Below are 57,671 nucleotides of genomic sequence, written 5' to 3' on the forward strand. Positions count from 1 at the left end.
CGCGATATTTTGATTCAGTCGTCAACCCGGGTCATTATCGCCCTCGGCGTGGCTTTCATCCTGATTACCGGCGGCACGGACTTGTCGGCCGGACGAATGGTCGGCTTGACCGCGGTTATTTCCGCCTCCTTGCTGCAGGTGGAGAATTACCCGCGCCGGTTCTTTCCGGATCTGCCGCATCTTCCGCTGCTCGTACCGATTGCGATCGCCATCGTGGTCGGTCTGATCTTCGGTCTGATCAACGGGCTGATCGTCGCCAAATTTAAAGTACCGCCTTTTATCGCCACTCTGGGTACCATGGTTGCGATTTACGGGATCAACTCGCTGTACTTCGATACCGAACCGAACCAATCCCAGCCGATCGGCGGCTTGCGGGACGATTTCACAACGCTGGGCTCCGGCAGCATCGGCAGCGGCGAATTCTCGCTTCCGTATATCGTTCTGATCGCGGTCGCCGTCTGCTATATCGTCTGGGTGATGTTTAATAAAACCCGGCTCGGCAAAAATATGTACGCCATCGGCGGCAACGAACAGGCCGCAAAGGTATCCGGTATTAATGTCACCAAAAATTTGATTTATATTTACTCGATCGCCGGCGCGTTGTACGGGTTGGCCGGGGTGCTCGAAGCGGCCAGAACCGGCGGCGCCACTAACAACTACGGGAATATGTACGAGCTTGACGCGATCGCCGCCTGCGTGGTCGGAGGCGTGTCTACCACGGGCGGCATCGGTACCGTACCGGGCGTCATGGCCGGGGTGCTTATTTTCACCGTTATTAACTACGGTTTGACCTTCGTCGGGGTCGGCCCGTATTGGCAGCAGATTATCAAAGGGGCGATCATCGTGGCCGCCGTTGCGTTTGATATGAGAAAATACGCCTCCAGAAAATAATTCGGTTTTACGGAGAAGAACGCCTCGAAGCGAATGAACCGCTTCGGGGCGTTCTTTTTTTTACCTCCGTCAAAAACTTTCATTTTTCCATAAATTTCGTATGCACCCGGCAAATTCCCGTGCTAAAATGTGTTAAGGAAACCAATTCATGTACAAAAATCGTTAAACGCTGGGGGGAGACAAGTTGAAAAAGATAAGCCGGAAAAGGGTCGGAACGAGCTTCTTATTCTCTGTCTTGGCAGGTGTGTTGCTGTTCTCTCCCGTCATGGACCATCGTGCGAAAGCCGCGGCTCCGTCGAAGACGGCGATTGCGGCCGTGTATGCCAAAATTCAGACGGAACGCGCTTCGGAGGTCGTGAAGCTGGTGAACAAAGAACGGAAGGCAGCCGGGTTAAAGCCGCTGGCCGTACATACCAATCTTTCAAAAATGGCCAAGATCAAGGCGATGGACCTGTTCAACAACGATTATTTTGACCACACTTCACCCGTATACGGGTCACCGTTCGACATGATGGATACGTTTAATATTACTTATCGCTATGCGGGCGAGAATATCGCCATGGGACAAACCTCCGCCAAGGAAGTGGTCAGAGACTGGATGAACAGCCCCGGCCATAAGGCGAATATTCTGAACGCTCATTATAAGATGATCGGCGTCGGATATTATAACGGTTACTGGGTGCAGGAGTTTATCGGAAAGTAGTTGCATTGAAGGCGCTTCCATAACCAAAGGAGGTAAACCGATGAAGAAAATCATCAATCGACCCGAGGATGTTGTCGCGGAAATGTGCAGAGGGATGGCGCTGGCGCATCCTGAGCTTGAATTCGTAAAGAAACATAAGATCATCAAGAGGAAGCGCATCGATGAGAACAAAGTGAGTTTGATCAGCGGCGGCGGAAGCGGCCACGAACCCGCCCATGCGGGGTTTGTCGGAAAAGGAATGCTGGATGCGGCCGTTTGCGGCGATGTCTTCGCTTCGCCTTCCCAAATTCAGGTGTATCAAGCCATAAAGGCAACTGCCGGCAGAAAAGGAGCCCTGCTGATCATCAAAAATTACAGCGGGGATATGATGAATTTCAAAAACGCGGCATTTTTGGCCCGGGAAGACGGAATCGAGGTGGAGTATGTTCGGGTTGAGGATGATATCGCCGTCCAAGACAGCCTGTATACCGTTGGAAGACGGGGGGTTGCGGGGACGGTACTCGTTCACAAAATCGCCGGGGCCGCCGCGGAAGAAGGGCGGAGCTTGCGGGAGGTCAAGGCGGTTGCCGAGAAGGCGGCCTCCAGCGTCCGCAGTATCGGTTTTGCCCTGACTTCCTGTACGGTTCCGGCAAAAGGGACGCCGACGTTTGAAATCGCCGCGGATGAGATGGAATATGGCGTCGGCATCCATGGAGAGCCGGGCATCCGGCGCGAAAAAGCCACATCGGCCGACGAGCTTGCCGGAAGGATGGTTCAGGCGCTGTTGGAGGATTTGAATATCGGTGGAGGGGAAATCCGGGAAATCGCTTTGCTGATCAATGGATTTGGGGCTACCCCCTTGCAGGAGCTGTATGTTCTGAATCATGCGGTAACCAAGGAACTGGTCAAGAGATCCGAACTACAAATATGCAGGACATTCGTCGGCAACTATATGACCAGCATCGATATGGCGGGAGCATCCGTCTCGATCATGAAATTGGACGACGAATTAAAGAAACTGTTGTTTGCGGAGAGCGATACGCCGGCATTTAAGATAACCGGCACCGAAGCGGCTTCCGATTATCGGGAGATCCTTGAGGAGCAGGAGGGCGAGGGGCAAGAAGTATCCTTCACAACGGAAACCCCGGAGGAATACGGGCTGATCCGAGACAACGAACTCCATCTGCGTAATATGATCTATTTAGTCGACAAAATGAGTGAAATCATCATTAAAAATGAGGTGCCTTTCTGTGAGCTCGATGCCCATGCCGGAGACGGGGATTTCGGCATGAGCGTCGCCAAAGGCTTCAAACAGTTGAAGCGTGAGTGGAAAGAGATTATCTCCGGTCATGGGGAACATATCGGCGATTTTCTTGAAGCGTGCTCCTTGGTCATTATGGAACATTGCGGAGGAGCCTCCGGCCCGATTTGGGGCTCGGCCTTCCGGGCGGCCGGGAAAGCGGCGGGCAGGAAGACCCGGCTTAATGTGGCCGACATGAGCTGCCTGCTGCAGGCGGCCGTTCGCGGAATTCAGGCTACGGGGGAACGTTCCTTCGGACGCGGAGCCGTCGTCGGGGACAAAACGCTGATCGATGCCCTCGTCCCGTGCGCGGACTCCTGGACGGCCAGCGCGAAGGCGGGGGACGACATGCGGACCGCCTTCCGGAAAGGGGCGGAAGCGGCTGAGGATGGCGCGAGAAGAACTGCGGATTTCGTCGCCCGGATGGGACGTGCGGGAAATGTCGGTGAGCGCAGCCTTGGTTATCCCGATGCGGGCGCTTACGCGTTGGGGGTAATTTTCAAAGCGCTCTCGGAAAGTTTGAGATAAGGGCGAATCAGAGCAGAAAACGGACGGGTCGATCCCGTCCGGCTAACCGGACCTTGCTTGCGGGTGCAGGCGCAAGCGGGTCCTCTTTTTTTTGAAAAATTTTTAATTAAGGATGAAACCTCTTCCTTCGCACTGCGTAAACATTAATCAAGAACGCAAAAATTTTGGGGAGGAAACAAAACCATGTCGATTTTTAAAAGATTACGCGATTTAACGATGTCCAATATTAACGCAATGATTGATAAAGCGGAAGATCCGATCAAAATGACCGATCAATATATCCGGGATATGCAGGAAGATTTGGAGGACGCCGAAAAGGCGGTAGCCGCGCAAATCGCCATCGAGAAAAAATTCAAAGCGCTGTATGAAGAGCAGGAAGCGCTGGTCGCCAAGCGGACGCAGCAAGCTCACACGGCCGCACAAGCCCAGAATGTGGAATTGGCCCGCCGCGCGCTGGAGGAGAAGAAGGCCGCGGAAGCCAAAATGGCCGAATATAAAGCCAACTATGATCAGAACAAAGCGGCCGCCGACAACCTTCGCAAGAAACTGGAAGAGATGCGCAAGCACCTGACCGAAATGAAAAACAAGCGCGAGACGCTTGTAGCGCGGTATAATGCGGCGAAAGCGCAGACGGAAATCAACAAAGCGATGACCGGTTTCGGCTCGGACACCGCGGCCCAAGGCCTGAAGCGGATGGAAGAGAAGATGATGCAGATGGAAGCCCGCGCGGAAGCCAGCAATGAAATGGCCGCCAAGGGCGCCGATCTGGACGAGGAGTTCGAGAAGCTCGGCAAAGACAAAGAAGTGGAAGACGAACTGGCCGCTCTGATGAAGCAGTACGAGAATAAAGAATAGGATTTGCGAAACGAACGGTAAAGCGAGGCAGCGAAGCTCATGAGTGTTTGGAAAAGAATCGGAAACCTGTTCGCAAAACCCCAGCCGCCTCAGCCGGAGAAGAGCATGCTCACCCTGGCGCGCGGAGACATGTGCGAAGTGTCGCTTGTGACCTACGAGGTAACGGGGCGGGTTCATAATCGCGGCCGTAACGCCGTGGTGCTGACCCTGCAGGATGGGGTCCACATCAGCTATCTGCTCGTCGAAGAGCGGGAAAATCTCCGATATCAGCTCTACCGGCCGATTGACGGCCGGTTGGATACGCCGGATGAGGTTCCGGCGGAAATGGAGCTGGACGGCAGAACGTACTACCTGGAGGAGCAATATATCGGGACGGTGACGGTCGCCGGACGAACGCCGTTTATGCAGGGCGGGGAGCAGCATGTTTGGCAGTTTCAATCGGATGATTTCGCGTTATTGCGGATTGAATGGCAGAACGGCCGCTTTATGCTATATGAAGGCGAGAAAGTCATTCCGGCGGACGTGAAGGTCATCCGGGCGAGTTAGATGTTAATATGAAGGGCTGTCCGCGGCTGGGAAGGCTGGAGGACAGCCTTTTCTGCGTCGAAGCGGCAAGAGGAAATTTGCATCGCGGGGCCGGAAAGTTTTATGGTTATTACATAAACTGGAGAGAATAAAAGGGACAACATCCTAGGGGGGCGAGATGATGAAGAAAACATCCGGAGCCTGGCGTACAGCCGTTCTGGTTTCGGCCTCGATACTGGGGACGCTATTGCTGTTGTCCGGGTTCGTTTATGCGGTCAGGGATGTCCTGTATCCCGCCTCATCCCTTGCGGGTTTGCCGGCGGCACCTGACGCGGCGGAACGGGCAGGGAGAGAAACGGTTTCGCTGGATGTCACGGCGCTTGGCGATTCCCTTGCCAAGGGGACGGGAGACGATACCGGCAGCGGTTTTGCGCGCAGGGTCGTCGACTTGCTGACTAAGCAGGGGGCAAAATCCAAGCTGGTCAACAATCTGGGCATTAACGGGCTGACGACGAAGGAGCTTCTTCCTATGCTGGAGGAGCCTGGCGTACAATACGCATTAAAACAGGCAGGCGTGATTTTACTATCCATTGGAGCTAACGATCTATTCGACGATGGACAGCAACTGGAGACGCGAACGGAGATTCCGACGGAGAAGGAATTGGAAAAAGCGATCGAGGGTGCTTCGACCAATCTGGTGAAGATCGTGAAAAGGCTCCACGAGATCAATCCCGAGGCGCAACTGGTGTATATCGGGTTGTACAACCCGTTTTCCGATATGGAACAGTTGAAGGAGGCGGGAGACGACGCGGTGGCCCGCTGGAACGCCGTCGCTATGGAGGCGATGGCTTCCCTGAAGGGAGGCCGGGTCGCACCGACGGCCGACCTGTTTACGCTGCGTGCGCCGAGCTATCTGTCCGGCGATCATTTTCATCCGAACGGGACGGGATACCAGGCGATTGCCGAGCGGATCGTTCAGGGCATCGCGATACCTTAGAATTACAGGAGGGTGGGCAGCATGGGTGCAGAAACGGTTTTACAGGTAGAACATTTGAAGAAAAAAATCGGCGCGAAGTGGATCGTTAAGGACGTGAGCTTCGAGGTTCGGGCGGGGGAAATCTTCGGCTTCCTGGGTCCGAACGGCGCGGGGAAGACGACCACCATCCGTATGCTGGTCGACCTGATCCGTCCCACGGAAGGGAGCGTGCGGGTTTGCGGTTTTGATGTGAACCGGGAGCCGGAACGCGCCCTCGCGTTTGTCGGTTCCATCGTAGAGAATCCCGAGGTTTATTCCTACCTGACCGGATTCGAAAACCTGGAGCAATTCGCCCGCATGATGCCGGGGGTGGACCGGAAGCGGATCGTGGAAGTCAGCGAAATGGTCGGACTGCAGGAGCGGATCCATGACAAGGTGAAAACCTACTCGCTGGGCATGCGTCAGCGGCTCGGCATCGCGCAGGCCCTGCTCGGACGGCCGAAGCTGCTGATTCTGGACGAGCCGACAAACGGTCTCGACCCCAAGGGAATCAAAGAGCTACGGCAATTTATTCGCGGCTTGGCGGAAGAGGGGTTGGGCGTATTAGTCTCAAGCCACTTGCTTAGCGAGATTCAGCTGCTGTGCGACCGCGTGGCCATTATCAGCCGGGGAAGCGTACTTGCGGTCGGCAAGGTGAGCGAATTGATCCGTGAAAGCGCCGGCTATGTCATATGGGAGCTTTCGCCGAAAGCGGAGGGCCGGGCACTGCTTGAGGCCTCGGGGATCCAGGTGATCGAAAGGGCGGAAGAGGTGCTCGACGATGCCGTCCTGGCGGGGATGTCCGCCAACTCGGTGGTGGCCCAAATGCCGGGCGAGGACGTTCCGGAGCTGCTCTCGAGTCTCGTTGCCGCCGGCGTGAAAGTGAGCGCGGTGCACAAAATCAATCCGACGCTGGAACAACTGTTCCTGGAAATGACGGGCGGTGAGACGATTGAATAAATCCCTCATGATTTCATTGATCCAGAACGAAATGATCAAAATGATTCAGAAAAAACGATTTTACGTCGTTCTGTTGGTTTTGCTTGTTCTTGTGCCGATCTTCGCTTACGCGCAAATGAAGCAGGCGGAGGACAAAATCGAGAAATACGGCAGCGATTGGCGCCGGGAAGTACAGCAGGCGATCACCGACAATCAGAACTCGCTCGGAAGCGACCGGGTACCCGAGGAATGGAAAAAATACCGGCAAATTTATATCCAGCAATTAAAGTACTATCTGGAGCATGATGTGAATCCGGCACAGCCCGGCGGGGTCTCTTTTACCCGAGAATTCCTCGACAACGCTTCATCCTTGTTTATCCCGCTGCTGATCATGGGCATTGGCTCGGACATCGTCTCCTCGGAACGGACGTCCGGCACGATCAAAGTGCTGCTGACCCGTCCGGTCCGCCGCTGGAAAATTCTGCTGAGCAAACTGATCACGCTGATGATGTTCGTATCGCTGATCGTTTTATCCACTTTTGTCATATGCTATTTGATATCGGGCCTCTTTTTCGGATACCGGGGATTTGACGCACCTGTGTTTACGGGGTTCCAACTTTCCGGGTCCGATGTGGACGTATCGGCGGTGCATGCGGTCCCGCAGTGGAAGTATTTGTTCATGCAGGCCGGGTTGGTGTGGTTTGTCGGCGTGACCGTAGCGGTGTTGGCTTTCATGGTTTCGGTTTTGGTCCGCAGTACGGCGGCCAGTATCGTCATTATGATGGCGTCGCTGATCGCGGGCAGCATTTTGAGCAATATGGCTTCGTCGTGGGCGAGCGCCAAGTATTTGTTTATGGTCAACCTGGGATTAACCAATTATTTGGCGGGCACGCCGGCGCCCATCGAGGGAATGACGCTCGGTTTTTCCTTGGCCGTGCTGGGGCTTTGGGCCGCCGCTTCATTGGTCGTTTCATTCCTTGTCTTTACGAAACAGGATATATTGCATTAAAATGGACAAGGATAACAAAACATCTGTTTGCATTGTAGACGTAAGTGCTTGTTCTAAAGAGAGAAACTTCCCAAGAGTAAACCTTTCGGAACAACCTCTTTACAGGGACTACATAAAGAAGATAAAAGGGGGAGCATGAATGGCCGAACAAATCGATTTGTTCGAAGACGCCTCCGGGGTCAAGCCGGGCCAGGCGGCTTCGGGATACGAAGCGGACGACATTCAGGTGCTCGAAGGGCTTGTCGCGGTACGTAAACGACCAGGCATGTATATCGGCAGTACGAGCTCGTCGGGACTTCATCATCTGGTATGGGAAATTGTGGATAATGCGGTCGACGAGCATTTGGCCAAATTTTGCACCAAAATCGAGATTACACTGAATAAAGACGGATCTGTCACGGTATTCGATAACGGCCGCGGCATTCCGACCGGTATGCACAAAACCGGTATTCCGACGCCGCAGGTCGTCTATACGATTCTCCACGCCGGCGGGAAATTCGGCGGCGCCGGTTACAAGAAGTCGGGCGGCTTGCACGGCGTGGGCGCTTCCGTAACCAATGCCTTGTCCGAGTGGCTGGAAGTCGAAATTTACCGGGAGGGCAAAATTCACCGGATGCGGTTCGAGTACTGGGTGGACGACCAGGGTGTCGAGCATGTCGGTGAACCGGTCACGGGCCTCGAAGTGCTTGGAAACACGAACCGGACCGGGACAAAGGTGACGTTTAAGCCGGACATTCGCGTCTTTGTCAATGGAATCGGGCTCAATTACGATACGCTCGCGGAACGTTTACAGGAGATCGCTTTTCTGAATTCGGGCCTCAAAGTGACCTTGAAGGATGAGCGGTCGGATCGTTTCGACGAGTTTTTTTACGAGGGCGGCGCCAGCCAGTTCGTGCAATTCCTGAATGAAGGCAAAGACGTGCTGCATGACGTGGTCCATTTCTACGCGGAGCGCGACGATATCGAGGTGGAGGTGGCCCTGCAGTATAACGCGGGGTACACGGAAACGCTCGCTTCCTTTGTGAACTCGATTCCGACCCGGGGCGGCGGAACGCATGAAACGGGCTTCAAGACGGCCTACACGCGCGTCATGAACGATTATGCCCGCAAGAACGGCATGTTGAAGGAGAAGGACAAGAACCTCGAAGGCAACGATCTGCGCGAAGGTATGATGGCCGTCATCAGCGTTAAAATGTCGGAGGTCGAGTTTGTGGGCCAGACGAAGGATCAGCTCGGCAGCGCTTCCGCGCGGAGCGCGGTCGACGCGGTCGTATCCGAGAAGATGGCGCTGTTCCTGGAAGAGAATCCGCAGGTCGCGCAGACGCTGATCAAAAAGGCGGTTCAGGCCTCCAAAGCGCGGGAAGCGGCGCGCAAAGCCCGGGACGAGATGCGTTCGGGCAAGAAGCGGAGCGAAAGCTCCAATCTGGGCGGGAAGCTGACGCCGGCGCAATCAAAGGATTTCTCGCGCAACGAATTGTTCATCGTTGAAGGCGATTCCGCCGGCGGTTCCGCCAAGCAGGGCCGGGACTCCAAAATTCAGGCGATTCTGCCGCTGAAAGGCAAGCCGATGAATCCGGAGAAGGCCCGGCTGGCCGATATTTTAAAGAACGACGAGTACCGGGCGATTATCTCGGCGATCGGCGCCGGAATCGGGCCGGAATTTGCGGTGGAAGACAGCAACTATTCCAAAATTATTATTATGACCGATGCCGATACGGACGGGGCGCATATCCAGGTGCTGCTGCTGACCTTCTTTTACCGTTACATGAAACCGTTGATCGACGCGGGCCGGGTTTATATCGCCCAGCCTCCGCTGTACAAGATCACAAGGCGTTCCGGCAAGCTGGAAACTGTCCGGTACGCGTGGAGCGAGGAACAGCTGCAGAATTATTTGAAGGAGTTCGGTAAAAATTTTGAACTTCAACGGTATAAAGGACTCGGGGAGATGAACCCCGAGCAGCTCTGGGAGACGACGATGAATCCCGAAACCCGCACCATGCTCCAGGTCCAGATCGAGGACGCCGCGAAGGCGGAACGGCGCGTCTCCACCCTGATGGGAGACAAAGTCGATCCGCGGAAGCGCTGGATTGTGGAGAATGTGGATTTCACGGATTACGAGGAATAGAAGGTGACATGAGTTGAGTTCATTGGAAAATTTTCTGCCGGCCTTCCTCGAGGAAGTCGTCGGCGACCGCTTTGGGCGGTATTCCAAATATATTATTCAAGACCGGGCGATTCCCGATGTACGCGACGGATTAAAGCCGGTGCAGCGCCGGATCCTGTACGCGATGTACGATTCGGGGAATACGCCGGATAAACCCTACCGCAAATCCGCCAAAACGGTCGGGGACGTCATGGGGAACTATCATCCGCACGGGGACTCTTCCATCTATGAAGGCATGGTGCGGATGGCCCAGCCGTGGAAAATGGGACATGTCCTGGTGGACGGTCATGGCAATTGGGGCTCACAGGACGACGATCCGGCCGCCGCTATGCGGTACACGGAGGCCCGCTTGTCGCCGATCGCCATGGAACTGCTCCGCGATATCGAGAAGCGGACCGTCCCGTTCAAGGATAACTTTGACAATACCGCGATGGAACCGGTCGTCCTGCCTTCACGTTTTCCCAACCTGTTGGTCAACGGGGTCAGCGGGATTTCCGCCGGTTTTGCCACGGAGATTCCGCCGCACAACTTGCGGGAAGTCATCGACGCCTGCATCGCTGTGATGGAGAAGCCCGATCTGCCGATGGAGCAAATCCGGACCTATGTGAAGGGGCCGGATTTTCCGACCGGCGGGATCATTATGGGCGAAGAGGGGATCCGCGAAGCTTATGAAACCGGGAGAGGCAGGATCTACATCCGCTCCAAGACCGAGATCGAAACCCTTCGCGGCGGCAAGCAGCAAATCGTAATCACGGAGATCCCGTATCAGGTCGTGAAATCGAGGCTGGTAACGGCGATGGAGAATATCCGGCTGGAGAAGAAAGTGGACGGGATTGCCGAGGTTCGTGACGAGAGCGGCCGGAACGGGCTCCGCATCGTCGTCGAGCTGAAGAAGGACGCCGATGCGCAAGGGATCCTCGCTTATTTGCTCAAGAAGACGGACCTGCAGGTCAATTACAACTTCAACATGGTCGCGATCGTCAACAAGGCGCCCCGCCAGTTGGGTTTAAAGCAAATGATCGACGCCTACATCGCGCACCAGCGGGAAGTCGTGACTTTCCGGACCCAATTTGAACTGGAAAAGCTGGAGGACCGGGCCCATGTCCTGGAAGGGTTGGTCAAGGCGCTGAACATTCTGGACGAGGTGATCGCCGCCATCAAAGCGTCGAAAAACCGCCAGGACGCCCAGAACAACCTGCAGTGGATGTTCGGATTCACCGAACGCCAGGCCGATTCGATTCTGACGCTGCAGCTGTACCGTTTAACGAACCTGGAGATCACGTCCCTGCAAAAAGAGCTGGAGGATATCCGGAAGAAAATCGCCACGCTGCGCGGTATTTTGGAGAGCGACAAAAAATTGATCGCCGTCATCCGCAAGGAACTGACCGAAATCCGTGACAAGTACGGCGTTGACCGGCGTTCCGAGATTCAGGGCGAGGTGGAGGAACTCAAGGTCAACCTGGAGGTGCTCGTCGCCCAGGAAGAGGTCCTCGTTACGCTCTCCCATGAAGGATATATCAAGCGGACAAGCATGCTGTCATTTACCCGTTCCGGCGGGGAAAGGGACAGTTCGGGAGTCAAGGAAGGCGACTATATCCGCCAAGTGTTTGACGTGGATACGCTGCAGAATCTGCTGATCTTTACGCAGCGCGGCCAATACTTCCTCCTGCCGGTGCACCAGATTCCGGAGTTCAAATGGAAGGAGAACGGAACGGCGATCGTTAATGTCATTCCGATGGCCAAAGAGGACAGAATCGTCAGCGTCATTCCCGTCAAGAGTTTTGACGCCCCCGGCGAGAGCCTGGTGTTCGTGACGAAGCGCGGCCAGGTCAAACGGACGGACCTGAAGGATTACGAAACGAAGCGGTCCGGTGCCGTGGCGGCCTGTAAAGTGGCGGACGGCGATGAGATCATCGGCGTCAAGCTGAGCCATAACCGGCAGGATATTCTGCTCGTGACGAAACAGGGGATGGCGATCCGTTTTGCCGAAAATGAAGTGAACGCGATGGGCCGCGTGTCGGCAGGCGTTAAGGGCATTCAGTTAAAGGACGAGGACGAAGTCGTTGCCGCCCTGTGGGTGGAAGGCGAAGAAGGGGAGATCCTGGTCGTCTCCGATCTCGGTTACGGCAAACGGACGCTGCTGCTCGATTACCCGGTACAGAGCCGGGGGGGCAAAGGCGTGCAGACGTTCGAATTCAAGGAAGGCAAGCGGGTCAAGCCGAACGGCACCCGGCTGGCCGGCGGATTTCACAGCAAGGAGCCGCTGGAGCTCCTCGCGGTGACGAAAGAGGGAACGCTGCATTCGTTCAGCTCCGAGGATGCGCCGCTGGCGGACCGGAAATCCATCGGAAAGCAGCTGGTACCCGTGGATAAGAAAGACGAATTGGTCGATCTGCTCGAAAAATAGAGATTTGGAAGCTTCGCCCGGCGGCGGTGGAAATCGCCGCCGGGCGGAGCTTTTTTACTTTGATGCGTATGCGGCTGTAGAGAGGCGATCTATATAGTTTGAACTATTGATTTGCATACTAGGTGCCCGGTCAGGCAAGCTTGACTAAGAAGAATTCCTGCAAATCTGCATGTTTTTTTCCTGTTCGGAGCAAAAATTTCAAAATTCCTGCGATTCTGCAGGAATTTTCGTCGAAGTAGGCTCGTTTCTCTAAAATCGCTAGAAATACCTGCAGATTTGCATGTTTTTTTGCATCCCCTCGGGAATCGGCCTAAATTCCTGCAGATTTGCATCTTTTGGTGTTGGAAGTGCACTAGGCACCTTGATGCAGTGGGCTTAATGCGGATTTGGATCTCTGTGGGCTTGAGGCTGCGTACTTTTCGAGTATTTCACTCACTCCAATTTATAATTGACGCAGCGGGGTTCTCATTTTCTCCTGCTACGATGTCTCATGGTGTTAGATGATAAAAAAAGTCGTGAACCAGTAAAAAATGTAGTGAACCGAAATGCAAGATGAATGATTTTCAGCATCTAGAAGCCGCTGCATTGGCATTCTTAAGTCTGGTCAGAATACCTAAATCCGGATGATATTTTGATAAATTGAAGCTATCAGAAATCGTTCAAATTAACTTAAGAGATCTGTATATTGACGAATTTTCCTTAGTTGTACGGGGGAACGAAATGGAGTCATTCAATTAAATATGGTTAAAATGTGTAGAACTTAGATAAGGTAGCTAGCAAAGAGGGGTAAAGGTCCTGAATCCGGCAGGAAAAGCGGAATTTAGACCTCTGCTGCTCTTTTTCAAATATCGTTAGATTGAACAAGCATTTTAGGAAATTATGGATATCATGTAAGAAGTGGATGAAATCACGTTGAAATGAAAGGATTTGACCTTTTTTGTGGTTTGACAATCTTTATGGGGTAGGTTTAACATGTAATTAATTAAATAAATTACCATAATAGGGATGTTGAGGCTGGGATGTAGTGATGTCAGAGACTGTTTTTGAATGCCAGGAGAAGGTGCGAAGACTTGCCGTTAAGATTGTGAAGCATTATCGCGGCAAAGGTCCGGAGAATGTAAAGGTTAGGATGGAGGATGACTCCTTAATCATTATAGAGATTCGTGGAATTCTCTCCAGTTTATCTGAAATTTTGCTCAAAGAAGGTGCGGTACACTTAGTTACAGAATACTGGAAGGTGCTGAAGCCTTATTTGGAGAGAGAGTTTATGGCAGAAATCGAAGAAACGCTTGGCAGCCCCTTTACATATACCTGGAAGATCGAAGACCGGAATCCAGGGGATAGGGCAATTATTATTCAATTGAATAAATCGGTTTGATTAGAGAGAATGGACTTTTGCTCCTTAGCTTTTTAATAAGCCAGTACATTGTGTATTTCTGATTATACCTTGTATTGGCTTATTTTTTTATTGCTATAATTGTGCAAAAAATCACAAGGAGAGGTGAGGAACTATGGAGAATAAAGTGCTGACTGTATGTCCGTATTGTGGAAGTGGTTGTCAGATGAATTTAATTGTTGAAGAGGGGAAAATCGTAGGCGCTGAACCAGCGGATGGAAGAACGAACGAAGGGAATCTGTGCCTTAAGGGTCATTATGGATGGGATTTCCTGAATGATCCGCAGATTCTTACCGCCCGTATCCGCAAGCCGATGATTCGTAAATCAGGGACACTGGCAGAGGTATCCTGGGAAGAAGCCATTCAGTATACAGCCGAAAAACTAACAGCAATCAAGGAAAAGTACGGACCGGATGCAATCATGGGAACCGGTTCAGCCCGTGGCCCGGGAAATGAAGCCAATTATGTCATGCAAAAATTTATGCGCGCTGTTATCGGAACCAATAATGTTGACCATTGCGCTAGGGTATGTCACGGGCCGTCCGTAGCTGGGCTTACCTATTCGCTAGGGGATGGCGCAATGTCCAATTCAATTCCTGAAATTGAGGACACGGATCTGTTGTTTATTTTTGGATACAATGCAGCGGTTACCCATCCCATTGTGGCGAGAAGAATTGTGCGTGCGAAACAGAAGGGCGCAACGATCATCGTAATCGATCCCCGCAAGACGGAGTCGGCCCGCATTGCAGATACTTGGCTGCCCCTTAAAGGCGGTACGAACATGGCGCTTGTTAATGCCTTTGGTCATGTGTTAATTGCTGAGGAGTTATACGACAAGCAGTATGTTGAGAAATATGTGGAAGGTTTTGCGGAATATAAAGCCACTGTACAGAAATATACACCTGAATATGCGGAGAGCATTACAGGAGTGCAGGCGGCCGAAATCCGCAAAGTAATGCGGCAATATGCGAGTGCCAACAAGGCGATGATCCTGTACGGTATGGGGGTATGTCAATTTGCCCAAGCCGTGGACGTTGTAAAGGGTCTGGCTTCCCTGGCGCTTCTGACCGGTAACTTAGGCAGACCTGGCGTCGGGATTGGTCCGGTCCGCGGCCAAAATAATGTACAGGGTTCCTGCGATATGGGGGCGTTGCCAAATGTCTATCCGGGATACCAGTCTGTTACGGATGACAAGATCCGTAAAAAATTTGAAAAGGCCTGGGGAGTGTCTTTACCTCGCAAAGTCGGGTATCGGATTACCGAGATTCCTCATCTCGTTCTAAAGGAAGACAAGGTGAAAGCCTATTATATTTTTGGCGAAGATCCGGTGCAGAGCGATCCGAATGCATCAGAAGTGAGAGAGACTCTGGATAAATTGGAATTTGTAATTGTCCAGGACATCTTCATGAACAAGACGGCCCTGCATGCCGATGTGATTTTTCCGGCTACCTCCTGGGGTGAGCATGACGGGGTCTACTCTTCAGCCGACCGTGGATTCCAGCAGATTAGAAAGGCGATCGAGCCGCCCGGTGAAGCAAAGCCCGATTGGCAAATTATCAGCGAGCTTGCCACGGCGATGGGCTATCCGATGTCCTACCGGAACACGGAAGAAATATGGGATGAAATGAGGGGGCTCACCCCGTCGTTTGCCGGAGCCAGTTATCGGAAGATGGAAGAACAGGGCAGTGTTCAGTGGCCTTGTCCGTCAGAAGATCATCCGGGCACACCGTATTTATATGAAGGGAACCGGTTTACCACTTCCAGCGGCAAAGGACAGCTGTTTGCCTCTGAATGGAGGGCACCGCAAGAGCAGCCGGATCAGGAATATCCGTTGTCCTTGTCCACAGTGCGTGAGGTAGGGCATTATTCGGTTAGGACGATGACCGGCAACTGCCGTGCCCTCAGTCAACTTTCGGATGAGCCTGGTTTCATCCAGATGAGTCAGGCGGACGCATCTAGCTTAGGGATTGAAGACGGCCAGCTTGTTCATGTTGTATCCCGCCGAGGCAGAGTGTTAGCCCGGGCACAGATCAGCAACCGTGTCAAAACCGGAGCCACCTATATGACCTACCATTTCTGGATTGGGGCCTGCAATGAGCTGACGGGTGATTATCTGGATCCGGTCTCCAAAACTCCGGAATACAAGTATTGTGCGATCCGCATCGAGAAAATTGCAGATCAACTGCGCGCGGAACAACAGGTTCAACAGGAATATGAGGCGCTCAGAGCACAGATGCATGTGGAGGCGAGACCGGTATGAATAATGTACTGCCGAGTCCGTTTGTCATTGCCGAAGCGGGCAAATGCATAGGCTGCAAGGCGTGTGAACTGGCATGTTTCGCAGTTCATAACGATCACAATGGGGTTGTGGCGGCTGTGGGTACTGTTACGGTACCGGTTATTCCCCGCCTGCATGTCGTTCGAACAGAGAGCTTCACACTGCCGGTACAATGCCGCCAGTGCGAGAATGCGCCTTGTGCGGAAGCCTGTCCGGTTCAGGCGATCCGGCGGGAAGAGGGGACAATGGTTATTCATGAAGAGAGCTGCATAGGCTGCAAAGGCTGTGCCATGGCTTGTCCGTTTGGAGCTATCAGTCTGAACAAAGCATTCAGCAACGGCAAGGTAGTCCCGCAGATTCAACTGAAGGAACGGCAGCATAACGCGATGGTACGTAGCGCCAAAGTGATCGCCTATAAATGTGATTTATGCCGGACCAGGGACCATAAGGACGGAGCTATGGGAAACGTTCCGGCTTGTGTAGAGGTCTGTCCGGTAGGGGCGCTGTCATTGGTTCATCCGGATACCAGTGTATCCAGGTCACGAACAGCAGCAGCTATGCGACTGTAACACCACTTCAATTCAGAAAAGAAGGTTGCACTATGTCGTATAAGGATCCAATCATTCATATTGACGAACAATTATGTACCGGCTGCAGACGTTGTGCGGCAGTATGTCCTGTGGGTGCCATTATCGGCGAACCAGGCCACCCGCAGACGATTGATGCTCATCGCTGCGTCGTTTGTGGACAGTGTGTGCAGATTTGTACCGCTTATGCTGCGGACAACGAGTCGACGACAGCCTCACGTGCGGTAAAGTTACAGGAAAGAGGGCAGCTCCCTAACGTGCGTGAGCCTTTGTTTGCTGCTTATTCGTCAGGGGATATCCAAAAGGTAAAAGCTGTTCTGGCTGATCCGAAACGGTTCAAGGTGGTGCAGTGCGCTCCTGCGATCCGAGTATCTTTGGCGGAGGAGTTTGGGCTGCCCTTCGGCACTTTAACCCCGGGGAAAATGGCGGCGGCGCTGAGACGGCTTAAGTTTGACCGGATTTATGATACAAATTTTGCTGCGGACGTGACGATTATGGAAGAGGGCTCAGAGCTGATTGGCAGAGTGATGTCAGGAGAGCGGCTGCCCATGTTCACCTCCTGCTGCCCGGCTTGGGTGAAGTATGCGGAGACGGCAGCACCGGAGCTGCTGGAACATTTGTCCAGCTGCAAGTCCCCGATGCAAATGGCTGGAGCCTTGTTCAAGACCTACGGAGCGCAGCTGGATGGAATTGCACCTTCGGATATTTTCAGCGTCGCGGTTATGCCCTGTACCTGTAAAAAATTTGAATGCAGCAGAGAAGAAATGAGTGTGGATGGTTACCGTGAAGTGGATCTCGTTATTACTACAAGGGAACTGGCCAGCTTAATCAAGGATCAAGGCATCGATTTCATTCATCTTCCCGACGAGCCGTTTGATTCACCGCTGGGCAAATACTCAGGAGCAGGCTCAATCTTCGGTGCCACAGGCGGTGTGATGGAAGCGGCGATACGAACGGGGTATGAACTGATCACCCATGAGCAGATTCCCAATCTGCAATTGGATTTTGTCAGGGGAGAGGAAGGCATACGGACGGCAGAAGTTCAGATTGGCGAATTGGAGCTCAAAGTGGCAGTAGTTGCAGGACTGAAATATGTGGATGCTGTTTTGGCAAAAGTTGCAGAGGGCACCTGCCCGTATCATTTCATTGAAGTGATGGCTTGTCCCGAAGGCTGTGTCAGCGGCGGCGGACAGCCCAAGCTCCTGTTGGAAACGCAACGGAAAATGGCTTATCAGGCCAGAAAGAGCGCCCTTTACCGCCACGACTCTCATCAGAAGGTCCGCAAATCTCATGAGAATCCAGATATTATCAAATTGTATAAGGACTTCTTAGGTGAACCGTTAGGCCATACTTCACATCATTTGCTGCATACCAAATTTGTTGACAGAAGTTTTAAGGAGGAGATGTCATGAACCGGTTTGTCATTGCCGATCCCGATAAATGTATAGGTTGCCATACTTGTGAAGTGGCCTGCGTAGTTGCCCATGCCGGGAATAATATGTTTCTTCAAGATGAGAGCGGGGCCGACTTCTATCCCCGGTTGACAGTCGTCGAGACCGACGAAGTTACCGCACCGGTGCAGTGCAGACATTGCGAGGATGCTCCTTGTGCCAATGTGTGCCCGAATGGCTCCATTACGAGCAAAGACAACAGCATTTTCATCAATCAGGATAGCTGTATTGGTTGCAAGACCTGTATGCTGGTATGTCCTTATGGGGCGATTACAATGGTTCCGGCACATAAAGGTGGCCAAAAGCAACTTCAATCCGGGCTTCGTTCCAATACAGCGGGTGCATGGAGGAGCAAGGAGAGAATTGTGGCGAACAAATGTGATTTGTGTGAAGACAGCGGAAAGGGCCCGGAATGCGTGCGGGTATGCCCCACCAATGCACTCCAATTCATTGTACCAAGCCAGATTGAGGACTCCATTTCCCGGAAAAGACTGGCCAGTGCGCAGTCATTACTGCAGTTCGGCGGTTTTTCGCGTCTCTAATTCAGTCACTATAACGCAGAAAGCAAGGTGGAGCGTTTGTCCGATATCTTGGTCGATCCCTTTGGTCGTTTGCATAATTATGTACGTATCTCCGTTACTGAGCGCTGCAACTTGGGCTGTCAGTATTGCAATCCGGGCAGAGTAGAAAAGGCTGTGGAGGATAATCCGCTTACCTTTGACGAGATTGAACGGATCGTAAGTGTACTCGCTGAGATGGGGGTAACCAAGGTGCGTCTTACCGGAGGAGAACCGTTGATGCGTCCGAACCTGGAAGAACTGGTTGCCAGGTTAAGGGCCATCTCCGGGATCGAACGTGTCGGTCTCACCACGAATGGACTGCTGCTCGCCCCCAAAGTGCAGAAGCTGCGTGATGCCGGGCTTACAGATCTCAACGTCAGCCTGGATTCTCTAATTCCAGAACGCTATTCCAGAATCACTGGGGGCGGCGATGTCAGCAAGGTGCTGCATGCTTTAGCAGCTGGTTTTAAGGCTGGCTTCGAGATACTGAAGCTGAATATGGTCTTGATGAAAGGTGTAAACGATGATGAAATTGAATCCTTTCTGCAGCTGACTCAGAAATATCCGCTGCACGTCCGCTTTATTGAATATATGCCCATGGGTCATGATATCAACGGATGGGAAGCGGGGTATATGCCTTTGGATGGAATACTGGAGCGCTGTGTCAAGGCTGGTTTTAGTCTTGAAGCAGGTCCAGACTCGGGTAGGACAACTGATGGGCCGACTGAAAAAGCAGCAGATTCCGGCCCGGCCCATTATTTTCGCATCCAAGGTGCGGCAGGGAAATTTGGCTTGATTCATCCGGTCAGCCAGCATTTCTGTAATTCATGTAACCGGCTGCGTATTACAGCAAACGGTCACGTTAAGCCGTGCCTCTTCTGGAACGAAGAGCTGTATATCCGGCCTTACATCGCTCAATCAGAGCTGCTGAAGCAATTGTTTCTGCGCGCCTTGGAAGCCAAACCTGGCCAGCATCTTATGATGGACCAACCGGGTAGCAAGCCACCCTTGAAGGCCACAATGCGCCTGATGTCGCAAATTGGGGGGTGAAAAACAATTGAACGACGATCCAATGTTTCGGGTGGAATCGGATGCTCTAGGGAGTGAAACGGTTCCTAGTGGGGCTTATTATGGAATTCACGCGGTAAGGGCCCGGGATAATTTTACGGTCAGCGGTCGGCCGGTGAATCCGCGGATCACGCGGGCCATTGTAATGGTGAAGAAAGCGGCAGCCAAAGTAAATGGCAGGCAAGGGAATATTTCCGAACAGGTGGCATCGGGTATTTTATCCGCTTGCGATGAACTTCTGCAAGGCCAGATGGATCAACACTTTATTGTGGATGCGTATCAGGGCGGAGCGGGAACGAGTACGAACATGAACGTTAACGAGGTGATAGCCAATCTGGCCATCGAGAAACTTGGTGGACATAAGGGGGATTACCGGCTGGTCCATCCGATAGATCATGTGAATCTCTATCAATCTACCAATGACGTGTATCCCACTGCCATGCGAATTGCGATGATTCCGCTGCTTCGCTCGCTTAGTGAAGAGTTTGCCTCTCTTCAGGAGGCATTGCAGGAGAAGGAGCGGGAATACGCCGATGTGTTAAGGTTAGGACGGACGGAACTCATGGACGCACTGCCCATCATGGCCGGACAAAGCTTTGGTGCTTATGCCAAAGCGATTGCACGGGACAGGTGGCGGCTGTACAAGGCGGAGGAACGGCTTCGGGAGATTAACCTTGGAGGAACGGCAGTGGGCACAGGAATGAATGCCCCCCTTGCTTATATTTATGCCATTGCAGAAGAGCTGCGGGAACTATCCGGAATGGGGCTGTGCCGCAGCGATTTTCCGATGGATGGCACACAGAATATGGATGTATTTGTGGAAGTTTCAGGTTTGCTCAAAGCTGCTGCGGTGAACTTGCTGAAGATATCTGGCGATTTCCGGCTGCTTAATTCCGGGCCCTCCGGCGGAATTGCAGAATACATCCTGCCGCCCATGCAGGTGGGTTCTTCGATCCTGCCCGGTAAAATGAACCCGGTCATCGCAGAGATGGCCGGGTCAGTCGCTATGAAGGTGATCTCCAATGATACAGCAGTCACTTTGGCGGCGGCCAGCGGACAGCTGGAGCTGAATGCCTTTGCTCCTTTAATCGCAGAATCTCTGCTTGAATCTCTTGAAATTCTTACTGAGGCTGTACGGCTCTTTCATGAGCGATGCGTGCGTGGGTTGAAAGTCGATACTGCGCATTGTCTCGAGCATTTGGAACGCTCCGGCGTCATGGCTGCCGCAGCGGTGACGTATCTGGGTTATGACGCCGCAGCTGAACTGGCTAAGTCTGCGGCGGCCTCGGACCGGCCGTTAAAGGAGATTTTGCTGGAACAAGGACTGATGACGAAAAAGCAGATCGATGCCATTCTGCACCCGCTGCAGGTTACCAAACCAGGCATCCCTGGAAGATCGAGTGATTTATAAAGGTTCTAGGATAACGAAGGAGCGCATGTTATGAGCTTAAATGATACCCCGCGTGGAGAACGAATGCACATTGCAGTCTTTGGAAGGCGTAATGCCGGCAAATCCAGTGTGATTAACGCTTTAGGCGGTCAGGAGACGTCCATTGTTTCTCCGGTAAGCGGGACAACGACAGATCCGGTTTATCAACCGATGGAGCTGTTGCCGGTGGGACCGGTAGTGCTCATTGATACCGCCGGATTGGATGATAGCGGAAGTTTGGGTGAACAGCGGATTCGCAAAACAAATCAGGTTCTGAGCAAAACCGATCTGGCGCTGCTGGTGATAGATGCTGTCCAAGGAGTAGGCGAATTTGAGCACAATCTTTTACAGAACCTGTCTGTCAAGAAGATTTCGGTCATTCTACTTTTGAACAAAGTAGACTTGCTCGAAGAGCATGGTGACGGTGAGGAACCCACTGTAGTGGCGGCAAAGGTAGAAGAACAGCTTCATTTGAAGCCAATGTTATTCAGTGCGCTCAGGAATACTGGGATCAAGGATCTAAAAGCTGCAATCGTTCGGGAGCTGCCGAGGGATGAAGACCGGTTCCGGCTAGTGGGAGACCTGCTGAATCCCGGAGACTTGGCTGTTCTGGTAGTGCCGATCGATAAGGCAGCACCTAAAGGAAGACTGATTCTGCCCCAGCAGCAGACCATTCGTGACATCATGGAATGTGATGCAGTTGCTGTTGTCACCAAGGAACAGGAGCTTGGACACACGCTCAAGATGCTGGGGCGCAAGCCCAATGTGGTCATTACAGATTCACAGGCATTTCTTAAGGTTCAGGCAGATACCCCAAAGGATGTCCCGCTCACGTCCTTTTCCATATTGTTTGCTAGATATAAGGGGGATCTTCCTCAGCTTGTACGCGGGGTTCGCGCTATTGGTCGTCTGCAGGACGGAGACCGGGTGCTCATTGCGGAAGCCTGCACGCATCACCGGCAATCCGATGATATTGCTTCCGTGAAGATTCCCCGCTGGCTGCGGGAACTGACAGGCAGGCAGCTTCAAATTGAACATGCCGCAGGCAGCGATTTCCCTGCAGGACTCGGTGGTTATTCACTGATCATTCACTGCGGAGCATGTATGTTGAACCGCAGGGCGATGCTGGGAAGGCTTGAAGAGGCGGAACATGCGGGTGTTCCAATTGTGAATTATGGTGTATTTATTGCCTACGTGCAGGGGGTGTTCCCAAGAGCCATCGAAATGTTTCCGTCTGCAATGCTGGCCTGGGAGGAGGGGTTATACCATTAATGCTTATATTAAAGCGGGGGTGTTCCAAAAGCCATCTGAATGGCTGCTGGAACACCCCCTTTTTGTGACAGCGTACATTGGGTGCAGCCTAAAACCGTAGATCTCGTTCGCCGTTACGGATACGCTGAAGTTGCTTTAGGGTCGCTTTTTTGACCGATTCCTTGGGGATGCGCTCCAGATTGTCATGAATCGTCTGCTCCCCAATGGCCCGCATCTCCTCATCGGCGTAATCCAGCAGGTATTCCTGAAACGTCATCAGGGAGTTCGGCTGACAGACATTATGGATTTGGCCGGATTTTGCCAGCTGCATGAAACGGTCTCCCGTGCGGCCTTCCCGGTAACAGGCGGTGCAGTAACTCGGCACATACCCGTCCCGGCAGAGACTTTTGATAATTTCCATAGGGGAGCGGTGATCGCCTACCATGAATTGCGGTTTGTCATCTTTATCTCTGTTCACACTGTATGCGCCAACACCCGTGGCGGAGCCTGCGCTGATCTGGGAAATGCCCAGTTTAATTATCTGATCACGAAATTCAGCGTCTTCGCGTGTAGAGAGTATCATTCCTGTATAGGGAACGGCTATTCGCAGAACGGCGACGATTTTGGCGAAATCCGAATCGCTGACCAAGAAAGGGTAATTGTCCAGATTCACATTCTCCGCTTCGCGCAGGCGGGGGACGGAAATCGTATGCGGTCCGCAGCCATAGGCCTGTTCCAGATGCTCGGCATGTTTTAACATGGCTATCGTTTCATATTTATAATCATAGAGTCCATACAGGACACCGATACCAACATCCTCGATACCCGCTTTCACGGCCCTATCCATGGCGGTCGTATGCCAATCATAATCACTTTTGGGTCCTTGCGGATGGTATTGCTTGTAACTAGGTCTATGATAAGTCTCCTGAAATAAAATATAAGTTCCAATTCCCGCCTCAGCCAGCTTGATATAGTCATCGATTGTTGTTGCAGCGATATTGACATTGATCCGACGGATACTGCCATTGTCCAGCTTCGTATCGTAAATGGTCTTTATGCAGTCGAGAATATAATCGATGGAACAATTGCGGGGATCCTCTCCCGCTTCCAGAACAAGCCGTTTGTGTCCCAGAGACTGCAAAACGGTAACTTCCTGGGCAATTTCATCTAAGGTTAAGCGGCTGCGTGTGAATTCTGAATTGGAATGTTTGTAACCGCAGTATACGCAATTATTGACACAATAGTTGCTGACATAGAGTGGTGCGAACAATACAATCCGGTTGCCGTAGATTCGTTCCTTGATGTCTCTGGATACCTGATAAATCTCATGGAGTGTTTCCTGATCTTCCACATTTAAAAGGACAGCTGCTTCTTGTGAGGTCAGCCCTTTGCATTGTCTGGCCTTCTCAAGAATTGCGGACACCTTGGCCCGATCCGATCCGGCAGTTTCTCCAAATCGCAGCGCTTCTTTGATCTCTTCGTCCTGAATGAAATCCGCCGGACGACTTTCATTTACTCGGCTCACGAACATCCACTTCTTTCTGGGTTAATTATTAGATTGACAAGCAGACTTGAACTCTTCCAACTCGATTGCGAGATGACAACAGGCTGATTCGGTGGCTTCCTTACAATGGAACGTGCTGTGCAGAAGTGCGGGATAGATAATTCAGACTATCTCCCCGGCCCATATCCACATGGAATCCGGCAGCTTCAATCCGCTGTTCCAGGCAAAATCTGCATTGGGCGGATTCGTCACCCAGACAGATTTTGTTATTGTAGAGCGTATATTGCGCTCGTACATTCAAAGGAGAGAGATTTGGCATGACCACATTGGCACCTGCTTGTAACGCCAGTTCCCGGCCGTTCGGATGAGCGGTTCCCATGGCTGTTGTGGCAGGGATTAGAGCATTCGGCACGAAGAGCCGGGCCAGAGCAATCATATCAAGTGTGTTTATAACGGTTCCGGCCGGCTCGTCCTTTAAGGGTGTGGCCTGATGCGGCAAAAAAGGGCCAATGCCGATCATATCCGGTTCAAGCGCCTTAAGATACAGCAGATCTTCAGCCAAATCCCCGGGAGTTTGTCCTGGTAAACCGACCATGAAGCCTGCACCCACCTGATAGCCGAGGGACTTGAGCGCCTTCAACCGATTCCGGCGGCTGTCAAAGGTCATGGTCGGGTGCAGGGCTTCGTACAGCTTGCGGGAGGCCGTCTCATGGCGCAGCAAGTAACGGTCAGCTCCGGCCGCGAGCAGTGCAGCGTAAGTCTCATCATCCCGTTCACCAATCGACAGTGTTACCGCGGTATCCGGGTAGAGTGTTTTGATGCGTGTAATGAGCCCGGCCAGCTTCTCAGTGGTATACCAGTCGTCTTCTCCGCTCTGCAGAACAAAGGTACGATAACCTAGCTCATACCCTTCCCGGCAGCATTCCAAGATTTGTTCAGGTTGGAGCCGATAGCGGCGGACTGTCTTATTGCCGGAGCGTATGCCGCAATACAGGCAGTTCTGTTTGCAAATATTGGAGAATTCGATCAGCCCACGCAAAAATACACGGTCGCCATAACGTTCCATTCTTTTCAGATGGGCGAGGTGATGCAGCCGCTTTTTTAGATTTTGGTCCGGATTCCTCAGCACAGCAATGATCTCTTGAGCTTCCAGTGATTCTTCTTCATATAATCGATCCAGCAGTTGTTCCGTTGACATCACTCCCTATCTTGGAGAGGATTAAACCAAATAACCAAAAAATAACATTAATTCCTAGGAAAAATTGTAACAAAAGTAAAAATAGAGAACAGTGAGTTTTGTGGTTGAAATTGAGGTTCAAGGAGGAGGGAAAGCGGGACAGCCGGAGATCCGATCCGGACGGGTATACACATTACATGAATTCTGACGAATGAAACCAACGGTGGTGATTCCTAATTGTTCCGCCAGCTCAAGCGCTAGTCCGGTGGGGGCAGATTTGGACAAAATCATTTCACAGCCTATTTTGGCTACTTTCAATAAGATTTCCGAAGAAATCCGTCCGCTGAAAACAACAATTTTGTCATTGAGTTTCAAATGTTGCTTCAGGCAGTAGCCGTAAATTTTGTCAAGTGCATTATGACGACCAATGTCGCTGCGGGCCAGCAGCACCCCGCCGGCATCGCAAATTGCAGCAGAATGGACGCCACCGGTGCGATGGAACAGCTCTGATCCGGTTTGCACTTCCTCCATTAAGCGGAAACAATCGTCGAACGAAAGTGACACATGTACCCCGTCCGCAATTTTGGCCGTTCTGGCATCATTAATGTAGACGAAGCCATGCCGGCTAGACCCGCAGCAGGAAGTTACATATCGCTTGGCAAACAGCTGACGGTGCAATGGGCTTAAGTGGTCTATAGTTACGTGGACGAAACCTTCTTCTTCCTGACTCCAAATTGACTTGATATCCTGGAACCCTCTAATGATTCCTTCGGATGCCAAGTAACCGATTACCATGTCCTCGATATATTCAGGAGTGCATACCAAAGTGACGAATTCATCACCGTTTATTTTGATTGTGACCGGATGCTCCGTAACAATAAGATCTTCTTCCATCGTGATATGTCCACTGCGGTAACGTATAATTTCCCCATGCCGCTCGGATTCGAGTTTCAATGCAATCATCCTTTTTCGTTAGAAATTGAACATCTCAACATTTCCTTTAAATGATAAATAATACCATTTTAAAACACGTTATTACTACATCACTTTTTATAATAAGTGTCAATTTAATATCTCACATATAGCCTTTACGTTCTTCATGAATCAGAACTATTTTAGGAGTTGAACGCTATGGTATAACGGGTCAGAGGACTAGGCGAGTTATGTATTTGAAACGGATTGAAATAGCGGGCTTTTTTAGTGTTTATACATGTTGCTGCAAGCCCAATAGAATCAACAAAAATGGTTTCATAGTTTTATTTAACCCGACACATGGGGCAATTGATAGCCTTGGAAAGGAAAGGTTTTTTCACATTCTTCACCTGCAGCTCATTTGAATTAAAAGGAATTCTTCCCGTTATTTTGGTGCATATAGCGGATGGAGAGGCGAATTAGCTGGAAAACCTCCCGCTAATTCGCCCGAAATAGCGTATATCGGCAATAGGGCCGCGAAATAGATGGAGTTTTTCCAGCTAAATCCGATAGAAGGGCCAAGGGTGGTGAATTAACGGGAAGTTTTCCCGTTAATGATGTGGACTCCGTCGGTGGGGGATTAAAATTGCATTTGTGGACGTTTCCTTATCTGGCCGGAATCCGGCTTGAAGCCAAATGCTCGATAAAGGCCTGGAGGCTGGGGTCCATGAACGTATGTTTGCGGTAGACGAGACCGACTTTTTTTCGGGGGGCCGGCTCGGCTAAGGGAATGACGGATACCCCGGGGGAATCCAGCATTCCCGCATAAGACGCGGGGAGGACCGTTCCGCCGACATGCTGCTGAACCATCTGCATCTGGGACTCCATGGTCGACAGCTCCATGACCGGCTTCAGCGACAGACCTACCGCATGGCACGCGGTGTCGATCATTTGCCGCACAAAAAACTTTGGCTGGAACAGGACTAGCGGTATTTCGGCAAGCTGTTCCAGCTTCACCGCGGTGAAGTCCGAGAAGGGATGACTGCGGGAAACGACAAGAACAAGCTCCTCGTCATAGAGGGGCAGGTTGATCAACTGCTCATCTTCCAGCGGCAAAAAGACAACGCCCAGATCGAGCCGGTTGCCGAGCAAACCGTCACGGGTTTCTTCGGTCGCCAGTTCGACCACGTTCAACTCGATTCCCGGATATTGACGGTGAAACGAAATGAGCGCATCGGTCAGCAGATGGTTGCCGGAGCAGCCGATCTGGAGCCTGCCCCGCTGAAGGCCGGCGATCTGGCCGATTTCCAGCTTGGCCTGCTCCAGCTCATGCAGAATCCGTCTGGTATGTTCCAGCAATATCGTGCCGGGCTGCGTGAGGTGGATTTTTTTCCCGGAACGGTGAAATAACGGGGTCCCTACCTCTTGCTCCAGTAAACGGATTTGGTGGCTTAACGTCGGTTGGGTAATGCCGAGCCGGTCCGCGGCCTTCGTGAAATGAAGCTCTTCGGCCACCGCCAAAAAGTAATCCAATAGTCGATGCTCCATATGCAGTGTCTCCAATCCCGGTTGATCACCAATTTGATAGATAGTATCTATGATATGGAAAAATCTCCGTGTTGGCTAGGAAAATCGAAAAATGAAACGGGCAATCGATCCATAGAGAGAAACTATGATAATTATTGATATCATAATATTGATCAATGCTAAAACAAAGGGTATAGTTAGTGACAGAAGTTAACGGAACAGAGAGGGAGCGAATCGCAGTGGGCAAAATACAAATCGTACGGCGCGAGCAGCCGAAAACCAAACCGGACCCGGAGAAGCTGGGCTTCGGCCAATATTTTACCGATCATATGCTGGTGATGGATTATTCAGCGGAGACAGGGTGGCGGGAACCTGAAATCGTTCCTTACGGACCGATCTCCCTGGATCCGTCCGCCATGGTGCTTCATTACGGCCAGGAAGTATTTGAAGGCATGAAAGCTTATACGCTGGAAGACGGCCGGATCGCCCTGTTTCGTCCCGACATGAACATGAAGCGGATGAACCAGTCCTGCGAACGGCTCAGCATCCCTCCGTTCGATCCGGAGACGGTGCTGGAAGGGATCGTCGAGCTGGTCAGCCTGGACCGGGACTGGATTCCGGACGGCGACGATACTTCCTTGTACATTCGTCCCTTTATTATCGCGACGGAACCGTGCCTTGGCGTACGGGCGGCCAAGGAGTACAAGCTGATCGTAATTTTGTCCCCCGTGGGCTCCTACTACCCGGAAGGGATTCATCCGGTATCGATCTACGTGGAGGATCAATTCGTCCGGGCGGTTCGCGGGGGAACCGGAGCGGCCAAGACGTCGGGAAACTATGCCGCGGGGATCAAGGCCCAGGAAACGGCGAAAGAACAAGGCTTTTCCCAAGTGCTCTGGCTTGACGGCGTAGAGAAGAAATACATCGAGGAAGTCGGCAGCATGAACGTCTTCTTTAAAATCGGCGGCGAAGTCGTTACGCCTGCCTTGTCCGGCAGCATTTTGGCCGGAATCACGCGGGATTCCGTGATCACGATGCTGCGCTCCTGGGGGCTTACGGTTACGGAACGGAAGATATCCGTCGAGGAACTGTTTGAAGCCGCCCGGAAGGGCCTTTTGGAAGAAGCGTTCGGCACCGGTACGGCTGCGGTTATCTCTCCGATCGGAACGATGAAATGGGAGCAGGAGCAGATCACCATCGCCGGCGGCAACACGGGAGAGTACGCCAAGAAACTTTACGATACGATAACGGGGATCCAAAAGGGACTCCTGGAAGACCGTTTTGGCTGGATGAAAGAAATTCAGGAATAACGGTAGACCGCTTTGTACCACATACCATGACCACCCGCCGCCCGGCTGCCCAGCCGGGCGGTTTTTTGCCTTCCGCTGAAGTTCCAATGGGAATCAGGAAGGAATTTCAAAGCGGTTGTCGAATATTCATGACGTGAATGAGACATGAGACGGATCTCGGCTTGAAGTTGACCTTACATAGGGGGGAAGTCATGCATACTGCGGAATTTGCTAAATTGCTGGGCATGATCATGAAGGACTACCAGACGCATATGGAGGAGGAATTGGCTCCCGCGCTCACGACGTCCCAACTGACCGTACTGGAGGTATTGGAGCGTGAAGGCAAGCTGAAGCCGTCCGAATTGATCCCCTTTCTGTCCACCACGCCGGCGGCGGTAACGATGCTGCTTGACCGGATGGAGCGGGGGGGACTGATTCGCCGGGACCGCGATGAGGGCGACCGCCGGATCGTGTGGGTTTCGATCACGGAGAAAGGCAAACGCGAGGCGGAACGGGGCGTACAGGTCAGAGAAGCGTACTTGGGCGGGGTGCTGGACCGGATTTCTACCCACAACCAGCAGCTTCTCGTCTACCTATTAGGGAAAATTTCCGGAAAATAACCGGCTGTGCAGGGCTTTGACGAAAGTAAAAATGCGAGTTGCCGAGGAGCGTGAACTCCAGCCGGCAGCTCGCATTTTTTTACGATAAAAATAGGATTTCCAACTTCTCACGCCATCACGCCATTCTTCCGAGGATCACATTTCTCCGGCCATGCCGCCCGATTTGCAGGCTTCGCCGACCCCGCGATACAGCCGATCTTCCCACAGATTCCAAGGATACAAGCGGGGCGGAAGCGAGACCAGGTCGATCATCTCCTTGCTGACCGGATGGGGGAAGCCTACATAAAGCGACCACAAGGCGATCTGTTCGCCGGGCTTGTTTAAGGCGGCTCCGTATTTTTGGTCGCCGTAAAGCGGGCAGCCCAGATGGCTGAACTGCACGCGAATCTGATGGGATCTTCCGGTATGGAGCCGGATTTGTACCAGGGACAAATTGTCCTGAACGGAAGTGCCCAACACCCGGTAATCGAGCTTCGCGTCTCTGCCCCCCGGCGTGCCTTTCTTGACCACGCGGACCGTGTTGGTCTTCTCGTCTTTCAGCAGCGTATCGGTCAAGGTGCCGCTGGCCTGGGCGGGAATTCCGCGGACGACGGCCACGTAGCCCTTCTCGAAACCGCGCGTCCGCACCGCATCGGACAATCTGGACGCGGCCTTCGACGTTTTGGCGAAGATCATGGCCCCGCCGACGGGCCGATCGAGCCGGTGAACGAGACCCAGATACACATTGCCGGGCTTCCCGTACCTTTCTTTAATATCCGCCTTTAGCAGGTTGAGCAAGTCGGGATCTCCGCTGGCATCCTCCTGGGTGGGGACATTGACCGGCTTCTCGATACCGAGCAGATGATTGTCCTCGTAAAGGATCGTCATGCCCGGCTCGCCTGAAGTACGCATGAAACCGCCCTCCTCAGTCCTCCCAGCGGCCCAAGATGCCGCATGGAAGATTCAAACCGGACCGGGTAATCGGTAGCCCCAGCTCTCCGGCCGTGATACGTCCGCCGTACTGCTTCTTGACGGTCATGGACAAGATGTTGTGCAGCACGGTCGGCGAGATCCCGGTCGTGTAGGAATTGATCAGGAAGAACAGCGGGGTATCCGATAAAATGGAGAGACATGACTCCACGAACGGATAGAGGCTTGTTTCCAGCTTCCACATTTCGCCTCCGGGTCCCCGGCCGTAGGACGGCGGGTCCATAATAATCGCATCGTATTTGTTGCCTCGCCGCTGCTCCCGCTGGACAAACTTAAACACGTCGTCCGTGATAAAACGGACGGGGCGGTCGCCGAGACCGGACAGAGTCAGGTTCTCCTTGGCCCATTGCACCATCCCTTTGGCGGCGTCGACATGCACGACCGAAGCGCCGGCCGAGGCGGCCGCCACGGTAGCTCCGCCGGTGTAGGCGAACAAATTGAGCACCTGGATCGGACGACCCGCCGCGGCGATCTTGTCCATCATCCAGCGCCAGTTCGCCGCCTGTTCGGGAAACAGGCCGGTGTGCTTGAAATTGGTCGGCCGAATATAGAATTTGAGCCGATCGTAAGAGATGGTCCAGCGGTCGGGAATCTGCTTCTTCATCTCCCATTGGCCGCCCCCGGAGGAGCTGCGGTGATAATGGCCGTGGACATCTTGCCACTCCTTGTTTTCGTCCCGGATGGGCCAAATGATCTGCGGATCCGGACGGCGCAGCACGACATCGCCCCAACGCTCCAGCTTCTCTCCGTTCCCGGTATCGATAACCTCATAATCGTTCCAGTCGTTCGCTACATACATGTGACTTAAACCTTCCTTCCGTTTCAAAAGAACGGCCCTTCGCGGACCGCCCGAATCAATAATCGCTGCCTTAATGTAGAGTTCGCTAGTTATTGTACCTTATTTTTCTATCGGCATGCCAGCATCCGCGAAAAACTTGTTCCCCTGTCGTTTCCGGCTTTTTTAAATATAGACGTTTTAAGTACTTTGAAAAAAGGGGGTTCTGTGATAGTCTGTTTTGAAAAGTATAGATGGGAGGAGAGATGCGCTCATGCTTCGCCGTTTTTTTACATACTATCGGCCTTATAAAAAGTTGTTCATTCTCGACTTTACCTGCGCGGTCGTCGCAGGCTTGCTGGAACTCGGCTTTCCCGTGGCCGTCAATCATTTTGTGGACGAATTGCTTCCCGGCAAGAACTGGACTCTAATTCTCTGGGCTTCCGCCGCGCTGCTGGGCGTTTACTTGCTCAATACGGTGCTCAATTACATCGTGACTTACTGGGGACATATGCTCGGGGTCAATATCGAGACGAATATGCGAAAAAAAATGTTCGACCACCTGCAGAAGCTGTCGTTCCGGTTCTATGACAATCACAAGACCGGCCACCTGATGTCCCGGATTTCCAACGATCTCGACAATATCGGGGAGGTCGCGCACCACGGGCCGGAGGATCTGTTTATCGCCGGAATGACCCTGGTCGGATCGTTCCTGCTCATGCTAGGTATTAATTGGAAGCTGGCGGTGCTGACCTTCCTGATCGTGCCGATCCTTGTCTGGGCGGCTTTATATTTTAACGGAAAAATGACCAAAACCTACCGCGGCCTGTTTTCGGCCCTCGCCGATTTTAACGCCCGCGTGGAAGAGAACATCGGCGGGATCCGCGTCGTTCAAGCGTTCGCCAATGAAGAGCATGAGAAGGCGTTGTTTGAGGAAAACAACGGAGAATACCGGCAAACCAAACTTCGCGCTTATAAAATTATGGCCGGGAGCTTGTCGGTGAACTACATGCTGATGAGGCTCGTCTCTTTGTTCGTGATGGTCTGCGGTACGTGGTTCGTCATTCGCGGCGAGTTGTCCTATGGGGAATTTATCGGCTTTTTGCTGCTCGCCAACGTGTTTATCCGCCCGATTGAAAAAATCAACGCCATCATCGAAAGTTACCCCAAAGGCATCGCCGGATTCAAGCGTTATCTTGAAATCATGGATACCGCGCCGGATGTGGCCGATGCGCCGGAAGCGGTCGACGCCGGCTGGCTCAAAGGGGATATCGCTTTCGACCGGGTTACGTTCGGCTACGACGACGGACCGCCGGTCGTTAACGATATCAGCCTGAGGATTCGGGCGGGGGAAACCATCGCCTTCGTCGGTCCTTCCGGGGCGGGCAAAACGACGCTGTGCAGCTTGCTGCCGCGTTTCTACGAACCGACTGCGGGCCGGATCTCGATCGACGGCCAGGACATCCGCAGTATGACCCTGGCGTCGCTGCGCCGCAATATCGGGATCGTCCAGCAGGATGTTTATCTGTTCTCCGGCACGATCCGGGACAATATCGCTTACGGCAAGCTGGGCGCGGACGAAGAGGAGATTTGGGCGGCGGCGCGCCGGGCGCAGCTCGAGGATTTCATCCTGGCCCAGCCGGAAGGCATGGCCACGGTGATCGGCGAGCGCGGCGTGAAGTTGTCCGGGGGACAAAAACAGCGGCTCGCCATCGCGCGCATGTTTCTGAAGAATCCGCCGATCCTCATTCTCGACGAAGCGACCTCCGCGCTCGATACGGAAACCGAGCTGGCGATCCAGCAATCGCTTGCGGAGCTGGCGGAAGGGCGCACCACGCTCGTCATCGCCCACCGGCTGGCGACCATAAAAAATGCCGACCGGATCGTCGTCGTGACGGCGGAAGGCATTTCGGAACAAGGCCGCCACCAGGAGCTGGTGACGGCGGGCGGGCATTACAGCCGCTTGTATGAGGCCCAGTTCGGAAGCTTGCAAAACGTATAGCCCGTTTAGGCAAAGTTGTAGCGGTAGTAGTTCTGCGCCCGAACGGTCCGGAAACCGGTGGATTCGTACAGCCGCATGGCGTTCGGGTTGTCCAGCGCGACCTCCAGCCATACCTCGCAGCCGGACGCCGTTTCGCGGCGAACAACCTCGCGGAGGGCGGCGGATCCGATGCCGTGTCCGCGATAGGACGGGGAGACGGCAAATCCGTAAATCCAGGCTTCCCCATTGGACCGGGAGACCCGGAGCTTGCCGACCGGATTATCGTCGAGCATCAAAAGCTCATTCTCCGCGACCGTTTCGTAATTTTCATAGAAGGACAGGGACTCATCCAGCGGCATATCGAAGCCGTCGCTGTCGAACCGGGCGAGCACAGGGACATCCTTGGCCTCCGCACGACGCAGGATTACATCTTCCCGGACGGGCAGCGAGAGATCCCCGCTCGGCTCGTACTTCATCTGATACTCCGAAAAGTCGTAGGTAAACGGCACGCTATTCAAAAAAGCCTTGGCGGATTCGCTGTTTTCAGGCGCGTTTAATAAAATTTGCTTATATTTCGCTAAGCGCTCCGGAGTAAGAACTTTTTGCAGCAGTCCGGTAAATACCCCCTGACGCCGGTACTCCGGATGGACCATGCCGCAAAGTTCCACCGAGCTGCCGAAATCGTAAAATCCCAAAAAGCCGATAAGCCGGCCATTCCGATATTCGGCCCAATCGGCTTTCTCATCGGGTTTGCGGGACAGCAGCGTGTCCCAATTCAGCTTCAGCACGATGGAATCGCGGGCTTCGCAAATGCGCTGCAGCTCTTTGACGTCCTCCCAGTTAAACGGGTTTGTAACGATCACGCTAAATCACTTCCTCTCGGGAGTATTCTAGCCGGTTTTTGGAAAAAAAGCACGTGTGACACCATTTCGCCGTTTTCCCGTACTACTACTATAACCGTTAAACGGGAGATATCAGGAGACGGAGGGATTGGACATGGAGACTGTGAAGAAGAATCCGGGAACCAAGAGGAATTTTAAGTTGGGGGGAATAACGACGGCGGCCGTTGCCGGCCTGATCGTCCTGGTCGTAGGGGCCAACAGCTTTGCGCAAGTCGAATACGGACATGTGGGACTTTATAAGACGTTCGGGAAACTGGACAGCAATATTTTGTCCCCGGGAATTCATTTGAAAATTCCGTTTTTTCAGACGGTCATCCAGGTCAACACGCAGGTCACCAAGGCGGAGACGGATACGAGCGCATCTTCCAAGGATTTGCAGCCGGTATCCACGCATGTGGCGGTGAACTACTCCGTGAACAAGGAATCCGCTTATAACCTCATGAACAATGTCGGAAGAAACGTAGACGCCGTCATCATTAACCCGGCCGTTCAGGAAATCGTCAAGGAGGTGACGGCAAGATACCAAGCTGAGGATTTGATCGCCAAACGCGATATTGTCGCGGGCGAAATCAGCGAGCATTTGACGAACCGTCTGGCCAAATACGACTTGATCGTCAACGAAATCAACATCGTCAATTTCAAATTCTCCGATGCCTTCAATCAATCGATCGAAGCGAAGCAGGTCGCCCAGCAGCAGGCGCTGAAAGCCAGCAACGATTTGAAACGGATCGAAATCGAAGCGAAGCAGAAGATCGCTCAGGCGCAAGCCGAGGCGGAGTCGCTCAAGCTGAAAAAGCAGGAGGTTACGCCGGAACTGGTACAGTTAAAACAGATCGAAGTTCAGGAGAAGGCCCTCGAAAAATGGGACGGACGCCTCCCGTCCGTTACGGGGGGAGCCACGCCGTTCATCGATATCCAATCGTTTACCAATCAGCCCTGATTCAGCTTTCGCTTACGAATCCGCCGACTTGCCGTCGGCGGGTTTTTCGTTTCGTCCGGACCCCCGTACGGCTCCGGCGATCCAGTAAACCCACGGAATCAGAAATTCCGTGACAATGAGCACGGGAGCGGTTCCCTCCACCAAAAACTTGGTCAGCTCCGTATGCGATTTGGCGATCGTTAGGGAGAAAATAACGGAAAAAGCGGTAACCGGCAAGGTGAGAGGCTTGTGATCCTTGACCCCCGTCAACTGGGCAATGCATAAGGATGCCGTGAAAATAATAAAGGAGATTTTGACGAAAATGCTGGTTAACCACAGGATAATCAGAACAGGGTCCAGCGTCTCGATAAAAGAACCTACCCGAATAAACCGAATCAGCTCCATGTCGGGATAAGTCAGGTTCGCGCCCAGCTCCGGGCCGAAGGTCAGCAGCACCGGAATCGTGTGAGACAAGATAATGACCAAAGAGCTGAGCGTGGTGAAGAAGAAAGTGCGATACACTTTTTTGGGAGTTTTCAAATAGGGAAAAACCAGAAACAAATAGGCAAGTTCTCCCAGCATGACGGCCATCAAATAAGATCCGGAGCCGATATCTTGAAGAGATAAGTGAGTCACCAGCGCGATCAGCATGTCCCCTTGGATCTCCTGCATCGCCAGGATGGGGATGACGATGAAAGCGAGGGCGCTGATCAGGTAGATTCCTTGGGCGATGCGGAAAATCGTTTCCACTCCGCTGCGAACCGCGTAGGCGATGCAGATGGAAAAGATGGTGGCCACCGCCCATGGCGGCGTTCCGATCAAATACACGGACAGCAGAAAGTCGGATAACTGACGCAGGTTTACGGCCGCGAGCAGGAGCTGGGCACCGATGATCATCGTAATAAACAAGACATGCAGCCAGCGGCCCACGAGTTCGCTTCCGTATTGGACAAGAAATTCGTCCGGCCTCGAAGATGCGATTTTATAGGCGGGGTAAACCAGGATCAGTCCCACAAAGGCGCCTAGAACCATAGCCGCCGGAGCCGAATAACCGCCGCCAGAAATCATAATGCCCAGAAGAAATGCGATGACGGTGGTAAAGATGTATAAATTATAAAGCGAAAAAACTTGGTTGGAAGTAACGGATTTATACATGTGAGCGGCCTCCGCATTTTGGATTCAAAAAAGCCAGGATTCCACCGTCTTACTGATCGATTGGGACAGCATCGGCAGATTCCACCGGTCTTTCAGCATAAATTGAACTTCGGCCAATAGAAACAGCAGGAAGGAGACGGCCAGAACGATCCGGCGGTGTGCCCGGTCCCCTCCTTTTTTACGCTGCTGGTTCCATTGGTATCCCATAATTACCACAAACGATATTCCGATCCAGAGCATTTGATCATCCCCCCGTTATTTGTAGTTGTTTTGCGTGACCGAACGGGTGATGCCTCCGGTTCGGTCCAACTTGATCTTGATTTTAACCTCAATCGGCAATTCGGCTGCGTAGTACTCCCGCCACTCGGGCTCGATTTTCCTCCAGACCTTCGGGTATCTCCAATCGAGATATTGGCTCATCAAAAAAGCGTCGGACCGCGCCTTTCTCGTTTTGGCCAGCACCTTTTCCAACCGGGCCTTGATGTCTTGTTCCATCAGGTCTTCGATCTTTTCAAGTTTATCGGGATCCTTCAGGTCGACCGAAGCGTTGGAGGAAAGAACATACGCGCTGGCTTGGCTGAGGACTTGAAAAGCGACCTTTCCTCCGCGAATCACGGGCTTCAGTTTGGTGCCGATATTTTGGGCGACACAGCTGATGTCTTCCCCGCCGGAGGGAGAATTCACCGTGACGATAGAGGAGGTCAACTGGGAACTGATCCAGAGGGCCCCCCGTAATTCCTGCGGATTCAGCTCCACGTTGGACATTTTACCTTTGCTGAAGATGGCGGCTCCACCGGTCCCCATCCATCTTTCCTTTTCGGAAGTCTGGGCTTCAACCTCGGGCTGCTTGCTGAAGCTCAGGAGAGGAAGCAGGATATCGCCGCCTTGATATCCGGCCATGATAAAGTCTTTGACCGTCGTGTCCAGGGTGACATGCTGATTAATGTATTTTCGTAAAATATCCGAGACGAATCGTTCGAAAATTAAAGGAGTATAGCTAATATCGCGTAAACTTTGGGGCGTGACGAACAGATTCGCGCTGAGATGGAAGGCGGGCTGGCGGTTGACAAACTCCAGTACGGGATCGAGCCCCTGTTCCGCCAGTCTGCGGCCGACAATAATGATTCGGGTTTGGCCGAACGAGATGGTCCGCGACATATCCACCTGAATTTCCCGAAGCGCTTCGCCGATGTTGGATGCCCGTTTGGTGATAAAAGAGAAAGGTTCCCCCTTGGCTTGTCCAGATCCGCCGGCTTGCCCGGGAATCATCCGGTTGGGCAGCGGGAAGCCGATCGTCAGCTCGAACTCTCCGTTTTCGGTCCGGTCTATCAGCATGGTCAGGGCAAACGCGCGGCTGTTGATCTCCTTGGAGGACCAGCAGCCCCCGGTTACGATCAGTATGACGATCGCCAGGCCGGTGGTGAACGCCAACCTTATGTTCTTGTATCTGTTATGGATCATCAATTTCCCTCACCCTTTTTTTTCGCCCAGCCCCTGGAGTCGTTGGTTTGCCGAGTATGGTTCTTGGTAGTTAGCGGGGGGCGCTTGCGCATGTGCCACCAAGGGGCTCGAACCAGCGTATCCTTCAAATCGCTATTGACCAAAGGGGCGAGGGGAGCCATATAAGGTTCGCCGAAAGATCTCAAGTTGATCAAGTGGATGTAGATCAGAATCAGCCCGCAGGCGATGCCGTACAGACCGAACAATGAAGCCAAAAACATGATGGGAAACCGCAGCAGCCGAAAAGCCAGCCCCAGGTCAAAGTGCGGAATAATAAAGGAGGCGATCCCGGTCAACGACACGATAATGACCATAGCCGCCGACACGATCCCCGCTTCCACCGCCGCGGTTCCGATAATCAGCGCGCCGATAATGGAGACGGCCTGTCCGATCGCCTTGGGAATCCGAATGGACGCTTCGCGCAGCGCCTCAAAAGCGAGCTCCATAATAAAGGCCTCGAGCAGCGCCGGGAAGGGCACGATTTCCCGGGAAGCGGCAAGCGTATAAAGAAGCTGCGACGGAATCATTTCCGGATGAAATGTGGTGATCGCGATATATAGGGAAGGCAGCAAAAGGGACACGAGCACGAAGATGTAACGTATCCAACGAATCCATGTCGCCGCTACAAATCTTTGATAGTAATCTTCAGCCGACTGAAGCAGCATCGACAAAGTGACCGGGATCAGCAATACTATCGGTGTTCCGTCGACTATGATGGCGATCCGCCCTTCCAGCAATGAGGCGGCAACCACATCAGGTCTTTCGGTATACTGCATTTGGGGGAAGGGGGAATAGGGATTATCCTCAATCGCTTCCTCCAGATAGGAAGCGCCCAACACCCCGTCGATGTCGATGTAGGACAGTCTCCGCTTCACCTCGTCAACCATGCCGGGCTTGGCCACGTCCCGGATAAAGGCAACGACGATATCGGTTTTCGTTTCGGTCCCGACTTTAAGCGCTTCGCATTTGAAGTTTATATTTTTAAGCCGTCTGCGCAATAAGGTAAGATTGATCTCCAGATCCTCGATGAACGCTTCCCGCGGCCCGCGGATGACGGATTCGTTCGGGGCTTCGCTGACGGAACGCGTCGGATAGGCTGAAATGGAAAAGGTCAGCATCCGCGGGTCTCCATCCACGATCAGCAGGGCGCCGGCATCCAGCACCGCGTCCAGTGCCGCGTTAAGGTCCGTAACCACTTTATTTTGAGAAACCGCCAGTCCCTTATCATCCAGCAAAAAGCGGTAAATGTCGTCCCCTTCCAGTTCTTTGGCCTCTGCCTGGAGACTCCTCATAATAAAGTTTTGGACTGACGGTTGGCTGATCATCCCGCGCAGGTAAATCAGCACGCACGCCTGGCCGGTGCCGAGAACAAATTGCCTGTAGATGACATCGGAGCATAGATCGAGCTGCTGTTGAATCCGGTCCAGACGCCGACTCAGGCTGGCGTCGCCCGAAGCATGTTCTGGATTCGAAGCAGAAGAGGGACCCGCTTTATTCCCTTTGGCCGCGGCTTCCTGATTTGAATCTTTCGTGCCGCCGTGCCGCGCCTGTCGTTTTTTTCTCCAAAATGGCAAGACGAGAGACCTCCTTTTCACGCAGGTTGACACTATAAAGATTTGCGGGAAGCAGGAAAATTATTCTTTTCGACCGATTTAAATACAGACTTTGGAACTATTTAATTATGGGGTCATTTGATCGATATTTATGATATAGCCTGAATACATCGGCCTGTTGGGCGTGACATCAAGAATCGCAGATGGAGAGAACCGAAGTAGAGATGAGAAGGAAGGGGGCCTTTCGTGAGAACCCACGTCATGGAGCTGCAGGACGGGGACCGATTAAAGACGGACGTCTTTAATAACGCCGGTCTACACGTTCTGCCAAAGGGAACAAGTATACATAAGGAAGAAATTGCACTTCTGATTCGGCATAGCATCGATTATGTCGATATCGAGCTTAGGGAGGACGGTACGGTCCTTTCCCAGCTGGATCGATCCGATTTTCAGAAGCTGCTGAAGGATAATTTCGATTCCACAGTGAAAGGCTATCAGTCCATATTTCTGGAGGCGCTGACCACCGGGAAATTTAATCAATCGATGGTGGATGACAAGCTGAAGCCGATGCTGGAAATCATCGACCAGAAGAAGGATGTCGTCTCCCTGCTGATTACGTTCGGTGAAGAAGACGTCAACCTTTACAACCATGCCCTGCAAGTTGGGTTGTTGTCGTACTACATCGCATCCTGGCTCGGCTACAGCCGGGACGAGTGCTATGAGATCAGCAAGGCGGGCTGCCTTCATGATATCGGTAAAAGCAAAATCCGCCAGGAACTGCGCAATCACACCGGACCGTTGAACGAGGCGCAGTTGGATGAGATGCGGCGGCATACCCGCTATGGCTATGAGATTATCCGCGATTCCATGCCTGACGAGGTGCCCGCGCTCGTCGCGCTGCAGCATCACGAACGTGAGGATGGGACCGGCTTCCCGCAAGGGCTTAAGGCGGAAGAGATTCATCCTTATTCCAAAATTGTGGCGGTCGCCAACATGTACGTCGAGATGACGGCGCCGGACCGGTTGAAAGGCCGGCCGGGGCTGTTGGCCGTGCTCCGCGAGGTGTACGAGCTTGGCTTCGGGGAACTGAACGAGAAGGTCGTGCAGGCGCTCGTTCGCCATTTGCTTCCGCATTTTGTGGGTAAGCACGCCCGTCTGAGCAACGGGGAGACCGCGATGATCGTCTGGAACAATCCGAGCGATTATTTCCGGCCTTTGGTGAAGGTGAACGAACAGTTCCTCGACCTATCCGTCGAGCGCCAACTGACCCTGGAAGAAATTTTTATGTGATAACTTTTGGAAAAAGACGAACAGCCGGTTACCGCTACAAAGCGGTAACCGGCTGTTTTAGAATGAACTTTCGATATCGTTAGGAGAGCTGCACGCCCTGGATATGCTCGATAACCTTGCGGCGCAGCTCCGGTTTCACGGGGGATCCCTCCGCCAGTTCCAACGCCCAGAGGACGGCACCGGCAGCCGGAGGAACCTGGAGGAAAGTATAACGGCACGGAACCCGGGTAAATTGTTCCATCTTACGCCTGAAGCTGTCGAACAGCAACGGACTCTCGACCTTGACCCATACGGAACCGGCCAAAACGACGTCGACTTCCTGATCGTCATCGAAATTCAAATGCTTCAGGCAGCCCGCGGCGGAGCGGGCAAGCTGCTCCGCCGAGCGGTCAACGATCTCAAGCGCCGCGGAATCCCCTTGATCGGCGGCGCGGAACAAAATCTGAACCAGTTCCGTCGTGGGTAAGCTTCGCTTTACCGAGCCTTCCAGCACGGTTTCGATATAACCGGCTTTGGATGGAATGCGCAGCAGTTCCATGACCGGCTCGGTCATGGCCGTCTCGGGACCGAGCCGGTACAAGAAGTCGTACACCGCCCGCAATACGCGCCTGGCCAAATAGAACCCGCCGGCTTCGTCGCCGGACAGCTCGCTGCCGACCCCGCCGATCTGCAGGCGTTCCCCGGCAGGGGATATCCCTGCAGTGGACATCCCCGACCCGTTGATGGAGCAGACGCCGTAGCCTTTTTCACTCCCCGCCTTAATCCCGAGAAAGGCATCGTTATCGAGCGCAAAGTGCGTCATTCCCAGCCGCCGGACAACTTCGTTCAGTCTGGCTTTCTGCGGGGGGATATCCGCCCCCGCCAAGCCAAAGGAACCGGCGGTAATCGTCTGCGGGCTCAACCCGTGGGAGGCCAGCAACTGATGAAGTTGGTCTTTCATGGCCCGTTCGGCACCGGCATATCCGTCGGGGAACCGTTCGTGGCTGCACGTGCCGGTATGAAGATGATCGATATAATTGCCGTCCAGGTCAAACAGAAAATAATCCGTCTTGCTGTTCCCGCCGTCCACGCCGATCACATATTTGTTATTCATGGCCGGAACCTAGCTTTCGGGATAAAATTGAGGCAAATAAGCTTTGTGCGCTTCTTTCAACTCCTGGAAGCAGGCGTAGGCCGCATCGTAATCGCCGACCAGCGGATTCATGAGCAGGGCCCGCATCGCGGCGTCTTCGCTTCCCGTCACGGCCGCGGTCACGGTCTCGCGCTCGTAGGCTTTGACCATGCGCATATAGTCGATGATATGCCGGTTCTCAAAGCCCTCCACTTTGATGGGCTTGGCCCCGTCCCGTCCAATGACCGCCCGGACTTCCACGGCATCCGTATCTTCCATGAAATCAAGCGCTCCGTGATTCAATACATTCACGACGTGAACTTCCTGCTTGTCGTTGTAAATGGCATCCACCAGGCTGATCGCGACTTCGGAATAATTGGCCCCGCCCCGGGAGGACAGCAGCTCGGGCTTGGTATGCAGCGCGGCGTCGGAGTAGATTTGCAGGAGTTCTTCTTCGATCTGCACGCATTTTTCTCCGCGGCTCAGTTCGCTTGAGCGGAGAAGGTCCAGCTTTTTGTTCTTGAAATAATAGTATTCGAGATAGGAGGATGGGATGGCCCCGACCATTTGAATCAATTCCTTGCTGAACCCGCTCGAAGGAATATTCTTCATCGCCTCGCTGTTCAAGCCCATCTCGAGCGCCTGTTTGAGATAATCCTTACCATCTTGTTCAATCGCGGTGATCCAACTGAGGTGATTGAGTCCCAAATACGTGATCTCCGGGTGGTCCAACTGCAAGGTTTCACGAATACTCTTAAACATGTTGAAAGGAACGTTGCACAGCCCCAGCATGTTTATCTCGCTGTGATTCAGCAGAGCTTCCGTAAGAATGCCGGCGGGATTGGAGAAATTGATCAGCCAGGCGTCCGGACACAGTTCCTTCATCCGCTGCGCGATCCCCAGCATGACCGGTATGGTTCGCATCGCTTTGAAAAAACCTCCGATACCGCAGGTTTCCTGCCCGATTAGATTGTATTTGAGCGGAATCTTCTCGTCGAGGATTCGGGCGGCCAGCTTTCCGACACGAATTTGCCCCAGCACAAAATCGGCATCCCGAAGCGCTTCGTCCAGATCCGCCGTTCTGACGACACGGCAGGTCAGTTGCTCGGCCAGAATCATCCGTTCGCAGAGGCGGCCTACAATATCAAGCTTGCGGGCGTCAATGTCCATGAGAACCAGTTCCGTGATCGGGAGCGACTCCTTGCGCTTGAGGATGCCCTCGATCAATTCGGGCGTGTAGGTGCTTCCCGCTCCAATAATGGAGATTTTTAACTTTTTGTGCATGGAAACCATCCTTTGTTGTTATGACGTGAACTTCCAAACTTTTCGCGGCTATTATAGCATGCGGTTCTTAGAATCGACAATAAAAAACGTAAAATAATTTTATATTGAGTTAATAGTTTTGAAATAAAATTTTAAATTAAAGGACACGATTTCCAGAATTTTAGCTGAAATCGCTTGTTTTTTGCACAAAAAGCGCTTAAGATATGAATGCATATCATGGGACGTAAGGTTTTGGCAGAAGCCGCTTTCTATGATTTGGAGGATCTGGAGTTCATAAAGTAAGAGAAATCAATGAAGTGAGTAGGGAAGCTGCGATGGCGATTAATGATAATATCCTGATCAAAATCCGGGAAATGAAAGAGAACTTGACACCGGTAGAGCGGTTGGTGGCGGAGTACATCTTGGCCAATACGGAAGAAATTCCGCATTTGTCGATCAAAAGCCTGGCCCGTTTGAGCAAGACCAGCGACGCTTCCGTCCTGCGGTTCTGCAAAACGATGGGCTACAGCGGGTACCGCAACTTCATCGTGAGTATTTCCGCCGCCGTCGGCTCCATGGATGAGGACCGGAAGGACGGTTACACCGACATTCAGCCCGGGGACGACCTCAACACCATTATTTCGAATATTTCGCGGAACAACATGAAATCGATAGAAGATACCCTCAGCGTTTTGGACAGGAACGAGGTGGACCGGGCCGTCAAAGCGCTTCGGGCGAGCAACCGCATCGTCTTCTTCGGCGTGGGCGCCTCGGGGTTAATCTGTCAGGACGGCGAGCAAAAATTTTCGCGGATCAACAAAATGTGCCACGCCTACATCGACGCGCACAGCCAGCTTACGGCGGCGACCTTGCTGGGCAAGGGCGATGTCGCCATTTTCGTTTCCAATTCGGGCGATACGGCCGAAATTCTGGACACGCTGGAAGTGGCGAAGAAGAACAAAGTCAGCACGATTGCGATTACCCGGTACAACAAGAGCGAACTGGCCGACAAGGCGGATATTCTTCTGGGGATTTCAACGCCCGAAGTGACGATGCGCAGCGGAGCCATGGGCTCAAGAATCGCCATGCTTACCGTCATCGACATTTTGTTCGCCGGCGTGGCGAGCGCGGAGTATCAGAACGTAAAGAAGTTCCTCACAAAAACGCACAATATTCTCGCCTTCAAACATAGAAGCCGGAAATAAACCTGTGTAATCGGCAGAGTTATGGGCTGTCCCGAAGTCATCTCGGATGACGGAAGGACGGCTTTTTTTATCTCATGGACGAATTAAAAAAACAAAAAAATATTACATCATAAAATTTTATTTCAAAAACTATTGACGGCGTCAGGTTTGCCCAATTAATATAAAACCAAGAATTGAGGTCCCAATTCACCAGTGAGGAGAATGAATCGGCCATGGAACAATACTTTGCAGGACTGACCACAGAAGGAATCAACCCCGACACGCTAATGATTGACGAGTGCACGACCGAGCAAATGCTCCGGCTGCTCAATCAGGAGGATGCCAAGGTTCCTGCTGCGGTGGCTGCGGAAATCCCACAAATCGTCAGGGCGGTGGATATTCTCCATCACGTGCTTAAGCAGGGTGGCAGAATGTTTTATATAGGAGCAGGTACCTCGGGTAGACTGGGTGTGCTGGATGCCTCCGAATGTCCGCCTACTTTCGGTGTCGATCCCGCCTTGGTGCAAGGGCATATCGCCGGGGGAGACATGGCATTAAGAGTAGCCGTTGAAGGTTTTGAAGACAGCGCGGAGGAGGGGATAGCTTTAATTGAGCGCGTCGGCGTGACATCGCGGGATGCCGTGATCGGCATTTCGGCCAGCGGTTCGGCCAGCTTTGTCATTGCCGGACTGAAGAAAGCCGCCGAGTTGGGGGCGGTCACGATCGGGATCGTCAATAACAAGGGATCCCGGTTGGAGGAGGTATGCGATATCTGCATCGCGCCCGTGGTCGGCCCCGAAGTGATTATGGGATCGACGCGGCTGAAAGCGGGCACGGCCCAGAAGCTGGTGCTGAACATGCTGACAACCTGCACGATGGTTAAGCTGGGGAAGACTTACAACAACTTAATGGTGGATCTGAAGGCCAGCAACAAAAAGCTCTATGACCGTTCGATCCGGATTATCCGGATCGCTACCGGAGTCGATCCGGATACGGCGGCCGAATATTTGGCGAAGGCGTCCATGAATTGCAAACTGGCGATCTTGATGATCAAAACCGGACTGGACGCGGTCCAGGCGGAGCGGGTTCTTGAAGAAAGCGAAGGGAACCTGAAATCCGCGATCCGCACAACCAATCAAGTAAGATAACCGTTCGATAACCCGGGGGGAGGATTTTCAAATGAAAAGAAAAACGCATGTCCTGACTTCACTGTTGGCTTTCTCTATGCTACTTACCACCTTGACCGCTTGCGGGCCCAAAAGTAACGAAGGCGGCGGCGCAAACGCTGCAAAAGCCGGGAACGGGGAAGCGAAAGATACCATTACCGCGCTGCTTCCACCGGTTTCGGGGGAATTTCAGAACAATTTTGCCCAAATGGAGAAAGACTTTAATGCGCTCTACCCGAATCTTACTTTGAAAATCGAACCTGCCAGCTGGGAGGATATGACCCAGAAGCTCGACACGCAGGTCAATGCGGGAAGTCCTCCTGATATCGCTTTCATTGGCTCGGATGGGATTTCCAAGTACGTTCAACAGGGGATGCTGATGGATATCACCGAAACCGCGACCCCGGAAATGATCGCCGATTTTGATCCCGCGCCGCTGGAATATATGAAGAAAGGCGAAGGGCTCTACGGGTTCCCCGCTTATATGGAAGTACACGCGCTGGGCGGAAATAAAGAGTACCTGGAAGCCGCCGGCATCGACTGGAAAAACGTGCAGAAAAACGGATGGACTTACGAGGAATTCCGGGAAGCGATCAAAAAAGGTGTCGTCAAGGAAGGCAATACCACGAAACGGTACGGATTCGTGTTTGCTACCGCCGGCGTCACCGCGAAGGATTACTTGAACATTTTGATTAAAAACGCGGGAATGCCCGCCGCTTTCGACAAAGATTTGAAATATGCCTACACCAGCAAAAACTTCCTGGAAGTGCTGAAGGCGATCCGGCAACTCATCGACGACGGCTCGATGCCGAAGGAGCTCAGCTCCGTCGATGCCGGGAAACGTTGGAATATGTTCCTCACGGGCCAGACGATGATTACCGGGAAAGGGCTCGCCACCTTTGAAAACTCCGCCAAAAAGAACAACGAAAAGCTCAAAGCCAATGACGGAAGCGCCGTCCAAGGCAGCATCCCGGTGGAATATATCGTCCTGCCGGTACCGACCTTCCTGGGCGAAGAGCCGATTTCCAGCACCGTGGTTGACGGTTATGTAACCTTCCGCGGCAAAAAAGAGCCGACCGCCGAGCATAAGGCGAATGTGGTAAAAGCCGCGTATTTCCTCGCGAGCGGCAAGGTGGCGGCCACGACGAACAACGATCTCTTCGCCGCCCATATCACGAAGAGCGGAAGAGAAGCGGCCAAGAGCATGACGGTTGACCGGAATCCGGACAATGTGGCCGCCGTGGAAACGATGCTCTCGCATGCAAATCCGGCCCGGCCGGACATCCCGGTCGACCTTGGCGCCAAAGCGATCAAGATCGAGGACGCCGTGATTATTCCGAAGCTGCAGGCGCTTCTGGCGAACGAAATCACGCCGGAGGAAATGTACGAAGCGGTTAAGGCCGAGGCGATCGGTACCTTCGGTCAAGACGGAATTGTAAACGATTAGTCCTACCCATCGGGCAGTCGCGTAAAACCGATCCGGCTGCCCGATCCTTTTTTCGCAAAACGGTTGGAGAAGGAGTTTGGACATTATGGCTCACTTGGCAAAAGCACAGAATCCACCCAAGATCGGCAAGAAGCGCAAATGGAAAGGGGACGGCGCTTGGGCTTACGCGTTTATCGCCGTGGCGCTGGTCGTCTACGCCATGTTTACCGCCTATCCCGTGGTCAGCGCCTTTATTATCAGCTTTCAGGAGTACCGGCCGCTCGGCTCGGTGTTCATCGGCTTTGACAATTACGTAAACACCTTCAAAGATTCGCTCTTTTGGAAGTCCATCACGAATACCGTGGTATATACGGCCTTGACCGTCCCGGTATCCCTGTTTCTGTCCTTTGCCGTCGCGATCATGATTCTTCCATTTAAAAAGGGACTGCAAACGACGTTTAAAGCGGTTTACTACCTGCCCGCCGTCGCATCGGGGGTCGCTCTATCGGTCGTCTGGCTGTGGATTTTCGATCCGATGACCACGGGGATCTTGAACCAATTGCTGAGCGTGTTCGGCATCGCCAACCAGAACTGGTTGGGATCGAGCGCGACGGCCATGTTCTCCCTCGTGCTGATGGCCTGGCTGTCAAGCCACGGCACCAGTATCATTATTTATCTCGCCGCACTGCTCGGCATCGATACAAGCTATTACGAAGCGGCGGATTTGGACGGGGCTTCTTTTTTTCAAAAGCTGTGGTACATCGTGATCCCGTGCCTTAAGCCGACCACCTTGTTCCTGCTCGTGACCGGCGTCATCGGCTCGTTCCAGGTTTTCCAGAACGCTTATCTGATGACGGGCGGAGGCCCGGACAACGCGACGACGATGGTCGGACTGTTGATCTTCGACAACGCGTTCAAATACTTCGAGTTTGGCAAAGCCGCAGCACAATCCTTGATTTTGACGGTGATTATCGCCGGTATTTCCCTGATCCAATTCAAATTTCTCGGCAACGACGTTGAGTACTAGGGGGAGGAGAGAACGATGGCGCTATACAGTAATCATACCGGACACAAAGGCGTAAAGTTTGCCCGCAACACCTTCATGATCATCGTGCTTGTGCTCTTCGCGCTCGCCACCCTGTTTCCGATCTATTTCATGATTATTTCCTCCTTCGGCGATCCGGTGGAAGCCGGCGCTCTAAGCTATACGCTTTGGCCGACCAAGATTTCACTGGATTCCTACAAGTTCTTCTTCGATTACAGCGAATATTCCTACCGCTGGCTGCTGAACTCGCTGATCGTCGCGGGCAGTGTCACGGTATTCAATGTAGTGTTTGCTACCTTGGCCGGATACGCGTTCTCCAAAATCCGGTTTAAAGGAAGAAACGTGCTGTTCTTTATTTTGCTCTGCGCGATGATGATTCCTTATCAAGTTACCCAGGTGCCGCTTTACATTTTGATCGTGAATGTGTTCCAGATTCAGAATACGTACAGCGCGCTTATCCTGCCGGGGATCGTGACGGTCTATAACATTTTTCTGGCCAAACAGTTCATGTCGTCGATTCCGAATGAAATTCTGGAATGCGCCAAGGTGGAAGGGTGCAACCAGTTCCAGATTTTCATCCGCGTGATCGTGCCGCTGTCCAAAACGGTGATGGCGGTGATGGCGATCCTTACGTTTATGGATAGCTGGAACACCTTCTTTTGGCCGTTCCTGGTTACCAACACAATGGATATGCAGACCATTCAAGTCGGACTGAAAAACTTCCGTTTTGCCAATACGACGTATTTCGCCCCGATGATGGCGGGGGCCGCCATTTCGGCGATACCGATGTTCGTCCTGTTCTTCAGCCTGCAAAAATACTTCCTGGAAGGCGTTACCGTAGGGGCGGTGAAAGGATGAACGGGCGAAGCGCGACGGACGTCGGCACCCGCTATGCCGTGGGACTCATGTCCGGCACCTCCGTCGACGGGATCGACGCGGCGGTGGTGGAAATCCGCGGGGAGCCGGATCAGAAACCGCAAGTCCGGCTCGTGGCGTTCGAGAACGTTCCGTACCCCGCTCCAGCCAGGAAAGAGATCTTTGCGTTATTTGATCCGCAACAAGCGACGATCGACCGCGTCGGCCGGTTGAACGTTTGGCTGGGCGAACTGTTCGCGGAGGCGGCTCTGGCGGTGATCCGCAGGGCGGGACTGACGCCAAACGAGATTGCCTGGATCGGTTCGCACGGACAGACGATCCACCATGCGCCGGAATCGCACGTCAGAGAGGGCATCGATTTGCGTTATACAGTACAAATCGGGGAAGGGGCCGTGATCGCGGCCCGGACGGGCATTCCCTGCGTCTCCGATTTCCGCGTCGCCGACATGGCCGTCGGCGGGCAGGGGGCGCCGCTTGTTCCCTTTACGGAGTACTTGCTTTACCGGGAAGAACACCGGACCTTGCTGCTGCAAAATATCGGCGGCATCGGCAACATGACCGTCCTTCCGGCGGGCTGCCGGGAGGAACAGGTTTACGCCTTCGACACGGGCCCCGGCAACATGCTGATCGACGGGATCGTGTCCCGGCTGACTCTGGGCAGGCAGACGATGGATGCCGGAGGAGACATGGCCAAGCGCGGGCGCATCCATGACGGGCTGCTTCGGGAGTTGCAGCGGGAGCCCTATTATTCCCGGCCGATTCCCAAATCGACCGGGAGGGAGCTGTTCGGAGCGCCCTATATCGATCGATTGCTGGACTACCGGGAGCGGCACGGCCTTTCGGCCAAAGACCTCGTGGCGACGGTGACGCGGTTGACCGCGTGGACGATCGGCGAGGCTTACCGCCGCTTCGTCCGCGACCGGTATCCGGCGGACGCGCTGATCGTCGGAGGCGGTGGAAGCTACAATCCCGCGCTGATGGATTTCTTGAACGCCGAGATGGCACCGATGAACGTCGCCGTGCGGACCCAGGAGGAGATGGGCTGGAGCAGCGACGCCAAAGAGGCGGTGGCTTTCGCGCTGCTTGCCGGCTATACGCTGGCCCGGCGGACGAATAATCTGCCCGGCGTGACCGGGGCGGAGCGCCCCGTGGTGATGGGCAAGATCAGTTATTAAAGGCCGGCAGGTCAAAACCAAACCAGGCAGGGGGGATCGCGTCATGTTGATGACGTGGGAAGACCGCTTCATCCCCGGGGTTATCGAGCTATGGAACCGGGAAGCGGTGCGGGACGGTTATAAAGAGCTGACCGAGCAAAGTTTTAGAGGCATCTTTACGGACAGCCGCTATTTTGACCCCGAGGCGGCATGGGTGATGCTGGATCAAAGAGGAACGGTCCGAGGATTTGCCTGCGGGTGCACGGGTGACGACTTGCCGCTCGGAGAAACCGCGGGTTATTTGACTTGCATCGTGCTGGACGATGAGTTTCAAACGGAGGAGAACTACAGAGGGCTGTTGGCAGCCCTGGAGCGGCGTTTCCGGAGTTTGGGCAAAAAGCAGGCCGAAGTGCTGTTTTTTAATCCGATGCAACTGCCGTGGTACATTCCGGATACGCCGCGGCATGAGCACAACAATGCGCCCGGCGTCCCGGCGGGGAGCGGGCTGCACGGCTTTTTGCTCCGCGAGGGGTATGCGGAACGGGCGCAGGAATGCGGTATGTATTTGCCGCTCGGCGAATTTGCGATCCCGGAGGATATCCGGGCCAAGGAGCGAAAGGCGGCCGAAGCCGGATACCGGGTCGAACTTTATGATCCCCGGCGGCACGACGGGCTTGCGGAGATGCTGGACGGCTTCGACAATCCGCTGTGGAAGCGGCAGATTCCAGAGTACGCCGAAGCCGGCGAACCGCTGGTGATCGCGGCCTTGAACGGAAAGGCCGCGGGCTTTGCCGGCCCGGTCGTCCGGCAGGAGAACGGCCGCGGCTTTTTCGTTGGCATCGGGGTTCACTCCGCGCACGAAGGCCATGGCCTGGGCAGCGTTTTATTTTTCAAACTATGCGAGGCATTTCAACAGATCGGTACGGATTACATGTCGTTGTTTACCGGCATGACGAATCCGGCGATGCGGATTTACGAGAAGGCGGGATTTCGGAAGGTCAAAACATTTGCGGTCATGAGAAGGGAGTTCTAGCGATGAGCGAACAGGAACGGTTAACGATTCTGGCTATCGGAGGCCATGTGGGGGACATGGAATTAACCGCGGGAGGCGTGCTCGCCAGCCACGCGCTGAAGGGAGACCGCGTCGTCACGCTGGCGCTGACCGCCGGGGAACGCGGCGTTCCGGCCGGAAGGGATATGGCCGAGTACCGGGAGCAGAAGGTGCGGGAGGCGGCCGTTTTTGCCGAGATGCTCGGAGGGGAATCCATCGTATTCGATATTCCCGACGGCGAGCTGACGAACAGCGAAGAGATGCGCTACCGGGTGTGCGACGTCATCCGCGAAGTAAGGCCGAACATTATCATTACGCATTTCAGGAACAGCATGCACAAAGACCATATGACCACGCATTTGATCGTGAACGACGCTCGTTTCTTCGCCGGGCTGAGTTCGCTGGAGCGGGATCTGCCGGCGCATTTCGCTTCCAGGCTGTACTATGCGGAAAACTGGGAGGATGCGGTCGACTACAAGCCTTACGTGTACATCGATTTCGATCAGGAGGCCTACGACCTGTGGGTGAAGGCCGTGTCCCAGCATTGGTTCGTCACGGGAAGCGCTTCCTTTCCTTATCTGGAATATTACAAGCATCTGGCGCGCGTGCGCGGCATCGAAGCCCGGAAGCAGTATGCGGAGACCTTTATGGTTCCGGCGGAAACGATGCGCGTGCTGAAATCGGATTTGATGTAAACCAACGGTTTGCTATAACGTGCCGTTCAAGGGGAGGTTTGCGGTTATGGTCAAGAACGGGGTCGATAACATCATGTCGCATACCCGGCTGCTCCAAGGGAAGCGCCTGGGACTGATCACGTCGCCTACGGGGCTTACTTCCGGCTTTGTGTCCACCATTCAGGTGTTTAAGGAGCATTTTTATCTGGCCGCCTTGTTCTCGCCGGAGCACGGCGTGCGCGGAGATCAGGCGGCGGGGGCACTGGTCGATACCTATACGGACCCGCTGACGGGGGTTCCGGTCTACAGCTTGTACCGGAAAGAATCCAAACGGATGACGCCGGAGATGCTGGAGGAGGTCGACGCGGTCGTCTATGACATCCAGGATGTGGGCATCCGCTATTACACGTTTATTTATACGATGCTGTATGCGCTGGAGGATTGCGCCAGGACGGGCAAGCCGTTTATCGTGCTGGACCGGATCAATCCGCTGGACGGAGTCACGGTGGAAGGCAACGTCCTGAAGCCGGGATACGAGTCGTTCGTCGGGAATTATCCGCTTTGCGTACGGTACGGTTTGACCGCGGGTGAGGTGGCGACGATGGCGAACGATATGATGGGCTGGAACGCCGAACTGCACGTCATCCCTTGCGAAGGCTGGGACCGGCGCATGCTGTTTCCGGAAACGGGGCGGCTCTGGGTGCATCCTTCGCTGAATATCCCGCGGTTCGAAACGGCCCTGCTGTACGGCGGCACCTGTCTGTTCGAAGGCACGAACCTGTCGGAAGGGCGCGGCACGACGTTTCCGTTCGAAATGATCGGCGCGCCGTTCATCGAGCCGGAAAGCCTGGCGGCGGAGATGAACGCGCTGCGGCTGCCGGGCGTCTTGTTCCGTCCGGTGTATTTTAAGCCGACGACGTCGAAGTTTGCCGGGGAGCTGTGCGGGGGCGTGCAGCTTTACGTGACGGATGCGCGGGCGCTAAACGCCGTGGAAACCGGGGTGACGCTGCTTTATACGATTAAGCGACAGTACGAAGGCTTCTCCTACCTGCCGCCGGTCAAGGACAACGCCCGCCCGTTTATCGATCTGCTGTGCGGCGATAAGCTGTACCGCGAAGGGACGGTGCCGCTGCCGGAAATGCTGGAGCAGTTCCGGGAGGAGAGCCGGGTGTTTGCGAAGATGAAAGAGAAGTATCATCTCTATTCGTTGGGAGGCCGCGTATGACTGCATTGACGATGACAGTAAGGGAAAAGATCGGCCAACTGATTCTGACGGGCTTCTCCGCGCCGGAAATCACGGCCGATCTGCATCGCTTGGTTGCGGAGTACAAAATCGGCAACATCATTTTATTTTCGCATAATGTAGGCGGCGTGGAACAGTTAAGCCGGTTATGCGGCGAGTTGCAAGCGATGATCGTCAAGGAGACGGGGCGGCCGGCGCTGATCTCGATCGATCAGGAGGGCGGCCGGGTCACACGGTTGCCGGACGAAGCGACGAACGTACCGGGGGCGATGGCGATCGCCGCTGGGGGACGGCCGGAGCATGCTTACGCCGCCGGGCGGATCACGGCCCGCGAGCTGCGGGCGCTGGGGATCAACTTCAATCTGGCGCCGGTGTTGGACATCAACAACAATCCGCACAATCCGGTGATCAATGTCCGTTCTTACGGGGACACGGCGGAGACGGTTGCGGAGTACGGTCTGCAGATGCTCCGCGGTTTGCGCGACGGCGGCGTGCTCGCGGCGGTCAAGCATTTTCCGGGGCATGGCGATACCGCGGTCGATTCGCACCTCGGCCTGCCGGTCATCGGCAAAACGCTGGCCGAGCTGGAGGCGTTGGAGCTTGCGCCGTTCCGCCGGGCGATCGAAGCCGGCGCGGAAAGCGTGATGACCGCGCACATCCTGTTTCCGGCGCTGGAAGCGGAGCGGGTGCCGGCGACGATGTCCCGGACGATCGTGACCGGCTTGCTGAAAAACGAGCTTAAATTTGACGGTCTGATCGTTTCCGATTGCCTGGAGATGGATGCGATCAAGAAGTTTTACGGCACGGCCCGTGGGGCCTTGGGGGCTTTGAAAGCCGGAGTGCACATGGTATTCGTCAGCCATACGCCGGCGCTTGTCATCGAAACGGTGGAGCTGTTGGAGCGGGCGGTTCAATCGGGCGAACTTCCGATGGAGGTTTTGGATGAAGCGGTAGCGAAGGTGCTGTATTATAAACGTAAGTATGCCGCGGTTGAGCGGGCCGGGCGGGACCTGTCCATAGTCGGCTGTGCGGCCCATCGCCGCTCGGCCGAGCAAATGAGCCTGGAGAGCATTTGCCGCGTTCGCGGTGAATTGCGACGGGTGGAACCGGGGGATCCGCGGACGATATTTCTCGGCAGCTATCCCTATCGTTCCGACCTCGCCTCCAGCAGCGTCAATGCCTCATTTTCGTTTCCGGAGACGTTGGGACGAATGTTCACGGCGGCGCATCAGGTGATCGGCATCGATCCGGAGCCGGATGAAATCGAAAGGATTGCCGCCGATGTGCGATCCTATCCGCATGTCGTCATCGGATTATACAACGCTCGGGAAAATGAGGGCCAGTTGAAGCTGGTTCGCCGTTTAAGAGAGCTGGGGCACCAAGTTACGGCGGTGGCGCTGGGGCGTCCTTATGACTTGGAGCTGTTGCCGGATGAAGTATGCGGTCTGGCCGCCTTCGAGTATACGCCGCTGTCCGTGATGTCGGTCGCGCGCGTTTTGGACGGATCGGCCGAACCCGGCGGACGATTGAGCATCGCTCTGAGATAAAGGAGTGTCGTAAGCATGAGCAAAACATTTATAGCCGGGCTGGACGGAGGGGGCACCAAAACCGCTGTCGTTATCATGGATGAGAATGGGGCGGCGGTGGACTCTTTTGTTTCCGGGGCCATTAATTTAAACGGGCAGCAGGAGAGTTCGGTCCGAAACAGCCTGCATGAAATCATAGGGAGGATCTCTGACGTCTGCGGGGGGCTGGAATATTGCAAGCATCTTTGCATTGGCGCGGCGGGAGTCAGCCATCCCGAGGCGGCGGGGCGGCTGGAGTCGATCGTCCGGGAAGCCGGCTATGCCTCCGGTTTGACGGTGACGGGAGATCATGTGACCGCGCTTAACGGCGCTTTGGACAGTCCCGTCGGGATGATTGTGATTGCGGGAACCGGGTCCATTTGCTATGGACAGAACGCAAGCGGTCAAACGCATCGGACCGGCGGATTCGGGTATCTCATCGACGATGAAGGCAGCGGCTACAGCATCGGACGGGACCTGCTGCGCGCGGTCGTGCGGGCGGAGGACGGCCGGATCGCGCCGACCGTCATCACGGCCATGGTGTACGAGCAGCTTCAAGTGAGCGATGTGCGGCAGATCGTCGGGTTCGTCTACGACAAGAACACGAACAAAAAAGATATCGCCGCGCTGGCTCCCATTCTGTCCCGAGCCAGTGCGCAGGGGGACGAAGCGGCCTTGGCGATCGTGAACCAAAGCGCGGGCGCTTTGGTTGAGCTCGTCGCTCCCGTGGCCGAACGGCTGCACCTGCGGACGGGCGAACTCGCTTTGGCGGGAAGCGTCCTGCAGTGCAATAAAGAGGTGCGGGAAGCCTTCGGCGGAATGATGCGGCAGCGCTATCCCGAGCTCGTCTGCACGCTGCCGAAACATGACGCCGCCCGGGGAGCGGCGATGATCGCGCTCCGGGAATTTAAGCTAGTTTAGGAGCATTAGGGTACGGGCTAGCCAATTAGCGGGAGGTTGTCCCGTTATTAAGCGCCATTGATCGCATAGTTATAGCACTCATCTTAATAGGGGCCATCCATCGGTCTATTGCCTCCTACTCCTCAGACAGAGGGGGAGGTAATAAGGGGCTTTAACGCCTCGATTTTGTCGAATTTGGCTCTTCGAAAAGGGATAGCGGCCCTTCAGGGCCTTTTTTTTGCGCACAACCGGTCAAATCATTGTTTAGGTGCCCGCTATTAGGGAAGTAAGTCTCTTTTTTTTCCAGGGGCATTGCGTAAAACCCGATATGGTGCTGCCTATCCGCAATCTCTCTTGCCTCGTGCTTATAATAGCGGCGTTTTGGGCCGTTATTTCGGCCCGATTCGCGTTTTCGGGTAAAATAGCGGTCGAAAAGGGCCTTATTTCATTGAAGCGGGCCCCAAAATCAGGCTTGAGCCCGCTTTTCCCAAAAATAAGGCCCCAAAATGCCGCTATTTCTCTCCGAAGGGACGAATTCGACAAAATAACGCCGCAAAATGCCGTTATTTCTGTCAGCAGCTGATTGGGCCCTGGGAACCGCCACTAAGAGCCGCCGGACTAGGACCCGCCGGACTAGGAACCGCTGGACTAGGACCCGCCGGACTAGGAGTTGTCGGACTGGGATCCGTCGTTCTAGGTTCCGTCGGACTAGGGCTCGTCATTAAACCACTTTCGCTAATCACCGCCAGCCGCGCAATATCCAAGCAAAATCCAAGCAATATCCAAGCAAACCTGCCAATTATCCACGCATTTTATCAATATTTCACATGCACCCGCTAACTTTCGCGTCTCTCGCGAACCAAAGTATGTTCGTTCGATTCAACGATCCGCTAGTTATCCCCATCAATAGAGCACACCAGCTATGGGCGGTTCTCTTCCACCTTTTCGTTGGATTCCAGTTGGGAGGTGCTCGATAAGTTAAGTACGCAGTCTCACACCCATCGACATCCATTTTGGTTGTAGTCCACGAGGATCAAGGCGCCTAGCGCACTTTCCAACCCTTCTTCCACTTCCAAACCAAATAAATGCAAATCTGCAGGTATTTTAGGCTGATTTATGAGGGGATGCGAGAAAAGATGCAAATTTGCAGGCATTTCTAGCGATTTTAGAAAAACGAGGCTGTTTCGCCGAAAATTGCTGCAGATTTGCAGGAATTTTGAAATTTCTATCCCCAACCAGAAAAAAACATGCAGATTTGCAGGAATTTTATGTTCTCAAGGTTGTCTGATGGTGTACAACTGGATAGTTATGCCGCCGTTCTACCTTCTTTCCGCAAGAAAAAAAACCGGTCCCCCTAGAGGGCCCGGTCCAGTAAATCCATAATATGCACGGCTTCCATTTGACCGGCCAGGCCGGCGCGAAGGATGCCCTGTTTCATTTGCAGCAGGCAGCCGGGGTTGGAGGTCACGATCAGACGGGCCTGGGTTTCCCGCACTTGTTCCATTTTGCCGTCCAGGATCTGCATCGACATGTCGAACTGGGTGAGATTGTACGTGCCCGCGGAGCCGCAGCAGCTGTCCGGCTGCCGCATCTCCACCAGCTCCAGCCCGGGGATGCGGCGGAGCAGCTCGCGGGGCTGATTCCGTACCCCCTGTCCGTGCGCGAGATGGCAGGAGTCCTGATAGGTGACTTTGGCCGGCAGCGGTTTGCTGAACGACAGGGGAGGAAGCTCCGCCAGCATTTCATTCGCGTCGCGATTTCGGGCCGCGAACCGGCGGGCGCGTTCTTCCCAGTCGGGATCGCCCTTGAACCAATGCCCGTACTCTTTCAGCGCCGCCCCGCAGCCGCCGGCGTTATTGACGACGAAGTCGACTCCGGATCGTTCGAACGCTTCGATGTTCCGTTTAGCCAGCTCCTTCGCGCCGCTCATTTCTCCCGAGTGGGCGTGCATCGCTCCGCAGCATCCCTGCTGGGGAACGAATACCACGTCGCAGCCGGCTTTGGTCAACAGCCGCGCCGTCGCCTGATTCGTCTCAAAGAACATCACATCCATAATACAGCCGGTGAACAGCCCGACCGTAAACTTCGTTTCGCCCTCCGCCTGCATTCGCGGCAGGCGCGTCCGGCGTTCCCGGGGGGAAGCGACGGTACCGACCGCTTTCTGCATTTCGGCCAGTTCCCGCGGCAGGATGCGGATCAGTCCGGTCCGGTCGGCGAAAGATTGCAGGCCGAGCGCCTGTGCGGCCCACAGCACGTTCCCCAGCCGTTTGACCCTTTGGGGATAAGGGAACACCCGGTTGAAGATCAGGTTCCGCACGGCGGAAGGCTTTTCTTGGGCTTTTTTCGTCTCTTGCACGACCTCGCGGGCCGTCTCCAGCAGTCCGCCGTAGGGAACCCCCGCCGGACAGGCCGTCTCGCAAGCGCGGCAGCCAAGACAGGCGTTCATATGGTGCTCGAACTCGGCATCCACCGCCAGCTGGCCTGTGGCCACGCCCTTCATCAGGGCGATGCGGCCCCGGGGACTATAGGTTTCCAGGCCCGTCTGCACAAAGGTCGGGCAGGTCGGCAAGCAGAAGCCGCAATGCATGCAGTTCATAATCTCATC

At 53.8% G+C, this 57,671-nt stretch carries 48 protein-coding genes (2 of these 48 cut by a window edge); 34 read left to right on the forward strand and 14 right to left on the reverse strand.

Features of this window, described 5'->3' with window-relative positions; genetic code table 11:
- The 18 genes from mglC to hydF all read left to right on the forward strand — a co-directional run.
- Positions 1-891 carry the 3' portion of a galactose/methyl galactoside ABC transporter permease MglC gene (mglC, locus tag FRY98_RS12130; protein WP_148452043.1) on the forward strand. 117 nt of this gene lie to the left of the window's left edge, so the window shows 891 of its 1,008 coding nt (coding positions 118-1,008); the start codon falls outside the window, past its left edge; its stop codon occupies positions 889-891.
- A 184-nt stretch (positions 892-1,075) separates the two neighbouring features.
- The gene (locus tag FRY98_RS12135) at positions 1,076-1,594 is read left to right on the forward strand and encodes a CAP domain-containing protein (protein ID WP_338114597.1); all 519 of its coding nucleotides are present in this window, start codon (positions 1,076-1,078) and stop codon (positions 1,592-1,594) included.
- Between the two features lie 40 nt (positions 1,595-1,634).
- Positions 1,635-3,401: a dihydroxyacetone kinase subunit DhaK gene (gene dhaK, locus FRY98_RS12140; protein ID WP_148452045.1), complete on the forward strand. Its 1,767-nt coding sequence runs from the start codon at positions 1,635-1,637 to the stop codon at positions 3,399-3,401.
- A gap of 183 nt (positions 3,402-3,584) precedes the next feature.
- On the forward strand, positions 3,585-4,256 hold the full coding sequence (locus tag FRY98_RS12145) for a PspA/IM30 family protein (RefSeq protein ID WP_148452047.1): 672 nt from the start codon (positions 3,585-3,587) through the stop codon (positions 4,254-4,256).
- A 39-nt stretch (positions 4,257-4,295) separates the two neighbouring features.
- Complete coding sequence (locus FRY98_RS12150) at positions 4,296-4,802, forward strand: DUF4178 domain-containing protein (RefSeq protein WP_148452049.1); 507 nt, start codon at positions 4,296-4,298, stop codon at positions 4,800-4,802.
- A 157-nt stretch (positions 4,803-4,959) separates the two neighbouring features.
- Positions 4,960-5,778 (forward strand): GDSL-type esterase/lipase family protein, encoded by an 819-nt coding sequence (locus FRY98_RS12155; protein WP_249043387.1) that lies wholly within the window; start codon positions 4,960-4,962, stop codon positions 5,776-5,778.
- Positions 5,779-5,799: 21 nt separating this feature from the next.
- Positions 5,800-6,756 carry an ABC transporter ATP-binding protein gene (locus FRY98_RS12160; protein ID WP_148452051.1) on the forward strand — a complete coding sequence of 319 codons (957 nt, stop codon included), beginning with the start codon at positions 5,800-5,802 and terminating at the stop codon, positions 6,754-6,756.
- Positions 6,757-6,763: 7 nt separating this feature from the next.
- Entirely contained in the window at positions 6,764-7,744 is a 981-nt protein-coding gene (locus tag FRY98_RS12165) for an ABC transporter permease (protein WP_148452707.1), read from the forward strand.
- 139 nt (positions 7,745-7,883) lie between these two features.
- Positions 7,884-9,869 (forward strand): DNA topoisomerase IV subunit B, encoded by a 1,986-nt coding sequence (gene parE, locus FRY98_RS12170; protein WP_148452053.1) that lies wholly within the window; start codon positions 7,884-7,886, stop codon positions 9,867-9,869.
- A 13-nt stretch (positions 9,870-9,882) separates the two neighbouring features.
- Positions 9,883-12,315 (forward strand): DNA gyrase subunit A, encoded by a 2,433-nt coding sequence (gene gyrA, locus FRY98_RS12175; protein ID WP_148452055.1) that lies wholly within the window; start codon positions 9,883-9,885, stop codon positions 12,313-12,315.
- A 1,027-nt stretch (positions 12,316-13,342) separates the two neighbouring features.
- Entirely contained in the window at positions 13,343-13,693 is a 351-nt protein-coding gene (locus tag FRY98_RS12180; protein WP_148452057.1) for a Na-translocating system protein MpsC family protein, read from the forward strand.
- 133 nt (positions 13,694-13,826) lie between these two features.
- Positions 13,827-15,971 (forward strand): formate dehydrogenase subunit alpha, encoded by a 2,145-nt coding sequence (gene fdhF, locus FRY98_RS12185; RefSeq protein WP_148452059.1) that lies wholly within the window; start codon positions 13,827-13,829, stop codon positions 15,969-15,971.
- Positions 15,968-16,558: a 4Fe-4S dicluster domain-containing protein gene (locus tag FRY98_RS12190; RefSeq protein WP_148452061.1), complete on the forward strand. Its 591-nt coding sequence runs from the start codon at positions 15,968-15,970 to the stop codon at positions 16,556-16,558. Before fdhF ends, FRY98_RS12190 begins: the two co-directional genes overlap by 4 nt.
- 32 nt (positions 16,559-16,590) lie before the next feature.
- Positions 16,591-17,988 carry a [FeFe] hydrogenase, group A gene (locus FRY98_RS12195; RefSeq protein ID WP_148452063.1) on the forward strand — a complete coding sequence of 466 codons (1,398 nt, stop codon included), beginning with the start codon at positions 16,591-16,593 and terminating at the stop codon, positions 17,986-17,988.
- Positions 17,985-18,569, forward strand: a complete 585-nt coding sequence (locus FRY98_RS12200; RefSeq protein WP_148452065.1) for a 4Fe-4S dicluster domain-containing protein — start codon at positions 17,985-17,987, stop codon at positions 18,567-18,569. The genes FRY98_RS12195 and FRY98_RS12200 overlap by 4 nt, the downstream gene beginning before the upstream one ends.
- Before the next feature lie 27 nt (positions 18,570-18,596).
- Complete coding sequence (gene moaA / locus FRY98_RS12205; RefSeq protein ID WP_420819699.1) at positions 18,597-19,637, forward strand: GTP 3',8-cyclase MoaA; 1,041 nt, start codon at positions 18,597-18,599, stop codon at positions 19,635-19,637.
- 22 nt (positions 19,638-19,659) lie between these two features.
- Positions 19,660-21,066, forward strand: a complete 1,407-nt coding sequence (locus FRY98_RS12210) for an aspartate ammonia-lyase (RefSeq protein ID WP_148452709.1) — start codon at positions 19,660-19,662, stop codon at positions 21,064-21,066.
- Between the two features lie 30 nt (positions 21,067-21,096).
- The gene (gene hydF, locus FRY98_RS12215; RefSeq protein WP_148452069.1) at positions 21,097-22,356 is read left to right on the forward strand and encodes a [FeFe] hydrogenase H-cluster maturation GTPase HydF; all 1,260 of its coding nucleotides are present in this window, start codon (positions 21,097-21,099) and stop codon (positions 22,354-22,356) included.
- 88 nt (positions 22,357-22,444) lie between these two features.
- On the opposite strand, the gene hydG is transcribed toward hydF, so the two are convergent.
- From hydG to FRY98_RS12235, 4 genes are all read right to left on the reverse strand, one after another.
- The gene (gene hydG, locus FRY98_RS12220) at positions 22,445-23,860 is read right to left on the reverse strand and encodes a [FeFe] hydrogenase H-cluster radical SAM maturase HydG (protein ID WP_249043388.1); all 1,416 of its coding nucleotides are present in this window, start codon (positions 23,858-23,860) and stop codon (positions 22,445-22,447) included.
- Between the two features lie 100 nt (positions 23,861-23,960).
- Positions 23,961-25,037 carry a [FeFe] hydrogenase H-cluster radical SAM maturase HydE gene (hydE, locus tag FRY98_RS12225; protein WP_148452074.1) on the reverse strand — a complete coding sequence of 359 codons (1,077 nt, stop codon included), beginning with the start codon at positions 25,035-25,037 and terminating at the stop codon, positions 23,961-23,963.
- A 117-nt stretch (positions 25,038-25,154) separates the two neighbouring features.
- On the reverse strand, positions 25,155-25,910 hold the full coding sequence (fdhD, locus tag FRY98_RS12230; protein ID WP_225038497.1) for a formate dehydrogenase accessory sulfurtransferase FdhD: 756 nt from the start codon (positions 25,908-25,910) through the stop codon (positions 25,155-25,157).
- A 684-nt stretch (positions 25,911-26,594) separates the two neighbouring features.
- Entirely contained in the window at positions 26,595-27,476 is an 882-nt protein-coding gene (locus FRY98_RS12235; protein WP_148452078.1) for a LysR family transcriptional regulator, read from the reverse strand.
- Between the two features lie 218 nt (positions 27,477-27,694).
- Here FRY98_RS12235 and FRY98_RS12240 point away from each other — a divergent pair, with 218 nt between their 5' ends.
- Together FRY98_RS12240 and FRY98_RS12245 are read left to right on the forward strand one after the other, a co-directional pair.
- Positions 27,695-28,765: a branched-chain amino acid aminotransferase gene (locus FRY98_RS12240; RefSeq protein WP_148452080.1), complete on the forward strand. Its 1,071-nt coding sequence runs from the start codon at positions 27,695-27,697 to the stop codon at positions 28,763-28,765.
- A gap of 191 nt (positions 28,766-28,956) precedes the next feature.
- Positions 28,957-29,364 (forward strand): MarR family winged helix-turn-helix transcriptional regulator, encoded by a 408-nt coding sequence (locus tag FRY98_RS12245; protein WP_148452082.1) that lies wholly within the window; start codon positions 28,957-28,959, stop codon positions 29,362-29,364.
- Positions 29,365-29,499: 135 nt separating this feature from the next.
- Here FRY98_RS12245 and FRY98_RS12250 read toward each other — a convergent pair whose 3' ends face one another.
- Together FRY98_RS12250 and FRY98_RS12255 are read right to left on the reverse strand one after the other, a co-directional pair.
- On the reverse strand, positions 29,500-30,255 hold the full coding sequence (locus tag FRY98_RS12250; protein ID WP_148452084.1) for an RluA family pseudouridine synthase: 756 nt from the start codon (positions 30,253-30,255) through the stop codon (positions 29,500-29,502).
- 13 nt (positions 30,256-30,268) lie between these two features.
- Positions 30,269-31,132, reverse strand: coding sequence for a class I SAM-dependent methyltransferase (locus FRY98_RS12255; protein WP_148452086.1), 864 nt, complete (start codon positions 31,130-31,132; stop codon positions 30,269-30,271).
- A gap of 250 nt (positions 31,133-31,382) precedes the next feature.
- Between FRY98_RS12255 and FRY98_RS12260 the strand changes: the two genes are divergently transcribed.
- Positions 31,383-33,110: an ABC transporter ATP-binding protein gene (locus tag FRY98_RS12260; RefSeq protein ID WP_148452088.1), complete on the forward strand. Its 1,728-nt coding sequence runs from the start codon at positions 31,383-31,385 to the stop codon at positions 33,108-33,110.
- A gap of 5 nt (positions 33,111-33,115) precedes the next feature.
- Here the strand turns inward: FRY98_RS12260 and FRY98_RS12265 are convergent, their stop codons facing one another.
- Positions 33,116-33,952 carry a GNAT family N-acetyltransferase gene (locus FRY98_RS12265; protein WP_148452090.1) on the reverse strand — a complete coding sequence of 279 codons (837 nt, stop codon included), beginning with the start codon at positions 33,950-33,952 and terminating at the stop codon, positions 33,116-33,118.
- 133 nt (positions 33,953-34,085) lie between these two features.
- Here FRY98_RS12265 and FRY98_RS12270 point away from each other — a divergent pair, with 133 nt between their 5' ends.
- Positions 34,086-34,931 carry a prohibitin family protein gene (locus FRY98_RS12270; RefSeq protein ID WP_148452711.1) on the forward strand — a complete coding sequence of 282 codons (846 nt, stop codon included), beginning with the start codon at positions 34,086-34,088 and terminating at the stop codon, positions 34,929-34,931.
- Positions 34,932-34,943: 12 nt separating this feature from the next.
- On the opposite strand, the gene FRY98_RS12275 is transcribed toward FRY98_RS12270, so the two are convergent.
- The 4 genes from FRY98_RS12275 to FRY98_RS12290 are packed head-to-tail and all read right to left on the reverse strand — an operon-like array spanning position 34,944 to position 39,139.
- Positions 34,944-36,065 (reverse strand): GerAB/ArcD/ProY family transporter, encoded by a 1,122-nt coding sequence (locus FRY98_RS12275; protein WP_148452092.1) that lies wholly within the window; start codon positions 36,063-36,065, stop codon positions 34,944-34,946.
- 24 nt (positions 36,066-36,089) lie between these two features.
- Positions 36,090-36,305, reverse strand: a complete 216-nt coding sequence (locus FRY98_RS12280) for a hypothetical protein (protein ID WP_148452094.1) — start codon at positions 36,303-36,305, stop codon at positions 36,090-36,092.
- Positions 36,306-36,320: 15 nt separating this feature from the next.
- A complete protein-coding gene (locus FRY98_RS12285; RefSeq protein ID WP_148452096.1) occupies positions 36,321-37,526 on the reverse strand; it encodes a Ger(x)C family spore germination protein in 1,206 nt (401 codons plus the stop codon).
- Complete coding sequence (locus tag FRY98_RS12290; protein WP_148452098.1) at positions 37,526-39,139, reverse strand: spore germination protein; 1,614 nt, start codon at positions 39,137-39,139, stop codon at positions 37,526-37,528. The genes FRY98_RS12285 and FRY98_RS12290 overlap by 1 nt, the downstream gene beginning before the upstream one ends.
- Positions 39,140-39,364: 225 nt before the next feature.
- Here FRY98_RS12290 and FRY98_RS12295 point away from each other — a divergent pair, with 225 nt between their 5' ends.
- Positions 39,365-40,408, forward strand: a complete 1,044-nt coding sequence (locus FRY98_RS12295; protein ID WP_148452100.1) for an HD-GYP domain-containing protein — start codon at positions 39,365-39,367, stop codon at positions 40,406-40,408.
- Positions 40,409-40,487: 79 nt separating this feature from the next.
- On the opposite strand, the gene FRY98_RS12300 is transcribed toward FRY98_RS12295, so the two are convergent.
- Together FRY98_RS12300 and FRY98_RS12305 are read right to left on the reverse strand one after the other, a co-directional pair.
- On the reverse strand, positions 40,488-41,501 hold the full coding sequence (locus FRY98_RS12300) for an N-acetylglucosamine kinase (RefSeq protein ID WP_148452102.1): 1,014 nt from the start codon (positions 41,499-41,501) through the stop codon (positions 40,488-40,490).
- 9 nt (positions 41,502-41,510) lie between these two features.
- Positions 41,511-42,803 carry a 6-phospho-beta-glucosidase gene (locus tag FRY98_RS12305; protein ID WP_148452104.1) on the reverse strand — a complete coding sequence of 431 codons (1,293 nt, stop codon included), beginning with the start codon at positions 42,801-42,803 and terminating at the stop codon, positions 41,511-41,513.
- A 314-nt stretch (positions 42,804-43,117) separates the two neighbouring features.
- Between FRY98_RS12305 and FRY98_RS12310 the strand changes: the two genes are divergently transcribed.
- From FRY98_RS12310 to FRY98_RS12360, 11 genes are all read left to right on the forward strand, one after another.
- Positions 43,118-43,987: a MurR/RpiR family transcriptional regulator gene (locus tag FRY98_RS12310; RefSeq protein WP_148452713.1), complete on the forward strand. Its 870-nt coding sequence runs from the start codon at positions 43,118-43,120 to the stop codon at positions 43,985-43,987.
- 212 nt (positions 43,988-44,199) lie between these two features.
- Positions 44,200-45,114 (forward strand): N-acetylmuramic acid 6-phosphate etherase, encoded by a 915-nt coding sequence (gene murQ / locus FRY98_RS12315; RefSeq protein ID WP_148452106.1) that lies wholly within the window; start codon positions 44,200-44,202, stop codon positions 45,112-45,114.
- A gap of 31 nt (positions 45,115-45,145) precedes the next feature.
- Positions 45,146-46,579: an ABC transporter substrate-binding protein gene (locus FRY98_RS12320; RefSeq protein ID WP_148452108.1), complete on the forward strand. Its 1,434-nt coding sequence runs from the start codon at positions 45,146-45,148 to the stop codon at positions 46,577-46,579.
- An 85-nt stretch (positions 46,580-46,664) separates the two neighbouring features.
- Positions 46,665-47,585 (forward strand): carbohydrate ABC transporter permease, encoded by a 921-nt coding sequence (locus tag FRY98_RS12325; RefSeq protein ID WP_148452110.1) that lies wholly within the window; start codon positions 46,665-46,667, stop codon positions 47,583-47,585.
- Positions 47,586-47,600: 15 nt separating this feature from the next.
- A complete protein-coding gene (locus tag FRY98_RS12330; RefSeq protein WP_148452112.1) occupies positions 47,601-48,461 on the forward strand; it encodes a carbohydrate ABC transporter permease in 861 nt (286 codons plus the stop codon).
- A complete protein-coding gene (locus FRY98_RS12335) occupies positions 48,458-49,654 on the forward strand; it encodes an anhydro-N-acetylmuramic acid kinase (RefSeq protein WP_148452114.1) in 1,197 nt (398 codons plus the stop codon). The genes FRY98_RS12330 and FRY98_RS12335 overlap by 4 nt, the downstream gene beginning before the upstream one ends.
- A 43-nt stretch (positions 49,655-49,697) precedes the next feature.
- Positions 49,698-50,666, forward strand: coding sequence for a GNAT family N-acetyltransferase (locus FRY98_RS12340; protein WP_148452116.1), 969 nt, complete (start codon positions 49,698-49,700; stop codon positions 50,664-50,666).
- 2 nt (positions 50,667-50,668) lie between these two features.
- On the forward strand, positions 50,669-51,379 hold the full coding sequence (locus tag FRY98_RS12345) for a PIG-L deacetylase family protein (RefSeq protein WP_148452118.1): 711 nt from the start codon (positions 50,669-50,671) through the stop codon (positions 51,377-51,379).
- A gap of 46 nt (positions 51,380-51,425) precedes the next feature.
- Positions 51,426-52,583: an exo-beta-N-acetylmuramidase NamZ family protein gene (locus FRY98_RS12350; RefSeq protein ID WP_148452120.1), complete on the forward strand. Its 1,158-nt coding sequence runs from the start codon at positions 51,426-51,428 to the stop codon at positions 52,581-52,583.
- Positions 52,580-54,148, forward strand: coding sequence for a glycoside hydrolase family 3 protein (locus FRY98_RS12355; protein WP_170287077.1), 1,569 nt, complete (start codon positions 52,580-52,582; stop codon positions 54,146-54,148). The genes FRY98_RS12350 and FRY98_RS12355 overlap by 4 nt, the downstream gene beginning before the upstream one ends.
- 15 nt (positions 54,149-54,163) lie before the next feature.
- The gene (locus tag FRY98_RS12360; protein ID WP_148452122.1) at positions 54,164-55,087 is read left to right on the forward strand and encodes an N-acetylglucosamine kinase; all 924 of its coding nucleotides are present in this window, start codon (positions 54,164-54,166) and stop codon (positions 55,085-55,087) included.
- Between the two features lie 1,333 nt (positions 55,088-56,420).
- On the opposite strand, the gene FRY98_RS12365 is transcribed toward FRY98_RS12360, so the two are convergent.
- Positions 56,421-57,671 carry the 3' portion of a (Fe-S)-binding protein gene (locus tag FRY98_RS12365; protein WP_148452124.1) on the reverse strand. 96 nt of this gene lie beyond the right edge of the window, so the window shows 1,251 of its 1,347 coding nt (coding positions 97-1,347); its start codon lies beyond the right edge, outside the window — the gene reads right to left on this strand; its stop codon occupies positions 56,421-56,423.

The organism is Paenibacillus faecis (assembly GCF_008084145.1).
In the GTDB taxonomy this organism is placed as follows: Bacteria; Bacillota; Bacilli; order Paenibacillales; family Paenibacillaceae; genus Fontibacillus; species Fontibacillus faecis.

Excerpts from the sequence above, each read along its gene's own strand:
- FRY98_RS12190 (WP_148452061.1), top strand. The coding sequence starts at position 15,968 with ATGAATAATGTACTGCCGAGTCCGTTTGTCATTGCCGAAGCGGGCAAA.
- FRY98_RS12330 (WP_148452112.1), top strand. The coding sequence starts at position 47,601 with ATGGCGCTATACAGTAATCATACCGGACACAAAGGCGTAAAGTTTGCC.
- FRY98_RS12280 (WP_148452094.1), bottom strand. The coding sequence starts at position 36,305 with ATGCTCTGGATCGGAATATCGTTTGTGGTAATTATGGGATACCAATGG.
- FRY98_RS12270 (WP_148452711.1), top strand. The coding sequence starts at position 34,086 with ATGGAGACTGTGAAGAAGAATCCGGGAACCAAGAGGAATTTTAAGTTG.
- fdhD (WP_225038497.1), bottom strand. The coding sequence starts at position 25,910 with ATGGAAGAAGATCTTATTGTTACGGAGCATCCGGTCACAATCAAAATA.
- fdhF (WP_148452059.1), top strand. The coding sequence starts at position 13,827 with ATGGAGAATAAAGTGCTGACTGTATGTCCGTATTGTGGAAGTGGTTGT.
- FRY98_RS12160 (WP_148452051.1), top strand. The coding sequence starts at position 5,800 with ATGGGTGCAGAAACGGTTTTACAGGTAGAACATTTGAAGAAAAAAATC.
- FRY98_RS12345 (WP_148452118.1), top strand. The coding sequence starts at position 50,669 with ATGAGCGAACAGGAACGGTTAACGATTCTGGCTATCGGAGGCCATGTG.
- FRY98_RS12200 (WP_148452065.1), top strand. The coding sequence starts at position 17,985 with ATGAACCGGTTTGTCATTGCCGATCCCGATAAATGTATAGGTTGCCAT.
- FRY98_RS12300 (WP_148452102.1), bottom strand. The coding sequence starts at position 41,501 with ATGAATAACAAATATGTGATCGGCGTGGACGGCGGGAACAGCAAGACG.
- FRY98_RS12305 (WP_148452104.1), bottom strand. The coding sequence starts at position 42,803 with ATGCACAAAAAGTTAAAAATCTCCATTATTGGAGCGGGAAGCACCTAC.
- FRY98_RS12145 (WP_148452047.1), top strand. The coding sequence starts at position 3,585 with ATGTCGATTTTTAAAAGATTACGCGATTTAACGATGTCCAATATTAAC.
- FRY98_RS12235 (WP_148452078.1), bottom strand. The coding sequence starts at position 27,476 with ATGGAGCATCGACTATTGGATTACTTTTTGGCGGTGGCCGAAGAGCTT.
- FRY98_RS12325 (WP_148452110.1), top strand. The coding sequence starts at position 46,665 with ATGGCTCACTTGGCAAAAGCACAGAATCCACCCAAGATCGGCAAGAAG.
- FRY98_RS12260 (WP_148452088.1), top strand. The coding sequence starts at position 31,383 with ATGCTTCGCCGTTTTTTTACATACTATCGGCCTTATAAAAAGTTGTTC.
- parE (WP_148452053.1), top strand. The coding sequence starts at position 7,884 with ATGGCCGAACAAATCGATTTGTTCGAAGACGCCTCCGGGGTCAAGCCG.
- FRY98_RS12155 (WP_249043387.1), top strand. The coding sequence starts at position 4,960 with ATGATGAAGAAAACATCCGGAGCCTGGCGTACAGCCGTTCTGGTTTCG.
- FRY98_RS12355 (WP_170287077.1), top strand. The coding sequence starts at position 52,580 with ATGACTGCATTGACGATGACAGTAAGGGAAAAGATCGGCCAACTGATT.
- FRY98_RS12250 (WP_148452084.1), bottom strand. The coding sequence starts at position 30,255 with ATGCGTACTTCAGGCGAGCCGGGCATGACGATCCTTTACGAGGACAAT.
- FRY98_RS12210 (WP_148452709.1), top strand. The coding sequence starts at position 19,660 with ATGTTTCGGGTGGAATCGGATGCTCTAGGGAGTGAAACGGTTCCTAGT.
- FRY98_RS12360 (WP_148452122.1), top strand. The coding sequence starts at position 54,164 with ATGAGCAAAACATTTATAGCCGGGCTGGACGGAGGGGGCACCAAAACC.
- FRY98_RS12340 (WP_148452116.1), top strand. The coding sequence starts at position 49,698 with ATGTTGATGACGTGGGAAGACCGCTTCATCCCCGGGGTTATCGAGCTA.
- FRY98_RS12245 (WP_148452082.1), top strand. The coding sequence starts at position 28,957 with ATGCATACTGCGGAATTTGCTAAATTGCTGGGCATGATCATGAAGGAC.
- FRY98_RS12310 (WP_148452713.1), top strand. The coding sequence starts at position 43,118 with ATGGCGATTAATGATAATATCCTGATCAAAATCCGGGAAATGAAAGAG.
- FRY98_RS12180 (WP_148452057.1), top strand. The coding sequence starts at position 13,343 with ATGTCAGAGACTGTTTTTGAATGCCAGGAGAAGGTGCGAAGACTTGCC.
- FRY98_RS12320 (WP_148452108.1), top strand. The coding sequence starts at position 45,146 with ATGAAAAGAAAAACGCATGTCCTGACTTCACTGTTGGCTTTCTCTATG.
- FRY98_RS12275 (WP_148452092.1), bottom strand. The coding sequence starts at position 36,065 with ATGTATAAATCCGTTACTTCCAACCAAGTTTTTTCGCTTTATAATTTA.
- dhaK (WP_148452045.1), top strand. The coding sequence starts at position 1,635 with ATGAAGAAAATCATCAATCGACCCGAGGATGTTGTCGCGGAAATGTGC.
- FRY98_RS12195 (WP_148452063.1), top strand. The coding sequence starts at position 16,591 with ATGTCGTATAAGGATCCAATCATTCATATTGACGAACAATTATGTACC.
- hydF (WP_148452069.1), top strand. The coding sequence starts at position 21,097 with ATGAGCTTAAATGATACCCCGCGTGGAGAACGAATGCACATTGCAGTC.
- FRY98_RS12350 (WP_148452120.1), top strand. The coding sequence starts at position 51,426 with ATGGTCAAGAACGGGGTCGATAACATCATGTCGCATACCCGGCTGCTC.
- FRY98_RS12255 (WP_148452086.1), bottom strand. The coding sequence starts at position 31,132 with ATGTATGTAGCGAACGACTGGAACGATTATGAGGTTATCGATACCGGG.
- FRY98_RS12165 (WP_148452707.1), top strand. The coding sequence starts at position 6,764 with ATGATTTCATTGATCCAGAACGAAATGATCAAAATGATTCAGAAAAAA.
- FRY98_RS12150 (WP_148452049.1), top strand. The coding sequence starts at position 4,296 with ATGAGTGTTTGGAAAAGAATCGGAAACCTGTTCGCAAAACCCCAGCCG.
- hydE (WP_148452074.1), bottom strand. The coding sequence starts at position 25,037 with ATGTCAACGGAACAACTGCTGGATCGATTATATGAAGAAGAATCACTG.
- murQ (WP_148452106.1), top strand. The coding sequence starts at position 44,200 with ATGGAACAATACTTTGCAGGACTGACCACAGAAGGAATCAACCCCGAC.
- FRY98_RS12335 (WP_148452114.1), top strand. The coding sequence starts at position 48,458 with ATGAACGGGCGAAGCGCGACGGACGTCGGCACCCGCTATGCCGTGGGA.
- FRY98_RS12285 (WP_148452096.1), bottom strand. The coding sequence starts at position 37,526 with ATGATCCATAACAGATACAAGAACATAAGGTTGGCGTTCACCACCGGC.